Source organism: Gemmatimonadaceae bacterium (genome assembly GCA_035633115.1).
Lineage (GTDB): Bacteria > Gemmatimonadota > Gemmatimonadetes > Gemmatimonadales > Gemmatimonadaceae > UBA4720.
Genome location: DASQFN010000075.1, coordinates 1 through 45232 on the forward strand (window position 1 = coordinate 1; position 45232 = coordinate 45232).

General features: G+C 61.9%; 37 protein-coding genes. 19 read left to right on the forward strand and 18 right to left on the reverse strand.

The window, feature by feature from the left end:
• On the forward strand, positions 1-225 hold a 225-nt coding region (locus VES88_09415), incomplete at its 5' end, for a hypothetical protein (GenBank protein HYN81706.1).
• 192 nt (positions 226-417) lie between these two features.
• On the opposite strand, the gene frdD is transcribed toward VES88_09415, so the two are convergent.
• The 6 genes from frdD to VES88_09445 all read right to left on the reverse strand — a co-directional run bounded on the left by frdD (position 418) and on the right by VES88_09445 (position 4453).
• Positions 418-771: a fumarate reductase subunit FrdD gene (gene frdD / locus VES88_09420; GenBank protein ID HYN81707.1), complete on the reverse strand. Its 354-nt coding sequence runs from the start codon at positions 769-771 to the stop codon at positions 418-420.
• Positions 772-1188, reverse strand: coding sequence for a hypothetical protein (locus VES88_09425; GenBank protein ID HYN81708.1), 417 nt, complete (start codon positions 1186-1188; stop codon positions 772-774). It abuts the gene before it with no gap.
• Positions 1185-1928 (reverse strand): succinate dehydrogenase/fumarate reductase iron-sulfur subunit, encoded by a 744-nt coding sequence (locus VES88_09430; protein HYN81709.1) that lies wholly within the window; start codon positions 1926-1928, stop codon positions 1185-1187. Before VES88_09430 ends, VES88_09425 begins: the two co-directional genes overlap by 4 nt.
• Positions 1929-1934: 6 nt before the next feature.
• Positions 1935-3674, reverse strand: coding sequence for a fumarate reductase (quinol) flavoprotein subunit (gene frdA / locus VES88_09435; GenBank protein HYN81710.1), 1740 nt, complete (start codon positions 3672-3674; stop codon positions 1935-1937).
• Positions 3675-3705: 31 nt separating this feature from the next.
• Entirely contained in the window at positions 3706-3933 is a 228-nt protein-coding gene (locus tag VES88_09440; protein ID HYN81711.1) for a hypothetical protein, read from the reverse strand.
• Between the two features lie 322 nt (positions 3934-4255).
• On the reverse strand, positions 4256-4453 hold the full coding sequence (locus tag VES88_09445; GenBank protein ID HYN81712.1) for a PIN domain-containing protein: 198 nt from the start codon (positions 4451-4453) through the stop codon (positions 4256-4258).
• Between the two features lie 453 nt (positions 4454-4906).
• Here VES88_09445 and VES88_09450 point away from each other — a divergent pair, with 453 nt between their 5' ends.
• Complete coding sequence (locus VES88_09450; GenBank protein ID HYN81713.1) at positions 4907-6235, forward strand: hypothetical protein; 1329 nt, start codon at positions 4907-4909, stop codon at positions 6233-6235.
• Between the two features lie 140 nt (positions 6236-6375).
• On the opposite strand, the gene VES88_09455 is transcribed toward VES88_09450, so the two are convergent.
• Together VES88_09455 and VES88_09460 are read right to left on the reverse strand one after the other, a co-directional pair.
• On the reverse strand, positions 6376-7878 hold the full coding sequence (locus tag VES88_09455; protein HYN81714.1) for a carboxypeptidase M32: 1503 nt from the start codon (positions 7876-7878) through the stop codon (positions 6376-6378).
• A gap of 146 nt (positions 7879-8024) precedes the next feature.
• Positions 8025-8756 carry a hypothetical protein gene (locus VES88_09460; protein HYN81715.1) on the reverse strand — a complete coding sequence of 244 codons (732 nt, stop codon included), beginning with the start codon at positions 8754-8756 and terminating at the stop codon, positions 8025-8027.
• Positions 8757-9002: 246 nt separating this feature from the next.
• Between VES88_09460 and VES88_09465 the strand changes: the two genes are divergently transcribed.
• A complete protein-coding gene (locus VES88_09465; GenBank protein HYN81716.1) occupies positions 9003-10268 on the forward strand; it encodes a class I SAM-dependent methyltransferase in 1266 nt (421 codons plus the stop codon).
• Here the strand turns inward: VES88_09465 and VES88_09470 are convergent.
• The gene (locus VES88_09470; protein HYN81717.1) at positions 10239-13838 is read right to left on the reverse strand and encodes a protein kinase; all 3600 of its coding nucleotides are present in this window, start codon (positions 13836-13838) and stop codon (positions 10239-10241) included. The genes VES88_09465 and VES88_09470 overlap by 30 nt on opposite strands.
• Positions 13839-14619: 781 nt before the next feature.
• On the opposite strand from VES88_09470, the gene VES88_09475 reads away from it, so the two are divergent.
• The 3 genes from VES88_09475 to VES88_09485 all read left to right on the forward strand — a co-directional run bounded on the left by VES88_09475 (position 14620) and on the right by VES88_09485 (position 16713).
• Positions 14620-15063 carry an HNH endonuclease signature motif containing protein gene (locus VES88_09475; protein HYN81718.1) on the forward strand — a complete coding sequence of 148 codons (444 nt, stop codon included), beginning with the start codon at positions 14620-14622 and terminating at the stop codon, positions 15061-15063.
• A gap of 97 nt (positions 15064-15160) precedes the next feature.
• Entirely contained in the window at positions 15161-16411 is a 1251-nt protein-coding gene (locus VES88_09480; GenBank protein HYN81719.1) for a DNA polymerase IV, read from the forward strand.
• Positions 16412-16416: 5 nt separating this feature from the next.
• On the forward strand, positions 16417-16713 hold the full coding sequence (locus tag VES88_09485; GenBank protein HYN81720.1) for a DUF2277 domain-containing protein: 297 nt from the start codon (positions 16417-16419) through the stop codon (positions 16711-16713).
• Positions 16714-16772: 59 nt separating this feature from the next.
• Here VES88_09485 and VES88_09490 read toward each other — a convergent pair whose 3' ends face one another.
• Complete coding sequence (locus VES88_09490; protein ID HYN81721.1) at positions 16773-19466, reverse strand: glycoside hydrolase family 9 protein; 2694 nt, start codon at positions 19464-19466, stop codon at positions 16773-16775.
• Positions 19467-19652: 186 nt separating this feature from the next.
• Between VES88_09490 and VES88_09495 the strand changes: the two genes are divergently transcribed.
• The 5 genes from VES88_09495 (at position 19653) to VES88_09515 (ending at position 25107) form a co-directional block, all read left to right on the forward strand.
• A complete protein-coding gene (locus tag VES88_09495; protein ID HYN81722.1) occupies positions 19653-20948 on the forward strand; it encodes a sensor histidine kinase in 1296 nt (431 codons plus the stop codon).
• Complete coding sequence (locus VES88_09500) at positions 20938-21615, forward strand: response regulator transcription factor (GenBank protein HYN81723.1); 678 nt, start codon at positions 20938-20940, stop codon at positions 21613-21615. Before VES88_09495 ends, VES88_09500 begins: the two co-directional genes overlap by 11 nt.
• Before the next feature lie 131 nt (positions 21616-21746).
• Positions 21747-23882 carry a TonB-dependent receptor gene (locus VES88_09505; protein HYN81724.1) on the forward strand — a complete coding sequence of 712 codons (2136 nt, stop codon included), beginning with the start codon at positions 21747-21749 and terminating at the stop codon, positions 23880-23882.
• Position 23883: 1 nt separating this feature from the next.
• Complete coding sequence (locus VES88_09510; protein ID HYN81725.1) at positions 23884-24588, forward strand: hypothetical protein; 705 nt, start codon at positions 23884-23886, stop codon at positions 24586-24588.
• A gap of 192 nt (positions 24589-24780) precedes the next feature.
• On the forward strand, positions 24781-25107 hold the full coding sequence (locus VES88_09515) for a heavy metal-binding domain-containing protein (GenBank protein ID HYN81726.1): 327 nt from the start codon (positions 24781-24783) through the stop codon (positions 25105-25107).
• 252 nt (positions 25108-25359) lie between these two features.
• Here the strand turns inward: VES88_09515 and VES88_09520 are convergent, their stop codons facing one another.
• On the reverse strand, positions 25360-26592 hold the full coding sequence (locus tag VES88_09520; GenBank protein ID HYN81727.1) for a peptidoglycan-binding protein: 1233 nt from the start codon (positions 26590-26592) through the stop codon (positions 25360-25362).
• A 114-nt stretch (positions 26593-26706) separates the two neighbouring features.
• Here VES88_09520 and VES88_09525 point away from each other — a divergent pair, with 114 nt between their 5' ends.
• Together VES88_09525 and VES88_09530 are read left to right on the forward strand one after the other, a co-directional pair.
• On the forward strand, positions 26707-26967 hold the full coding sequence (locus VES88_09525) for a type II toxin-antitoxin system prevent-host-death family antitoxin (protein ID HYN81728.1): 261 nt from the start codon (positions 26707-26709) through the stop codon (positions 26965-26967).
• On the forward strand, positions 26964-27380 hold the full coding sequence (locus VES88_09530; protein HYN81729.1) for a type II toxin-antitoxin system VapC family toxin: 417 nt from the start codon (positions 26964-26966) through the stop codon (positions 27378-27380). The genes VES88_09525 and VES88_09530 overlap by 4 nt, the downstream gene beginning before the upstream one ends.
• A 9-nt stretch (positions 27381-27389) precedes the next feature.
• On the opposite strand, the gene VES88_09535 is transcribed toward VES88_09530, so the two are convergent.
• Together VES88_09535 and VES88_09540 are read right to left on the reverse strand one after the other, a co-directional pair.
• The gene (locus VES88_09535) at positions 27390-28082 is read right to left on the reverse strand and encodes an alpha/beta family hydrolase (GenBank protein ID HYN81730.1); all 693 of its coding nucleotides are present in this window, start codon (positions 28080-28082) and stop codon (positions 27390-27392) included.
• Positions 28079-31018: a UvrD-helicase domain-containing protein gene (locus tag VES88_09540; protein HYN81731.1), complete on the reverse strand. Its 2940-nt coding sequence runs from the start codon at positions 31016-31018 to the stop codon at positions 28079-28081. Before VES88_09540 ends, VES88_09535 begins: the two co-directional genes overlap by 4 nt.
• A 228-nt stretch (positions 31019-31246) precedes the next feature.
• On the opposite strand from VES88_09540, the gene VES88_09545 reads away from it, so the two are divergent.
• Positions 31247-31423: a hypothetical protein gene (locus tag VES88_09545; protein ID HYN81732.1), complete on the forward strand. Its 177-nt coding sequence runs from the start codon at positions 31247-31249 to the stop codon at positions 31421-31423.
• Here the strand turns inward: VES88_09545 and VES88_09550 are convergent.
• Both VES88_09550 and VES88_09555 read right to left on the reverse strand, forming a co-directional pair.
• A complete protein-coding gene (locus VES88_09550) occupies positions 31410-33302 on the reverse strand; it encodes a multicopper oxidase domain-containing protein (protein ID HYN81733.1) in 1893 nt (630 codons plus the stop codon). The two genes, VES88_09545 and VES88_09550, sit on opposite strands and share 14 nt — an antisense overlap.
• Positions 33303-33404: 102 nt before the next feature.
• Positions 33405-33809 (reverse strand): BlaI/MecI/CopY family transcriptional regulator, encoded by a 405-nt coding sequence (locus tag VES88_09555; protein HYN81734.1) that lies wholly within the window; start codon positions 33807-33809, stop codon positions 33405-33407.
• A gap of 135 nt (positions 33810-33944) precedes the next feature.
• Between VES88_09555 and VES88_09560 the strand changes: the two genes are divergently transcribed.
• Together VES88_09560 and VES88_09565 are read left to right on the forward strand one after the other, a co-directional pair.
• On the forward strand, positions 33945-34820 hold the full coding sequence (locus VES88_09560) for an alpha/beta hydrolase (protein ID HYN81735.1): 876 nt from the start codon (positions 33945-33947) through the stop codon (positions 34818-34820).
• Complete coding sequence (locus VES88_09565) at positions 34810-35679, forward strand: arginase family protein (GenBank protein HYN81736.1); 870 nt, start codon at positions 34810-34812, stop codon at positions 35677-35679. Before VES88_09560 ends, VES88_09565 begins: the two co-directional genes overlap by 11 nt.
• Positions 35680-35721: 42 nt before the next feature.
• Here VES88_09565 and VES88_09570 read toward each other — a convergent pair whose 3' ends face one another.
• A complete protein-coding gene (locus tag VES88_09570; GenBank protein ID HYN81737.1) occupies positions 35722-36678 on the reverse strand; it encodes a ring-cleaving dioxygenase in 957 nt (318 codons plus the stop codon).
• 120 nt (positions 36679-36798) lie between these two features.
• Here VES88_09570 and VES88_09575 point away from each other — a divergent pair, with 120 nt between their 5' ends.
• Genes VES88_09575 through VES88_09585 form a run of 3 tightly spaced genes read left to right on the forward strand, consistent with a single transcriptional unit; the run spans position 36799 to position 40677 of the window.
• Positions 36799-38772 (forward strand): protein kinase, encoded by a 1974-nt coding sequence (locus VES88_09575; protein ID HYN81738.1) that lies wholly within the window; start codon positions 36799-36801, stop codon positions 38770-38772.
• 53 nt (positions 38773-38825) lie between these two features.
• The gene (locus VES88_09580; GenBank protein ID HYN81739.1) at positions 38826-39743 is read left to right on the forward strand and encodes a hypothetical protein; all 918 of its coding nucleotides are present in this window, start codon (positions 38826-38828) and stop codon (positions 39741-39743) included.
• On the forward strand, positions 39736-40677 hold the full coding sequence (locus VES88_09585) for an alpha/beta hydrolase (protein ID HYN81740.1): 942 nt from the start codon (positions 39736-39738) through the stop codon (positions 40675-40677). The genes VES88_09580 and VES88_09585 overlap by 8 nt, the downstream gene beginning before the upstream one ends.
• Before the next feature lie 109 nt (positions 40678-40786).
• On the opposite strand, the gene VES88_09590 is transcribed toward VES88_09585, so the two are convergent.
• Both VES88_09590 and VES88_09595 read right to left on the reverse strand, forming a co-directional pair.
• Positions 40787-42043 (reverse strand): pilus assembly protein TadG-related protein, encoded by a 1257-nt coding sequence (locus VES88_09590; GenBank protein ID HYN81741.1) that lies wholly within the window; start codon positions 42041-42043, stop codon positions 40787-40789.
• A 436-nt stretch (positions 42044-42479) separates the two neighbouring features.
• Positions 42480-45232, reverse strand: a 2753-nt coding sequence (locus VES88_09595; protein ID HYN81742.1) for a pitrilysin family protein, incomplete at its 5' end; no start/stop codon positions are given.

Below are 45232 nucleotides of genomic sequence, written 5' to 3' on the forward strand. Positions count from 1 at the left end.
GTCTTCCGTGAGCGAGCATTCTGGATGTTCTCGACCGCGCACCGCGTCGGAGACATGCGCCGCCTGATCAAGTACTTCAACCGCACCCCGGAGTCGGTGTTCCCTACCGGCGGGTGGCACAAGGGCGGCAACTACGGCACCGATGTAAACTTCCCCGTGCCGCAGGCCGAGGAGAACAACCCGAACGTAACAGCTGGCAAGGCTTGCACCGACCGAGCCGCCTAGCGCCATCTCGTTCGGATTGAAGCGTGGTGTGTAGTACCGGAACGGCCGCACGGATGCTCTCGCATTCGAGCGGCCGTTCAACATTTCCATTCGCATCCGTTTCTTTACCGACTGTCGCGAGTCGCGCCTGAACGAAGCCGGGCGATTTCCTGATCGCGCGCAGCCGCTCACCCTTGTAAACAGGTCGCGCCTTTACGTCACCTGCAAGAGCAGATACCCGGCCCACAATGAGCCGACGAGCGCGCCACCGTAAAGGAGCGGGTTGATCACTTCGTTCAGGTGCTTGATCTGCAACCCATCATAGAGTGTGTAACGGAAGCGATGGGCTCCGTGAAACAGCGAAAACATGCACAGGACGAATAAAACCACGCGCGTGAGCGGATGACGCAACAGAACGAGCAGATGCTCGTGGCCAGGTGGCGAGATCCATCCAAGAGGGAACGCGAGTCCGAACAAGAATAGCAGGCTGGGTATCAGCATCGCCGACACCACGCCGCCGGCGCTGAAAAGCAGCCACAGCAAGGGCTCCACGGATCGTCTCGCCATTTACTCTCCGAGAACGAGCCAGACCACGAGCGCTGACGACAGCGCCCAGGCCACGTAGTTTGAGGCCATGATCAATGGTCCGGGCACTCGCTTGCCCAGCACGCGCACCACCATCGCCTGGGGCGCAAGGTTGAACCAGGTGATCGCATGCAACGCGACGAAGCACAGGCTCACGATGTTGATGACGAGAACGAAAAGGCTGCCGGACCAGGCCAGGAACTGTTCGTATCGAGAGTCCCCCTGGCTCACTGCGCGGACCAGCAAGAGGAGGTAGACGACCGACCACGCAACGAAGACGCTGCTCAGCTCGCGAAGGATGAACGCGAGATAGGAGCGGCGTTCCAGCCACCAGTACGTGGACACCCGCCGGCGGAACCAGCGCGGATGGTACTCGGCGGGGGCCGAGCGTTCGCTCATCGCGTGCTCCATGGCACCAGGAAAGCTTGCAGCGAGTCCAGCGCAGCGGTCAGCTTGTAACGCTGAATGGCACCGGCGGGATCGACATCCTTCGGACAGACCTCGGTGCATTCTCCCACGAAGGTGCAACCCCAAATGCCTTCGTGTTTGGAAAGGACCTCGAGTCGTTCGCGCGCGCCTTCGTCACGGGAGTCGAGGTTGTATCGTTGGGCGAGGGCGATGGCCGCCGGCCCAATGAACTCCTGGTCCAGGCCGTAGATCGGGCAGGCAGCGTAACACAGCATGCAGTTGATGCACATGCTGTACTGCGCGTACTCGTCCATCTCCTGCGGCGTCTGCAGATACTCGCCATCGGATAGCGGTTTGTGGTCCTTGCGGATGATCCAGGGTTTCACCTTGCTCAACTTTCGCATGAAGTCGCCGATCTCGACGACGAGGTCGCGAATGACTGGGAAGTTGCGCAGAGGCTCCACGCGCACGGGACCCGGGGCGTAGTCGGCCAGGAACGTGGCGCACGTCAATTTCGGTTCGCCATTTACGGTCATCCCGCAGCTCCCACAAATGCCCATCCGGCACGACCAGCGGTACGACAGCGTACCGTCCAGCCGGTCCTTGACATAATTCAGCCCATCGAGCACGACCCAGTCTTTGGGACAGGGCACGTCGTATTCCTGGAAAGTGGGAGCCGCCTCCTCCTCGGGACGGTAGCGTGCTACCTGCAGCGTGATCATGTCCGCCATTGAGTGCTACCTCCCATAGACCCGCTCGCCCGGAGGCCAGCGGGTGAGTGTCACCGGCAGATATTCCACCCGGCACGAGGCGTCGGGAGTCCGGTAGATAAGCGAATGCGCAAGAAAGCGCTGATCGTCGCGTGCGGGGAAGTCGGTGCGCTGGTGCGCGCCGCGTGACTCCTCCCGGCGCAGAGCAGCATTGACTATCGCCTCAGCGACGTCGAGCATGAAGGACAACTCGAGGGCCGCCACCCGCTCGGTGTTGAACGTGCGGCTCTGATCCTCGATGCGCACGTCGCCGAAACGCTCCTGCAGTTCGCGCAGCCTGTCGGCCCCTCGTGCCAGCGTGTCGCCGGAGCGATAGATGCCGGCACTCTCCTCCATCGTCTTCTGCATTTCCTCGCGAAGCGTAGCCAGGCGCTCGCGTCCGCCGCTCTGGTGCAGGAACTCGTTCGCCAACTGTCTCTCCTCGTCCCGCGCCTGCGCGAGCACCGCCGGGCTGGTCTTCACTTCGCCGGCAGCATATTCGGCGGCGGCGCGTCCGGCCCGGGCGCCGAACACGAGCAGCTCGGGCAGAGAGTTGGATCCCAGCCGGTTCGCACCGTTGATGCTCACGCAGGCCACCTCCCCCGCCGCGTACAATCCGGCCAGTGGCGTGGCACCATCGATGTCCGTGTGCACGCCGCCCATCATGTAGTGGACCACCGGCCTGACGGGAATGAGGTCCGTGACGGGGTCGATGTTCTGGTACTTCAGGCACAGCTCGCGCACGAAGGGGAGCTTGGTGTTGATTATTTTCTCGCCCAGGTGGCGGAGGTCGAGGTGGACGACGTGTCCGTAGGGCGTGTCGATGGTTCTCCCCTTCGCCACCTCCTGCACGAAGGCCTGCGACAGGCGATCTCGCGGCCCCAGCTCCATGCTGCGAAAGACCGGCTTCGGCTCCGGCTTGCCGAGGTTGTAGTCCTGCAGGTAGCGATAGCCGTCCTTGTTGATGAGGTACCCGCCCTCCGCCCGCGCCGCCTCGGTGATCAGGATGCCGGTGAACGGCAGGCCGGTGGGGTGGTACTGCACAAACTCCATGTCCTTCAGCGGGGCGCCTGCCCGGAAGGCGAGGGCCATACCGTCGCCCGTTTTGATACTGGCGTTGGTGGTGAAGGGGAAGACCCGGCCGCAGCCTCCCGTACACAGGATGACCGCGCGTGCTGTGATGGTCTCGACCTTCCCCGACATCAGCTCGATGGCGACCACCCCCTGAACATGGCCGTCATCGACCAGGAGCTTCGTCACGAACCATTCGTCGTAGCGAAAAACGCTCGTGTATTGGAGGGTCGTTTGGAAAAGCGTGTGGAGCATGTGGAAGCCGGTTTTGTCGGCGGCGAACCACGTACGCATCTTCTTCATTCCCCCGAACGGGCGTACGGCAATGCGGCCGTCAGGCTCGCGGCTCCACGGACATCCCCAGTGTTCCAGTTGGAGCAGCTCCTGGGGTGCTTCCCTGATGAAGGCCTCCACAGCGTCTTGATCGCTGAGCCAATCTCCGCCCGAGATCGTATCGTACGCGTGTTCGTCGAAGCTGTCGTCAGGGGCGATCACTCCCGCGGCGCCTCCCTCGGCCGAAACCGTGTGGCTGCGCATCGGATACACCTTGGAGACCACGGCGATGCTGAGGCGCGGGTTGGTCTCGGCGATGGCAATGGCGGCGCGCAACCCCGCCCCGCCGCCGCCCACCAGCAACACGTCATGAGAAGGGATCACGGCCCGCTTGTCCCTTATCGACCGTGCATAGCTACTTGGCCCACAGCCGCTCATCCACCAGGACCTTGCCGTCGTGACGGACCACCTTGCGACTCATGCTGCCATCGTGATACTCGTGACGAATGCTGCGGCAGCCGCAAGCATAGTCCAGCTCCTCAGTAAGCAATGCATCATCGTCCCGATCCTGGTAGCTCTCTGCATCCGCGATCCGCCCGCATGGCGCCTGTTGGCCCTTCAAGCTGGTGCTCTTGCTAGCCATCGTCTGCCTCCTTTGCTGGATCGAGCGACCCGCTGGCTCTATCATCTATCTCGGGATGGAACTGCACAAGGACTCGATTACCATCTGAATTCAGGGCCGGTCCGGGAATGGCAACGCGACCCGCAGTCCACGCACCAGTGGGCGGAGAGCCTGGAAGTCCCGATCTCGCGTGACTACCACCCACCCACGCTCCCGTGCCTGCACGGCCAGAAGCGCGTCATTCTGCCGACTCGCGCTCAGTCCCGCCGTCCCGCTCCGAGCGAGGATCGCGCCGGTACGACGCCACGCCGCGGTCGAAGCGGCAACAACTCGCCCGCGCCGCTCAAACGCTTCGAGAGAAGACGTCGTCAAGCACCCGCCGCGCTTTGTCGGTCCGCGCCCCCGCCATCAGCTCCGCAGCAACGATGCTCGAGAGCACCGTCGACGGCAGCGCCCAGTTAAGAAACGCCTTCAGTCGATCCAGATCCAATGGTTGGCGGAGGGCGTCAACGAAGACGTTCGTGTCGAGGGTGTAGATCAACCAGCGCGGCGGACCCGCTCGATGCTGGCCAGCCCGCCGGCCGCCACAAGCTGATCCAGCGCCTGGAACACCTCCGTGCGGAACACGACGAGGTCCAGGGCCGCGTCCACCGCAGCCGTCTCGGTTCGGTGCCAAGAGCGGCCTTCGCGGCGTCCAGCTTGCGCTGATCCATCAGCATGTTCTTGCGCTTCATCACGCGGGTTGTCCTGGCCATCGGTGGCTCGAAGAAAGGGGAACGCCGCACGATACTGTGGCGCCGCGAGCCGAGCGGACGGGCGAATAGCTCCGCCCCGACCACCCGCGGTGGCGTAGCGCGGCGTGCCGCGTCGCGCGATACTTCAACGTCCCCGGTTGAAATTCCTATTCCCTATCCCCCCGATTGAAATTCCTATCCCCAATTTCCTCCACGCGCCGGCAGAAGACTCTCCAGCGAGTCAGCCGAAGGAGATGAACATGTTTCATTCCCCACCGCTCCGCCCAATCGTCATCCTGGTCCAGTGCGCCACCTTCCTCGCGACTTCATTCCCGCTTCTCGCGCAGATCCCGGCGGTGACACCCACGCAAGGTCAGAGGCCCACATTCGTCCCTCGTATCAAGGAGATCAGGAGTCCCGCCGGTACTTATGACGGCAGGCCGAAACTGCTGCCACTCCAGACCTTCACCGTAGAGGGCAGTCTGTTCAACGATCTGGCCTCGCAGAACAGGATCACCGTCGTTCGGCCCTCAACCACCTTCTCGCCTGCAGTCCAGGTCGCTGAGATCATGCCTCTGTCGGCGACTAGCACCAAGCTCACGGCGCGGATTCCGGCGAACGTCGAAGGAGGCAGTTACGTCCTGCGGGTGAAGGTCGAAGGCTCAGAGCCGTCGAATGGCATCTTCGTCGAAGTTGCCGATCTCAACATAGGCGCGAGAATGGGAACGCCCCACATCATCTCCGTCAGTCCGGATAGTGGAAAGCGCGGAGAGTCGATATCGCTCAAAGGGTTGTTTCGGAGCTCACCGCGCATTTTTCTCGACCCAACATCGGCGGGAGGCGAGTCATTCTCTGTCGCACCGTCGTTCACCAGCCGTGAGGCAATCAGCTTCAAGGTGCCGGCAGCGGCATTGCCTGGCGGCTACCGCGTCTCCGTTGCATCGCCTGGCTCGGACGACCGCACCAATGCCCTCAGGCTTCGCGTGGTCGATGATACCGCGTCCAGATACGTCGTGGAAATCGCCAGGATCAGGAGCATTACCGAATCGGCGGACGGCATCGGATCAGACGAGATTTACGCTGTGGCGCTTTCGTTCCTCGTCGGTTCGGGCCTGGAGTCGCCCGTGGAAATGGGCACCGGCGTGTTCAACGATGTCGACGCCGGCGAATCCATACAGCCGTCGAACCCGTCCAGGGTGCGGGTTTTCCATGGAGCTTCGGCCTCGGACCACGTGATACTCATCGGACTCGAGGAGTACGACAGTTCCGATGGCGACGGCCCTGAACCAAAACGTGGTGAGCGTGTGATGCGAGGGATGGGCTACGATATCTCGGAGCAGTCCCGCGACCCAAGGCTGTCGTCGCGCGAGAAGCTCGTGGCCTTTGCGCGGCTCTCGATGATGAGAGAGCTCGCAAGCATTGTCCGCGCCTACAGCGACGACCTGCTCGGTATCGAGGAGCTTAGGCTGACTGACGCCGACATCCAGAAGGCAGCGCAGCTCCAGGGCGCGCCCGTCGTCAAGCAACTCGTCTTCAAGGGGGACGGCTCTCACTACGTGATGGACGTTCACCTGAGGATGATCAAGTGATGCGAGGTGTTCGAACCAGGAGGCGGCTCACAATCACCATCAAAGTTGCTTCGCGACGGAAGTACAAGTCTCATTCTCGCGCAATCAACGCTGCCTAGAAGCCCGTCAATCTGCGACCGCTAATCGGCCGAGCCCCGCCATCATGCAGATCGGTAACGGCGCGAGAGAGACTCGATCATCGCGGACGGGTCGGGAGCGCCCCCGGTCGCCCGCTCGATGAGCACCGCCGCCGGGTAACGCTGCCCGTGCCGGTGAACATTTTCGCCGAGCCAAGCGCGGAGCCTGCCGAAATCCCCGCGGGCAAACGCCTCCTCCAGCGGGCCAATCTCTCGCTCGGCGGCCGCGAAGAGCTGTGCCGCGTACACGTTGCCCAGCGTATACGTCGGGAAGTATGCAATGAGCCCGTCCGCCCAGTGTATGTCCTGGAGACAACCGGTCCTGTCATCGGGCGGCGTGATGCCAAGGCGTCGCTGGTAAAGCTCGGACCATGCCCCGGGGAGATCGGCTGCCGGCAGATCGCCCGCGAGCAGCGCGCGCTCGAGATCGAATCGCACCATGATGTGCAGGTTGTACGTTACCTCATCGGCTTCGATTCGAATGAAGCCGGGCTTCACGCGGTTGACCGCCTTGCGAAACCCATCGAGTGAGACGTCGTGCAGCGCATCTGGAAAAGAACTCTGAAGCTGCGGATAGAACTGGCGCCAGAAACCTTGACTCCGCCCAACGTAATTCTCCCACAAGCGCGACTGTGATTCGTGGATGCCGAGCGACACGGGGTCACCCATCGGCGTTCCGTAGTGCTCGCGATCGAGACCCTGATCGTACAGCGCATGCCCGCACTCATGGAGGAGGGCAAATAATCCGCGGGTAAAATTGTTCGGGAAGTACCGCAGCCCAATGCGCACGTCGCCGGGCCCGATCATCGAGCAGAACGGATGCTGACTTACATCGAGGCGTCCGCCTTCCGAATCGAAACCAATCGCCGCCGCGACTCCCGCGATGAACAAGCGCTGATTCTCGAGCGGAAATTCCCGCTTGAGCACATCATCGGGCGCAGGCGCCGACTTCTCGCGCAGCGACGCGACCAGCGGAACGAGGTCCGCCTCGAGGCGCGTGAACAACGGCGAGACGCGGTCGGTCGTCATGCCCGGCTCGTAGTCCTCGAGCAGCGCATCGTACCGCTCACCGACCCAGCCAAGGGCATCGGCCTTCTCTCGCGCTAACCCAAATATCCGGTCGATCCACGGAGCGAAGGTCTTGAAGTCGTCGTTGGTCCGCGCGTCCGCCCAGACCTGCGACGCAAGCGCGGTCACGCGCGCCCATTCCTCCACCAGCTCCCGCGGCAGGCGACGCTGGCGATCGAAATTCCGGCGGAGCTCACGCACGTTCACGGCCTGCGGGCTCTCGGGCTCGCTGACGAGCGAGGATGCTTCGATGGTGCCGAGAAGCTCATCGTAGCGGGGATCGGTTGCACGATCGTGAGCCAGCCCTGCCACCAGCGCCATCTGCTCTCCGCGATGCCCCACGCCGCTGCGCGGCATGTAGATCTCGGCGTCCCACTGCAGCAATCCAAGACACGACTCGAGCACGGTCTTCTCGCGCGAGAGCCGCACCAGCTCACCGTAGGCTTGTTCAGGATTCACTTTTTGGTCGGCGCTCGGTGGGCGTGGGTTCGATGACAAGTTCCTGGGCCGCAGAATACGCGAAGAGACTCGCCTTCAGAGAGGCAACAGAGCACGCGGAGCGAGCTCCTTTCAGTCAGCAACAACGCCTGATGGAGTGAGCGAGGCTAATCCGTCTTCTTCGTCTGCCGAGCTCTCTGCGCCGACTTCACTTCGACGGCGATGATGTGGGCTTCGCCCGAAAGCACCTCCCACGCGTGCTCCGCGTCCTCCATCCAGATCGCCTGCCCCGGATACGTATCGAAAATGACGTTCTTCCCATCTTGAAGCGTCAAGTTGAACCGAGCCGTGCCCAGGCTGACAAAGACGAACGGCGTATGCGAGTGCATGGGACTCTTTCTCCCCTTGACCGCCCGCGCGTCGAAAATCCGGACGTGATCGTTCTCCACAAGAACGTGGTGCACGTCGGGGTCGACAGTCACTGCGTCATTTGGTTTTCGGACGACCGCAGGGAGAGCACCCGCGGCGGGCCTCTGAGCGGATTTCACCTCCACCGCGATGACGCCAACCTTTCCCGAGATCATCTGCCAGGAATGCTCCATGCCGTCGCCGATCCAGGCGACCAATCCCGGATGAATGTCGAACATGGAGCTCTTGCCGCCCGGGAGACCCAGCTTCACTCGCCCTTGCTCCACTCCGATGAAGACGAAAGGCGGGTGACTGTGCATTGGACTGGCCGTTGGATACGAGGCGCGGGCCGCGAATACCCGTACATGCTCGTTGTCGAAGAGGACGTTGTGGACCCTCGGGTCGACAACTACTGCGTCATTTGCCTTTTGCGCAGACGCGGAAACAGGGAACCCCAGAGCGAATGCCAACGCGATAGCACAGCGTGTCATTGGAACCTTCGGCGGAGAGTTGGTCATACATTGCAGGTTACGTTCGCCCGCGTCAACTCGGTGTAGAGCCGCCCATGCCACGCTACTGTGTCAGTCGCCACCTCCCGAGTGACTGTGGAGCGCGTGTGGTATTGCACGCTTCCGTACGGTTCGGCCGAGGTGCGCTAAGTCTGAAAATGGCTTGCATGGCTGCCCGGATATAGGGCATAATCCACCCGAGCGACCAACCAAATTCCCACCCGGAAAATGTCCTACACTGAAGCGACGGTCACACCGCCAGTCTCGCGTGCCGGCATGCAAGCACCTGCGCGCCGCTCGAGCCGGCTCTCGCGTCTCCACCGCCGGCTTTCACAGGCAAACGTGCCCCCGTTCGAGGTGGAGCATCAGGATGGAACCATCGAGCGCCTCGTCGGCGGATCCTACACGGGCGACGACACGGACGAGCCGCGTTTTCGACTACGGATGCGCACCAGCAAAGGGCTGCGCGCGCTGCGCGAGCTCGATGAGCTCGAGCTCGGCATCGCCTTTCTCGATGGCGACTACGATATAGAAGGTGACTTCCTCAGCTGCCTCGATCTTCGCTCGGTTTTCACGGACCGGCATCCGGTTCGCTCGATCATGCGATTTCTCGTGCCGCTCGTCAAAGGCCAGCGTCAGGCTGATCTCGCGTGGGTACCGCACCACTACGATTTCGGCAACGAGTTCTACTTTGCGTTTCTCGACAAGCGCTTTCAGATGTACTCGCAGGCACTGTACACCGCTGAGAACGAGTCTCTCGAGCAGGCGGTGACGAATAAGCTGCAGTACATCGTCGATTCGTGCCGCCTCACCGAGGGCTCGCACGTCCTCGATGTCGGTGCCGGTTGGGGTGCCCTCGAGAAATTCACCGGACCGAAAGGGGTCAATACGACAATGCTCACGATCTCACACGAGCAGTACAAGTTTCTTTCGGAGTGGTGCGGCCGTCACGGAATGCCGGCGCATCTGGATGTCGTCCGCGAAAGCATCTTTGCCTATGACCCGCCGACGCAGTACGACGCCATCGTCCTGCTCGGCGTGATGGAGCACCTCCCCGACTATCAAAAGCTGTTCGTGCAATTTCGCCGACTGGTCAAGCCAGGCGGGCGCGTCTACATGGACTTCTGCTCGAACCGAAACAAGTTCAGCGTTAGCTCATTCACGTACAACTACGTGTTCCCCGGGAATCACACGCCGGTTTACATGCCCGGCCTCCTCGAAGCGGGGAACGCGACAGGCTTCGAGCCTATCGCGGTGCACAACGATCGCCACAGCTACTACCTGACGCTGGCGACCTGGGCGAGACGTCTGGAAGCCGCGCGCGAGACGCTCATCCCGAAGTTCGGTCAAAGGGTGTTCCGTCTCTTTCAGCTGTATCTCTGGGGCTGCGCGCATCAGCTCGGCCGCAATGGCAAGCTCGAGAGCTACCGGGTCGTTTTTCAGCGCTCGGCCGGCAGACCGTCCTCAGAGATCGGCTGCTACCGCCCGATCTAGCGGTTGTATCATCGCTCGCGCTTCGTCGAGCTCGGCGGAGTGCGAGTCTGCAGGGAAGTGGTCGACTGCCGCAGCGAGTATCGTCATCGCTTCGTGACTGTTGTCACCCGTGGCGAGCAGTCGGGCGAGGCTCGACGCCGCGCGCAGCTCGAGCGAGCGACTCTTCTGCCTGACGGCAACATCGATGGCGTTGCGGAACGCGGCTTCGCTTGCTTCCCGTGCTGCAACGCCGTCCGCCGTTGATTCGCCGAGCCGCAACAACAACTCGCCTTTCAGGCGGTGCAGCTCTGGCTCCCAAACTCGATCGTCATTTTTCGCTGCGGTGGCAAGCGCTTCTTCGATCACGGCGAGGCCCGCCTGCGGATCGCCGGCTCTCATGTGTGCGTCCGCCAGCAGCGAGAGGAAGTGTGGAAGATTCAGCTCCGAGCCTGTTCGACGAAACCCCTCGATACCACGAGTGAGCATCGTTCGCCCCGCCTCTGGATCGCCGAGGGCAGCCATTGACCACGCACTCAACATCGTCCCAATCGCTCGCCATTGCGCGAAATCGTGCGTACGCGCGAGCTCGATCGCGGCATCAGCGTGTTGCTTTACCATCGCGGCATCCCCGCGGTACTGGTGCAGCCATGCACTGAGACTCTCCCCATAGGCCACCGCGAATGGGTTCTGCTGCTTTGCAGCGAATTCGCGCGCGAGGCGGTTCGTCTCGAGCGCCTCGTCGGGCCGTCCCATGAGCCACTGCGCCACCGCGAGCCACGCGCCCGGCATGAACGCGCCGTACGCCAGACGATCCCCGACTTGCCTCGACGGATCATACGCAGCCATTCCAGTCTCGAGATGCTCTGCCGCAGTCTCGAACTCGCCGAGGTGAATGAGTGTCGGCCCCATCGCCGCACGGGCAATGAAGATCTGCTTCGCATCCCCGGTTTCTTCGGCGACCTTGATCAGCTGCTGAACGATATCGCGCGCCGTGTGGAGCTGGCCGCGCACGATATAGAACCGGTAGAGACCATGGAGAACGGAAAGCAGGGTCGGCGTGTCACTGACCTGAGAGCAGAGATCGCGGGCCCGCGAATAAGCCTGCTCCACCTCAGCCGCTGCGTACCCGAGCCGATCGGTGAGTGGCACGCCGAGCGCGACCTGAAGCTGCAGCTCGAGACGCGCACGGTCGATGCTGTCCGGTAGACTCTCGAGAGCTTTGAGGCCACGGCGCGCAAGCATGATTGCTTCCTTGCTTGCAAATACTCTCGTCGCCGTCCGAGCCGCCGTGAGAAAATACGTCGCCGCCTTCTCGAATTGCCGAGCTGCAGCGTGCAGAACGGCGAGCTCCGACGCGTAGCTCGGATCCGCGCCGTAGTACTGCTCCATCACCTCCGCCACGCCGGCGCTCAGCGTCGTGCGTCGAGTCGCGCGTAACGTTCCGTGCAGCGTGTTCTGGTAGAGGATGTGCGCAAACCGGTACCGCAGCGATGGTGTGCGACGCGCGAGAACGCGCTCGTCCACGAGCCGGACAATCGAGTAGACGCGCTCGAGCCGCTCGAGCCGCTCTTCCACTTCCTGGCTGTCCATCTTTATCGCGTCTGCTATCACGGCGGAGTCGAACTCCGTTCCCTGCACGCTTGCCGCGACAAGCAGGCTGCGATCGGCCTTGTCCAGCCGGTCCATCGTTCGCTGGATCACGCTGCGAATCGATTGTGGCAGCTCGGATTCAACGCTTTCGACGGATTGCTCGAGTCGCCACACATCATCGCGAAGAGCTACAACGCCTCGATGTACGAGCTGCCGCATCAGATCGACTACGAAGAGCGGCGTTCCCTCCGTACGCGCATGCAGCAAATCGACGAACTCGCGCGGGAATTCGTGGTTCGGATATGCATTCGCCAGATATGCGTCGAGCCCCTTACGATCGAACGCGGGAAGATGCGTCTCGCGGACTGCGCCACGGCCTTCGAGGTTCAGCTTCGCGTCGATGAAAGGATGCCGCGCCAGCTGGAGGTCCGACGGCCGATAGGTTACGAGAATCAACATTCGCAGAGTGTCGAAACGGTCGCCGAGGTACGAGATCAAGTCGATCGTCGACGCATCCGCCCAGTGGATGTCTTCGAGAACAAGTACAAGTGGACCGGAGCGCGTCAGCTCGAGCAACAGCGCACCGAGCTGGCGCTTCATCTGCTCCGACGAGCCGCCGCGGACGTCCGGCGACGTCCCGCCGCCTGTGGGGTTCGAGGGCGACGATGGATTCACCCGCACGTACCACGAGGGCGCGAGCTGTCGCATCTCTCGGCCGACAGCGGCGCCGTCGGGACCGGCGAGCAGGCTCTCCAATGCCTCCAGAATCGGCAGGTATGCTTCGGTGCCGGCCAGTCGCTCCGAGCAGCGCCCCGTGCTCACGCGGCCGCCGTGCCCCCGGCGAATCACGCCGCGAAGAAAACTCTCGACGAGCGCTGTTTTGCCCAGCCCGGCTTCGCCAACCACGGCGTGTAGAAGGCCCCGCTCGCTGGTGGACGTCTCAAAGCTTTCCATGAGCTCTGCCGCTTCGGTTTCGCGGGCCACGACAATGCGTTGCCGCGCCACGGTCGACGCGGACGATGCCGAAGGGGACGGAATTCTCTCGCCGCTGAACGCCGCCGGCTCCGTGGAGGGACCGATCGGATACGATTCCTGCGTCAGCTCCACGCTCGGCAGGTTGTCGAGTGCGCTTACGAGATCATCGGCCGATGCGGGGCGATCTGCCGCCTCCTTACGAAGACACTGAGTTACGAGACCCACAAGCTCGGCTGGCAAGCCGGCGCGAATCTCGTGAAGCGGTTGCGCGACGTGCATGAGGTGAGCGACCAGCAGCGCCTGATGCGATGATCCACTGAACGGCCGTCGGCCCGCCAGCATCTCGTAAGCAAGCACACCGAAGCTGTAGATGTCGGTGCGATGGTCGATCATCGGATCGGCGGCGATCTGCTCCGGCGACATGTACGCCGGCGTTCCGACACTCACGCCGATTGCCGTCAATCGATCGGCGTGCGGATCCCGCCCTTGCTGCTGCTCGGGGGACGTCGTCTTCGCGCTGACAATGGCCTTTGCAATTCCGAAGTCCGTGACCATCGGCGTTCCTTCGACGATGAGCACGTTTCCGGGCTTGATGTCGCGGTGAACGACGCCAAAGCGGTGTGCGTACGCGAGCGCGCGCGCGACGCCGGAGAGGATGCGGACGGTTTCCCGAACCGGCATGATCCCCTCGCGCTTGAGCCTTGTCTCGAGGGACTCGCCGGAAACGAACGGCATCGTGTAGTACGGCAGGCCGCCCGCCTCTCCCGCCGTGAGCAGGGGCACGATGTGCGGATGCTGGAGCCGCGCTGCCAGGAGGATCTCACGCTTGAACCGCTCGGTGGAGATCTCGACGGCGAGGTCAGGCCGGAGGACCTTCAGCGCTACCTTGCGGCCGAGGGCTGCTTCCTCGGCTACAAAGACGTAGGACATCCCGCCGCCGCCGACCTCGCGCTCGATCTTGTAAGAGGCACCCAGGCTGGCTTGCAGGCGTCTCGTCAGCTCCTGATTATCTCGGATGGCGGTCACCCCGCGAACAATATTGGGCCCCGCAAAGCGTCGCCAGTGCAGTGACTGGTCAGTTTTTAAGCGCCCTCTGACATTTCACCTTCCCTGTAATTCACCTGAATGAACCGAAGGTCCGAGGGACAAGGTAAACCAGGTCGCGAGATGGGAGGTGAGGTTACGGGGAATGGCTGTGCACTGAAAGGACGCTGCGCGCATATAACCGCTCACGACTGCGGTCCCAGCGTGCTCATTATTCAAAATGAGCGATTTCAAGGACCTCAAGGTCTGGCAGAAGGCCCATGTTCTGGCGCTCGATACGCATCGTGTGGCCTGTAGGATACGTGGGTCGAACAACGGCGGTCTCCGAATGCAGACGATTCGGGCGGCAATGTCCGTCCCCGCAAACATCGTTGAGAGTCGAGGCCAGCTCAGTCGCCGAGAGGCATGCCGTTATCTACGCATAGCTCTCAATTCTGCGACGGAGCTGGAATACCACCTGTTAACTGCAGTTGACTTGAAAGCGATAAGTCGACCTCAGTGTTTAACTCTCACCGACCAGCTGGTGGAAGTGAGAAGAATGTTGTACGGCCTCATCCGTTCGCTAAGTAGCAGAAACGACCCGGACAAACCGCCCGATCAGTCTTGAAGCAAGTCTCTCACACCTGACCCGAAACCTGCTAGGCTGGGCTCCTTGCACCTCGGACCTTCAGTTCCGTGATTGCACTTCGGGCCGCTGAAATGCCGAGGAAGCGCTCGATCTGTCCCGACTCGACCCCGACGCGCGGGCTCTTATCTTTCATCGATGCCTTCGCGATCACGTGGCCCCCGTCGCCGGGGCCGGCCCGCCCGGCAACCACAGGAGCTCACGTCGCTCCCCACTTCGAGGAACGCGTACAACGAAACGCGCGAGTGGCTGCTCAAGACCCATGGTCCCGTCTGCGCGTACTGCGAACGAAAAATTCGGCGCGATCGGATCACACTCGACCATGTCACGCCGCGGAAGGGAAAGACCGCCTACGACCGGCGGGACAACCTCGTGCTCGCCTGTCCCGCATGCAACATCGACAAGGCCGACAAGTCGTTCCTCGCCTTCCTGCTCGCGCGGAAGTCGCGCGCCGCAGCGGTACTTCGATATGGATCACACCTGAGCGGGATGCTCATCAAGCTAGCGACCGATATCGCAGGTCCCGAGGCGACCGCGCGCGCTGCACGGCTCGCCGATCCGGACTATCCCTACCTCGATTGACGGCTGCAAGCCGGCAGGAAAGCATCACGCTCGAGCTGGAAAGCTTAGACTACGAGCTTCGTACATTTTTTCCGTCAGTGAGGCAAGATTACCCCGTATGTCCGAAACTCCCCGGCGGATTCTGCTCGCAGACGGCGATGCGTTTTACGTCGCTGTCGCCCGCATGGTCGATCCGGAGGGAGCAGGGAAGGCGCCCCTTCTTATAGTAGGCGGGACGCGCGAGACCCGAGGCGTCGTATGCTCCGCATCATGGGAGACGCGCAAATTCGGAGTACGCTCCGGGATGCCGATCTCGCGGGCACTTCGCCTCTGTCCCGATGCGATGTGCGTTCCCGTTCCGCGCAAAGCCTGCTCCGCCAGACATCACGAGATTCGCGAAGTCCTCGAGCGATTCTCTCCCATTGTCGAAGGCGCCAGTATCGACGAATGGTACCTCGACATGGGCGGCACCGAAGGCGTCTATCATCACGAGCCACTCCGCACCACGGCGCATCGCATCAGAGATGCAGTGCGCGACGCAACCAGTATTTCTATTTCGATCGGTGGCGGAACGAACAAGCTGGTCGCCAAGCTCGCCGTCGAGCGCGCGAAGCCAAAGCCGGGAACGGGAGCGGACGGAGTTCACATCGTCGAGCCGGGAAGCGAAGAAGAATTCGTTCGCACGTTCACGCTGGCCGAGCTGCCGATGGTCGGGCCGAAATTCCAGGAGCGGCTTGCGAAGCTCGGAATGACGACAGTGCCCGATGTCCTGAAGCACGACCTCCCGACACTGCATCGCTGGTTTGGTGAGAGAGAAGCCGAGTGGCTCTGGGACCGCGTGCACGGGAGAAGCGAGTCCGAGGTCGATACAGGCGGCGGCGATCAAAAAAGCATGAGCCGGGACGAGACGTTCCCCGAGGACCTGCACGACGACGCCGACCTCGATCACGAGCTTGTTGCATTGGTGACACGCGTTGCATTCGATCTCCGCAGCGACAGTCTTGCCGCGCGCACCATCACCGTCAAAATACGCGACCGCGATTTCCGCACCCGCTCCGCGCGACGCACGCTAACTGAGCCGGTTGTGTCGGACCGCGTGATTCTGCGTGTCGCCCGCGAGCTTCTCACCAAGCTACGCGCCGCACGACGCGTTCCGGCCCGCCTCCTCGGCGTCGCGCTATCGTCCCTCGCGCACGATCCGAAGGCCGATCAGCTCAAGCTTTTCAAAGCGCGGGGTGAGGCTTCGGGAGAAACGGAGCGCGACCGCCTGGTCGCTCGCACGGTTGACCGCGTCAGAGATAGATTCGGGGCGAAAGGAATCATTCCTGCTTCTCTGACTACGACTCACAACACCGAACCAAAGAGGTAGGCTCCATGTGCAGAAATATCAGGACCCTTTGCAACTTCGATCCGCCGACATCGCACGAAGAGATTCGCGACGCTTCATTGCAGTTCGTGCGGAAGGTGAGCGGCATGAACAAGCCATCAAAAGTGAACGAGGCCGCGTTCAACCATGCGGTCGATGAAGTAAGTGAGGCGATTCATGAGCTACTTCATTCGCTCGTCACGAAAGCGCCACCGCGCGATCGCGAGGTCGAGACCGCGAAGCTGCGCGCGAAGTCAGCGGTGCGATTCGCCCGAATCGCCAGGGAATACAAGCAACCGGGCTAAGCCGCTATCGCTTGGTTGCGGCAAGCTGACCGCGGCGATTTGGGAGATCGAAGAAAAAATCAGTCCCGGTATTCGATTACCTCTCGTCGGTGCTGCACGCTGTCGTCCGGGATTACCACTGCCACCCACGGTTGATTCGCTGACTGAACCCTCGCTTTCCAGCGGATCGCACTCGGCCTTCCCTCCCGCATCAATACAGATCTTACGGGACGATCGATGGCGAGATTCTCGGCACGAATCGCGAACCTGTGCGCGCCTGCGCCTGAAGCCCGCACGGTGATCGTGACCTCTCCCTTTGCCGTTGTCGCCGGCGTGACGGAGAAATTGACCGGCTCCCTAGTGCGCGGCTCCCTCGACGCGACTCCTTCGAGGTCCGCCATCAGCCACAGCCAGCGGCTCACCGGATGCACCCACACTTCCTTGTAGACGTACATGTTCTGCGACGGCCAGTACGGGAGGTCGGTCGTCCCACGGCTCTGCATTCCCACCGGCAGCGCGCCCACAAAGTCACCCGACGATACGCTGTACTGCTGCGCCCAGTCGTATCCTTCGCCGATCATCGTGCTCTGAACGAATGGATTGCGACCGACGATCCACTCGGCCTGTTTCTGGGCGAGCTCGAGCCCCGGCGCATCACGACGCAGACGTGAAGCAGCGGACAATGCCTTCGCCTGCGACAGCAGCACACCAAAGTTTCCGCGACGCGCGAACCACACCGGGAATGCCTTGAGATAGTAGCCCTCACCCATGGGCATTCCTTGCAGCACCTGTTCGCGGAACGCCTCACGCGTCGCCATGTGCAGCGCGCCCTTCTCGGGCACCTGCAGATACTCCCTCTCGTCGTAGACGTACGCCGGCAGCACCTCGTACGGCTCAGTCGCGCGCGCACCGGCTTTCTGATACTCGGTGTACAAAGCGACCGTCGAGTACCACTTCATCCAGTCCTTGTGATTCGGAAACGTTTCGACCAGACGCGCGAGCGCCACAATCGGCACCTGATCGTTTCCTCTGTGGAACTGGTGAAAGAGCGTGTCCCTGTCCGGACCGGTATAGAAGAAACCGGCAAGAGGGAAGCGCGAGCCGACATAGCGCTTCTGCTGCGAAGCGATGATGATCGGTGCAAGCTCGATTGCCTTGTCTGCGTATTGCTGCTTGCGCGTCGCCTCATAGAGCTCGAGCGACGCGAGTATGCCGATGCCTGCGAGCTCGATCGGTGTCGCAGCAAACGCGGGCGTGTGCCAGGTCTCCGGACCTTCCTTTCCGGCGATGGCGTGCCGCCAGTCGTCTTCCGCGGTCGCGAGGCTCCGCGCGGCGAGTGCGGGCTCGGTGTCCTTCAGGACGCGATAGGCGATAGCTTCCGCGGCGGCGGCGATGTAGTTGACGTTCGGATTGTTCTTTGCTTCGCGCGAGCGATCATCCGCGTCGCCGACGATGTTGTTCGTCCACAGGTTGTGCGACGCGAATCCAATTCGGTAGCCACCGTCGAACCTGACTCTCAACACCCACGCCAGTCCCCACTTTGCTTCCTCGACCAGCCGGCGATATAGGTCGCCATTGTCACCGCCCGACTTCAACCGCTCGGCGAGCGCGAACATCGCGTACGTCGCCTCGCCGGTATTGATGAGCCCCTGCGACAGATCGCCTGCGTCATGCCACCCGCCGCTCATCGTGATTTTCTGATCGCCGAGCGTCGCAAACCAGTCGAGGTGATCGACGCCGTGCGATCCGGGAACCGCATATCCGCAACGCTCGCCGAAGAAAAAGTTGATCGTCTTCCAGATCGTCCCTCTCCACACGGTGTCGCTTACCTGGAAAGGACGCGTGCGCAGTCCACCGGACTCGATCACATAGCGTCCGGGCGCGCGCACGGCGGAGAAGTCCATCTGCTGGAATTTGCCGAGGCGCGTCGCAACGTTTTTCACGGGTTTCTCGAGTACGACTCTCGTCGCGCCGCCCGCGTTGACGCGCCGCACGCGGAACGTGCGCGCGGTGACGCCGCTTGCGATCGCCGTCTTCGATGCGCGCGAGGGATAACCCGTGTGACTGAACGAGATCTTCCCCGGTGCGACCGACCAGCCCTCGTAGTGATCCGGCTCCACGCGCTGCAGATCGATGCGCCCGATCTCGAAGGCAACGCGATCGCCGGGCTGCGCAAGCATCTTGTTCACCCAGTACCCGATCTCGATTGCGGTCACCTTGTCGCGCGGGAGCGGAGTGATCTCCCAGTTCACCTGCTGCCACTTGTTGTTCTGCAGCGTCACGTAGTGAATTCCCTCGCGATAGTACGCGTCGGGCAGCCTCACCTTTCCATCGTTGTGGAGAACGATCTGGATCGGAAGCATCGGAAAGCCCGACACGAGCGGACGAATCCAGAACGAGAGCCGGTTGTACGGACTCCAGTCTTCCCCCGCGAAGGGCCGCTTCAGATTCACCGACGAAAGCCTGCTGCGGGTGGGAGCAGGCGTGTGGGTGAACATGTCCATGTCAACGCGGAGTGCCGGCCTCCCTGTCGCGCCGTTTTCGGGATGGAAGCTGAGCGTGCCGGTGCCCTGAAAAACCCAGTTGGCGGGCGCGGTCATCGGCTCGACTGTGCGGGTGGCGAGCACCTTCTTCGACATCCAGCCGAATTCGGCCGAATTCCGGTAGTCGATGGGCATTGGCATCGCTGGAGCTTGAGCGGCGCCCTGCGCTGCCAGGAGCGCGGAGACGCACAGCCCGAAAAAATGCGCCGGTTTCGCTGAATTCACTTCCATGGGGCGAAGGTGTTGCGATTACGAGTCGTTCGCAAGCGCGGCAGGCTGCGAGTGGGGCTCGTCAAAAAAGGCATCGGCGTGTGGTCATTGAGCAGTAGGCGTTCCCGCAGTGACTCCGGGTGCTATTCTTAGGCATAGCGGCAGAGGAAACTCACACTGCCGCGCACTCTCCGGAGAAACCAGCGATTGAAGCCACCGGCAGAATTTGACGCGGCTCTTCTTCAAGGCCTCGTAACACTCGGTACAGCAGGCCTGTGCTGGTTCCTGTTCGCGAGATACCGGCAGCGCTACTTCCTGTGGTGGTCGGTTGCGTGCACCCTGTACGTCTTTCGCATTGCAGCCATCATTGCGTTTCTGAGTACAAAGGCCGAATCGTGGCTGCTGCTCCACCAGATACTGACTGGATGGACAGCGCTGGTACTTCTATGGGCGGCTCTCACGTTCTCGCGTCTGGCCGAATGGCGTTCGTTGTACGGCGCTGCGCTCGTCTTTCCGGTCGCCTGGTCGTTCGTCGCGATTTACGCACTGGACAGCTTCATGCTCGCCGCCATTCCAGCCGTGCTCTTTTTGAGCCTCGCCACGCTCGCAACCGCCTGGGTCTTTCTCCGACAGTACAGGATCAACGGCTCACGGGGAGCAGCGGTGCTTGCCGGCGTGCTCGGCGCGTGGGGAATTCACCATCTGGACTATCCATTGCTGCGAGCCCAGGGCGCCTGGAATCCCTGGGGTTACTATCTGGACATTCTCTTCCTGCTCGCAATGGGGATCGGGATTGTCATACTCGGCTTGGAGGAGCTCGACAGAGCGAACAGCACGGTGATGGTGCGCACCTCAGAGCTGGAGCGGCTATCCGCCAGAATAGTGCAGCAGCATGAGGAGGAGCGTCGCCGCGTCTCACTCGAGCTTCACGATCAGACCGCCCAGGTATGGGCGGCGGTGAAGATGCAGCTCGGCCTCCTCCGCGAAGGTGCACCGAACGATATGTCGGTCCGGCTCGACCGGACGCTCGAGCTCGTGGATGCCGGCATACAAAGCATTCGCAGCGTTACGACCAATCTCCGCCCTCCACTCCTCGATGATCTCGGTCTCGGGCCGGCACTCCGTGCACTCGTCGAGAGCTTCGCCGCACAGTCGAATCTGAAAGTATCCGCTCACCTTCCGGCCGTGATGCCTGCTGTTGCCCCGGACGCGGCGCTGGCACTGTTCCGGGCAGTGCAGGAGGCCCTTTCCAATGTCGCCCGCCATTCCTCCGCAACATCCGCCGAGGTGCGCCTGAGTGTGAGTGATGGGGCGCTCACCCTGACGATAAGCGACAACGGTCGTGGATTTCCCGCGCCCGGTATTCCCTTGGACTCCACTTACTCTTCGCTCGGACTGGCGGGAATGCGAGAGCGCATTGCCGCTCTGCGCGGCTCGGTGACGTTTACCTCGAGCATGGGTGCTCTAGTCACGGTGCGAGTTCCGCTGACCAATGCCTCCTGAGTCCGGGCGCCCGCCGGATATGATTCGCGTTCTCATCGTCGATGATCACGCAGTTGTGCGCGAGGGAATTCGTCACGTGCTCTCATCGGACCCCGACTTCGAGGTGGTGGGAGAGGCTGCGGGCGGAGAGCTGGGCGTTACGCTCGCCGAATCGCTCAAGCCAGACGTCGTGATCCTGGACCTTTCGATGCCGGATCTTCCTGGTCTCGAGGCCGCGCGAAGGATACGGGCGCAGCTTCCTCGCACGGCCCTTCTGGTGCTCAGCATTCACGATCACCAGGAGTACGTTCTGCGGAGCATCGAGGCGGGAGCTCAAGGGTATCTGCGCAAGGATTCCTCGCCTCGCGAGCTGCGCAACGCGATTCGCGCCGTTTACGAGGGCAGCACGTTTTTCAGCGCGCCGGTGGCGCGGCATGTTTCCGTCGCCATTGGAAAGCGCGCTCCGGAGGAAACGCCGGGAACGCGAGGTGACACTCTCACGCCGCGCGAGCGCAGCGTCCTGGTCGAAATCGCTCACGGCCGAACCAACAAGGAAATTGCGGGCACGCTTGGTGTCAGCGTGCGAACCATCGAGTCGCACCGCGAATCGCTGCTGAAAAAACTCGGCGTTCGAGGCACGGCGGGGCTCACACGGTTTGCGATCGAAGCGGGACTACTGGCGCCTTAATCTCCACGCGCCTCCGTAGAAATACGGAAGGATAGACCGCAGTTCAGCGGATTCTCCGCTGCTCTCCGCACGGCCAGTTTGGAATGCCACGATTCAGCGGCATTCACCGACGGCCCGGAGTACTCCTTCCAATGTCTCGCATTCTGATCGCACTTCTCGGCGTGTGCGCCGCGCTTCCCGGTTTCGCGCAAGCGCCCGACATCCCACGAAGTCCTGGCGCTCTGGACACCGTGATCATCACCGCCACGCGCACCGAGCGTTCCACCTTCAACACTCCTCAGCCAGTCACGGTGCTGGATGCACGCCTCTTTCGCGAGCGGCTTCCGAATGGACTCGCCGACCTGTTCCGTGATTTCGCGGGGCTGGATGCCAGCGGAGTGGGGCCAAACCAGAGGCGACCTGAGATCCGGGGAATGCGCGGCCAGCGCATTCTGCTGCTCCAGGATGGATTGCGTCTCAACAACTCTCGCCGACAACAGGACTTCGGCGAGCTTCCCGCGGTTGCGGGCACCGCGGGGATCGAGCGGGTGGAGGTCGTTCGCGGACCGTCCTCAGTGTTGTATGGCAGCGATGCAATCGGCGGCGTCATCAACATCATCTCGCGCGATGTTCCCACCGACCAGGGCGCTGTGGCCGGCGAGATCATGTACCGCTATGGTAGCGCAGGCACCGTCAAAGCTCCCTCCGGCAGCGTATCGGCCCGGTTGGGCCGCTTCGCCGTGCGCGCCGGCGCGGCGTACCGTGATTCGGAGCCGTATCGTGCGCCCGCAGGGAACTTCGGCAACATCACGCTCTCCGAAAGCGAGCTGGTCCACGACTCCGGAATTCGCGACCGCTCCTATGATCTGTTTTCGAGCCTCGATGTGAACAGCTTCAGCCAGTTATACGCGCGGGCAGGATGGTACACGGCCGATGACGCCGGCTTCGGATTCATCGATCCCGCACTCCTGGGACCGGGGCAACCAAGAATTCAAATTCTTTACCCCAACCAGTCGTTCTCGCGCTACGCCATCGGTTACCGATCGAGCGCGTTTCCCACCTTTTTCGCGCATCGAATCGAGGTTACCGGATATACACAGCGCAACGAGCGGCATCTCGACAACCTCATCCTGATTCCGGCGGGGCCTGGCGCGACGATTGACACCAAGACCTGGAATTTTACGGACCTGTCCACCGTTGGCGCGCGACTGGAGCTCGCGCGGCCGCTCGGACAGGCGGCGACGCTGACGTATGGAGCCGACGCGTTCCGCGATCGCTCAGATAACACCGACTCGAGCAGGACCGTCATTACCGGCTTCGGACCGCCGATCACGCGCATCAGCACCACACCGCAGGTCCCCAATGCGACATTCACCAGCGTTGGACTATTCGGTCAGCTCGAGGCTCGACCGTTCCCCCGGTTGTTGACAGTCCTCGGTACGCGGTATCAGACCGTTTCGGCCGAAACGCGAGCGACGACCGGGCTCGAGCATGCAGCTCAAGAGGGGGACGATCGTACGCTTGTCTGGAGCGCGAACGGGCTCTTCCGCGTCACTGGCAACGCAAATGTCGTGATGTCGTTCGGCCGGGGCTTCCGTGCAGCGAACCTGGTCGAGCGTTTTTTCGAGGGTCTGGCACCGGAAGGAAATGGGTTTCAGCGCGCGAACCCGCAGCTGGACCCGGAGAGGAGCTTCAACTCCGACCTGGGCGTGAGGTATCGCGGCGGTCCGTTCAGCGCGGAGGGATTCGTCTTTCGCAACGACATCTCCGATGCCATCCGCGCGCGTGCCACGGGAGATTCCGTGAGCCGCCGGCCTGCCTTCCAGAACCGGAACATCGGCAGGCTTAGGATGCAGGGCGTCGAGCTGAGCACCGGCGTTCGCACAGCGACCGGGCTCGACGCTGCCGCGAGCTTCACGCGGCTCAATGCAACGAATATCTCCGATCCGGACAGCCCGGTTGGTGACAGCTACTCCAGCAAGGTGGTCGGCGATCTCGGCTACCGGGCGCCAAGCGGCCGGTTCAGCGCGGGATACACGGTGCGTTATCAGGGCGAGCAGAGCGAAGTCATTGTCGGCACAAATCCGATCGGCCCTGTAATCCCCGCGTTCGTCGTGCACTCGGCGAGAGCGAGCGTCGTTCTTCTCAGAGCCGGCGATCTCGTGAACGAGCTGGCTTTCAGAATCGAAAACATCGGGAACACACTGTATGCCGAATTCCCGAACGCCAGCTTCTTCCGGCCTGAGCCCGGGCGAAACGTGAGTCTCGGACTGCTGGTGCATTTCTAGGGTGCAGATCGTCTACTGGATTCCGGTCGTGACGACAATCGTGGCCGCTGTCTTCGCGACGATTGTGCTGCGACGCTATCTCCAACGTCGCAGCGGGCCCCATCTGCTCTGGTGGGGAGTTGGGCTTGTGATCTACGGGATCGGTACGCTGACCGAATCGCTCACCACGATATTCGGATGGAACGAAGGTGTCTTTCGCGCCTGGTACATCAGTGGAGCCCTGTGCGGAGGCGCGCCGCTCGCTCAGGGAACAGCTTATCTACTGCTCCGCAGGCGAACGGCAAATGTGCTCGCCGTGACGCTGATTACAGTGATTGCGGCTGCAGCAATACTCGTGGTGCTGTCACCGATTGACTACTCGGCGGTCGAGGAGCACCGCCTCTCGGGACGAGTCCTTGGCTGGCAGGGCATTCGCATGATCAGCCCTTTCATCAACACCTATGCTGCGGTGTTTCTGATAGGCGGCGCGATCCTGTCCGCATGGCGTTTTCGGAGCGATCCGGACAAGCATCATCGCTACGTCGGGAACGTGCTCATTGCCATCGGCGCCATCCTGCCGGGAATCGGTGGCACGTTTACCCGCTTCGGTCACGTCGAGGTTCTGTATGTCACGGAATTTGTAGGGCTGCTTCTGATCTTCAGCGGCTACAGGATGAATGTTGCCGAGCCGCACGCGTCTCTTTGGCGCCAGCCGTCGGCAATCTGAGATTGCGCGCGGTGGGGTCGCCGCGGTCGCGATCATGGACCACCTGGAGCGAGCCGACTGTGCCGTGTGACCGACGACCCCGAAATTGCCCGGCGCTTTGGCTAAATTCACGTGCACGCGGCGACGTTGCGATTCCGAAGTAGCCTGCAAGCTCGCTGTGCCACCCGTACTCTCGAACCAGGGACACTCACAATGATCATTGTCACAACACCCACGCTCGAAGGCAGCCGAGTCAGACAGTACCTCGGGTTGGTTACCGGCGAGGCGATACTCGGAGCGAACATCTTCAAGGATTTCTTCGCGGGAATACGCGACATCGTCGGCGGCCGCTCGGCAGCCTACGAAAAGGAGCTGCGCTCAGCCCGGGATATCGCCATCCGGGAAATGCAGGACGCAGCCGAGGCGATGGGCGGCAACGCTGTCGTTGGGGTCGACATCGATTATGAGAACATCAGCATGGGACAGGGCGGCGGCATGCTCATGGTGAGCGCGTCGGGAACTGCGGTACTCATCGAGTAGCGGGAAGAACTGCAACTGAGGACAACACGCTACCTGCGAACCGCTGATCGCTGATCGCTGCGCGCTGAAGCGGAACAACACTGAGTGACCGCGTGGATGCGTATGTGCGTGCTTTTCCGTAGTTAGCGCGCAGCAGGCCGCGCTTTGCGCCAGGCGGGCAGCGTGTCGTCCTCAGTTTGAGACGCAGAAAAAAACGCGCCGCCCGCCGGAATCGGCGAGCGGCGCGTTCGTCGTGCTCAATCAGCTAAGCGGTTAGAAACTGTTCGCGTAGCTGGGTTCGATCGTCGACAGCTGCCGGCGAATTATGGCCCACGAGCTCTGAACAGTCGACGACGGGCGAGCCTGCTGCATCGCATCATCAACCCGGCGTGCCGCAGTGATAAGCGAGCGACCGGCAACTGCTGCCGCGTCGGCGTTGCCACCACCGCGAACGAGCTGCTCATACAGCGACGCGTTATCCGCGAACGCCGAGAGTGCAAACCACAGATCGACGTCGCCGGCTGTGTACGCACGCCGCGCATTCACCGTGGCGGTACCGGAGACCGAAAGATCCAGCCGCTGGCGGCCGACGAGGTTCTGCGCATTGCGGCGCAGTGTCGTTGCCGACTCTACGGTAAGCACAGCGCCGAACGAGGAGCCGACGGATCCGGCGCCCACCGCGCCACCGGTTGTCAGGCCGAGCGAGCGAGCGGTGCGCCAGTCGAGATTACCCGTCGCGGTCAGGCCCTTGTCGACCTGATACTCGAACAGAGCGCGACGAGTCGCGTCGTCGAGCTGACCATTAACGGTACCGCGGTAGTAATTCTGCTGCGCAAGCGCCTGCTGTGCCGCGCGAATTCTGTCCTCCGCCGTGAACACCGTGTAGGCGTCGGCGATTCGTCTGCCACCGCGCGCTCTCAACGTTACCGGCTGGTCGAGCTGAACAGCGAGGCGGGTTCCCGCGGGAACATTGACGTTTTGCCCCGATGACAGGATGCTGCCGAGGGCCGAAAGGATGCCGGACGCGGGACTGTTCTCGGACCCCGCTCCCATGATCGCTCCTCCGATGCCGCCGCGTCCGCCAACGAGCACCACGCGTGCATTAGGATCGGCGTCGATCTGACGTCGCTCGGTTGCGTCTGTGCTCGTAAGCCTGCCGTCGATCGGATAGGTCGTGCCGTCAGGCAGGGTCAGACGGTCGAAAGCCACTTCGATGACGCCCGATTGCTGCCGGGTTGCGGGCTGGACGAAGGAAATAACGCCGCGGATGCGGCTGCCGGCCGGAATGACCGTGTATTCGTCGGCACTGACAGTGTCGACGACCACTGTAGAGAAACTCTGTCCGACCTGGAGGTTGTTCGATTGAAGCGCTGTTGCGGTGCGTACGATAATTACGCTGCCTTCGGGCAGCAGCACGCGCGCCTGTGCAGCAAGGCCTGACGCAGCGAACAGCGACAGGGCCAGGCTCCACGCTGCGCCGGGCAGGAATTTCGTTCGGATTTGCATGGCTTAGCTCCTTATTGAGCGTGGGAACGAACAAGTCCCAACCATTCAAGAGGCGTACCGTCGAATCAGCGCCGCATCGCTGCGCAGATGACCATTAATGACTATCTTGTGACTATGACGGACGTTCGCATTGCACAGCTCAAAGCGCGGCTCAGCGAGTATCTGCGGGCCGTGCGAAAGGGGCACGAAGTGGCGGTTTACGACCGGAATCAGCCCATCGCGCGGCTTGTCCCATTTTCGCGAACAGGTCCGCTCCTCGTTCGCGAGCCGGTGAGGCGTTACGCGACGCTTGGAGAGATTCCGTTGCCGCCACCGGTCAGACTCGATACTGACCCAGTCGAGCTTCTCCTCCAAGACCGCCGAAGTGGACGATGATCGCTTATCTGGATTCGTCGGTCATCCTGCGAGTCATTCTGGGACAGCCGGGGCGAATTCCGGAATGGAGACGCATCACCACAGGAGTCGCGAGCAGTCTCATCGAGGTCGAATGCCTTCGAACTATCGAACGCCTGCGTCTGACGGGAGAGCTGACTGTCGAGGAGACCGCCATCCGTCGCGAGGCTGTCTACCGAGTCATCGAACGACTCGATGTCGTGGAGCTGACAGGCGCTGTTCTCCATCGCGCTTCGCAGCCGATGTCGGCGCCGCTGGGAACACTTGACGCTTTGCACCTTGCGACCGCCGACCTGTGGCGCGAGACGCAGGGAAAAGCCCTCGTATTTGCTACGCACGATCGCGCACTCGCTCTCGGCGCGCGAGGCAACGGATTCAGAGTTCTCGGAGTGTAACCGGCGCCGTCACTGCTTCAGCGAGGCGAGCCACCGCTGCGTGTGATCCGCGACTTCCTCCAGAACCTTCGCGTCGGTCTTTCCAGAAGATTTGAGGACGTGGAAGCTGTGATCCGCGCCTTCGATCCACTGCATATCCCAGCGCGTCCTCACGGACTTGAGCGCGGTCTCCATCAATGCACGCGTGCAGAATGGGTCGCGGGTGCCGCTGAAGCAAAGCACCGGCACGTCGATCGAGCCAAGGTGAGCGTCGCGCAGCTTCTCCGGCTGACCCGGCGGATGCAGAGGGTACGCGAGGAGCAGCAGACCGTCGCAGTTGAATCCCTTCGCCGCCATCATCGATGCCGCGCGGCCGCCCATCGATCGTCCACCAATAATCAGTGTACGCGGATTCAACTCCGCCCTCGCATGCGCGACCACCGCGGAAAAGCATTCTTCGAGGCGCGGCATGGGATCGGGACGCCCCGATTTCTTCTCGCGGTAAAGAAAGTTGAATCGGACGGTGCTCAGTCCGCGCGAGCGCAGCGCGCGCGTGAGCGCAACGATGCTCTTGTCGGCCAGATTCCCGCCGGCGCCGTGGGCGCACACGAATACCGGCGCATCCAGTCCGGTGTCGGCACTCTCGAATATTGCTGTAGTCGTCGCCTGCCCGACGGGTAGAGTCCACTCGACTGACGACGACGCAGCTCCGGTGCCGCTCATGCGAGTGGTGGGGGGCACGGCGCCAGCTCCATCTCATCCAGAAAGCGGTGGCCGCCGGTTGGTTGTCCGCTGCGCTCGTCCACGCGCGTGAGAACGAGCCGGTCTTTCGTTCGGGTCATGCCGACATACAGAAGTCGCCGAGCCTCCTCGATGTCACGCTTCGTCGGATCTCTTTTTCGCAGGAGCTGTGTGTCTTCAGCGCCCACTATGTAAACTCGTGAGAACTCCAGTCCTTTAGTCGAGTGCAATGTCAGTAGGTTAACCCTCGTCCTTTCCGGCTCGTATCCGTCCGTTTTCGACAAAGTCACCCGTTCCAGAAAGCAGCCGATCTGCTCCGCAAGTGGCTTTCCCTCGACCAAATCGAGCAATGGGCCGATTCGAAGCATTGCAGCCGGGTACCGTTCCCCGGCTGTCTTATCGGCGCGAACCTGGTCCATGAGCCGCTCGCCCCCAAGGCGCGCTATCAAATCGTCCAGGGTTGGAATCGAGTGATCGTCCGCGTTATCCCTTTCCTTCCCGTAAAACTCCAGACACTTGCTATACCGTCCGAACGGAAAGAGACGCGTGAGCGTCTTCAGCCGGACCGCCTCCGCACAGAGGGAGTCTTCCTCGCAGAGTGCGAGCGCGACACCCAGGTAGTCGAGCAGAGTGTCGAGCGCCGTCTTCCGAGCGCGTGCCACCTTCGTCTCGCCGAGGGCAAGGAACACGTGCGCGAGACACCGCGTGTCGGCAAGAGCGCGGTGCGACCCGCCGGTGTCAATACCGTAGAGCCGGGCAAGGTCGGGAAGCCTGGCACTGCTTGCGTGGAGCTCGCGGGCGAGGACGAGAGTATCGTATGTGCAAAGGGGAGCGCCTGCGAGCGCCTCTGACATCCGTTTGAGTATCGGAAAATCGAACTCATAGCCGTTATGTGCAACGATTATGTCTCGTCCACAGAACTCTCTGAAATCTTCCCAGATTTGCTCGAAGTATGGCGCGTCCGCCACGTCGGCCTCGAAGAGCTTATGCGTTCTGCTCGCGCCTCTCCCGATTGGAACACGAGGTTTGACGAGAGAATGAAACTCGGCCACGATCCTGCCATTGCGCACTCGGACGGCGGCCACTTCGACGATCTCCGCGCGTGCGACGTTCTTGTCCGTAGTCTCAAGGTCGACAGCCGTGAAATCGCGGAAGCGATTCGAGAAAAGGGCGCTCCGATTCAGCTGTGCAGCTTTGAACAGCGCGAGAGAGAGTCCTAGTTCTGGCGCGTCTGAAGTGTCGAGCGGTAGCGCCTCGGGGGGAGGGAGCCCACCAAGCTCTACCCGGGTTAACCCGATCCCCGCAAGAATTCCCTTTAGAGCGATCTCCACTCCCCCCAGCCTGGGCAGCCATACTGTCTGAGAGATATCGAGCGCTGACTCTAACTTTGCAGCAAGCTTCCTGACCTCTTCGCTCTCGGCTGGATCGGAAAGCTCGTCGTGATTCTCCTCGAGAACAGTCCGATACTCACCCACGCGCTGTGAGAGAACCTCATCCGCAAGCGTGCGAATCTCTGTATGCCGGGAACCGAGGGCGACAAGGTTCTGCAGCGCAAAAAACCCTCGCCAGATCTTGCGGCGGTCGCTGTCCTCCTTGGGAAGCCTTCGAGCTGTGTACTCCAGATGTTCGAGCAACGGCCTGTTCTCTTCATCAGCTTTAGCCCGTGAACCGTCAATGAGCGGTTTCGGAAGGACGACTCGAAGAAAAGCCTCCTTGTGCAATGGATCGTCAGGGTCGAGGATGACCCGGAGCGCAGCGATGAGATAGCGCACAACCGGGTCCTCGGAGAGTGCGCGGCCCTGCGCCATGCGGCACGGGACGCCGGCTGACAGAAAGCCTGACTCCGCTGAGTAACCGATCTCGTGCGTGCAATAGAGCAGGGCGAAGTCTCCCCATTCCAGCGCGTTCGCTTCGCGGTCCCGGCTGAGGTCTGCGAGTATCCACGAAATCTCTGACGCATCCGTATCGAAGGTCAGCGCATGGACCTGGAACGGCGAGCTGCGAAGTGCGTCTGCATGCCTGCGATCGCCGAAAAGCGGAGTATTGTGCGCCAGCAGCCTCCGCGCGAATCCCATTACTTCGCTCGGGCAACGACGGTTATCGCCAAGCTCTGCTTTCACAGAGAGCTTGAAGTTGTTGAGGAATGCGGTGAAGACCTTCGGGTTGGCGCCGGTCCACGAGAAGATCGACTGCTCATCGTCACCGACAGCAAACACATTATTGTGCTCGAAGGCCAGAGAGCGGACGATAGCGTATTGAGCGCGATTCAGATCCTGGAACTCGTCAACGAGAATACAGTCCCAGCGCGCGCGAACTTCCGCAGCGACGGAATCGACTCGCATGAGCTGTGCGGCCTTGAGCACGAGCATGTCGAAGTCAACGAGATTTCGCTTGCCGAGGAAATCGCAATACGCCATGTACAAGGTCGCATCGTTATCACGGAGCGGATCACCGTGAAAACGATGAGCCGTGAAGCAGGTAAGCGTGTTGCTGTGGTACTTCCGGAATCCCTCGATGCGATGGAGGACGGAGAGCTGATAGTCCTCATCGGCAATGCCGAATCCTGGCCGCAGGCCAACCTGCTCCGCGAACTCCCGCAGCAGCTCGGCGCAGAACGAGTGAATCGTCCCGCGCTTCACACGCTCGGCGCGCTCGCCGAGGTATTTCTCGAGTCGCGAGGCGATCTCGCCGGCTGCTTTGTTGGTGAATGTGAATACGCAGATGCGGGCCGGATCGATCTGGTGCTTTTCGATCAGGAAGCGAATTCGCTCGATGAGACAGTAGGTTTTTCCGGCGCCGGGGCCGGCGAGAACGAGCACGGGGCCTTGGTTGGACTCTATCGCTGCCCGCTGCGAGGGGGAGGCGACGTGCGGGGTATAAGCGGCGAGGTTGTCGGAGACTTTGGGCGCCGAAATCACGCTCAAAGTTAGCGTCGGGGCGCAACATCAACCAAGAACTACGCGGATCCGGGATTCCAGAGGCGTAGTTATGAGTTTCGAGAGGAACAATCCATCGATAAACCCGCCTCTGCTACAGCTGGATTCTCAATGGCCCGGCCATCGCGCTGTTCTCGATTGGTCTGCTCTTCACGGAGGGGCGATCGTACCGCGAATCGCAGTGGGAGCGGCGGGGCTTCTGGTGGGGGTGTGGCCGATCATCGCCGCGATTACGGGCGAATCTTCCCGGGACAATTCACCAGCGAAGTGCGGAAGGAGACTGCGCTCGTCACATCGGTCTCGTACCTGTTCCTCGGAATTACTCTCGTTAGGCGCGCGCGGGCTATGACAACGTCGCTCGATTCAGCGCCCGTCAGCGGACAATGATCTTTCGCTTGTATTGCAGGTGGTTGTCCGGCGGCCCCACCGTCACGACGTACTCGCCAGGCTCGCGCGCCACGAACTCCGCGTCGTACATCTCGCCGACTCCCAGCCTCCGAATAGCTGGGCCCGTCACGGCAAGGGCGGGCGGCAGGTCAGCGCCATCCTTGGCGAGCCCTCGCCATGTGACGACGTCGGCGCCGCGCCGAATCGCAAAGAACAGCCGCACCGCGGGGCCGATGTTGATGAACCGGAAGCGGTGGGACGCGCCCACGGCCATCTCGATTGGAGGTCCGGTTGCCGAATCACCGTTGATCGTTATGAGGGCCGGAGTTCTGCGTCCGTCCCATCCAGCCGTGAAGACATGGTCGGTGCCCGGATCAAATTTCTGGCCGGGCTCGAGGACGATAATAGGTGCAAAAAGCCCGGAGGTCAGCTGTTCGACGTCGTTGAGGTGAGTGTGATACATGAACGTTCCCGCGCGTGGCAGCGTGAGCCGCGCGGTAAATGAGTCATTGGGCGAAATAGTCGGTGCGAGCAGACTCGCGTTGCCGCTCCAGCCCGCGACGCCATCGGAGTAGCTTTCCAGCTCGATGCCATGCCAGTGAATCGATGTGGCTTCGCGGAGACGATTGATGATCGTGATGTCCGTCGGCTCGTCGCGCGTCAACACTAATGTCGATCCTGGAATCTCGACCGAATCAAGAGCGGGAATGCGGGCGTCCCTCTGCAGCACATATCCGAGAGCGCGCGGAGCGAGGCCCCTCCGCCGTCCCTCGTTGATGAAGAGGTGAAGCTTCCTGACTCTGTCCCGGCTCGCTGGCCGTACTCCACCCGGCTGATTGACAGTGATGCCGAGGACGAGACCGGACATGTGCGCACCGGCGTCGGCGGAATGCGCCGCGTGTTCGCTTGCCACCTTGCCTGTCAGCCGCGCGTTGCCCGGCACAACGTGGAAGGTGATATGACAATGGAAGAGCCAGTTGCCGGGCCGGTCCGGGCTCCAGACCATGAACATCGTGTGACCGGGACTCAGATCTTCGGTCACAGCGAGCCGGCGCTTCGCGGAGGCGTAGAGAGTGTCGGCCCGCCCGGTGCCGCGCGCATCCACGCGGAAATAAAAACCATGCAGATGCATCGGGTGATTCCGCAGTGACGCGTTCACCACATGCCATCTGAGCGTGTCGCCCACGTTCGCCAATACTCGCTCCGTGAACGGCCACGTCCTGCCGTTTATTGCAACAGCGTTGGTGTACGTTGTCGAATCTTTTGGCTGCCCCCATATGTTGATGACGAAGATGCGATCGGGAGGAGCCCCGCCCTCCGGGTCGACGACGAAAGCGCCGCCCAGCTGCTCCCGCTCCGCACCCGGCCGGACTCGTAGCTTCATTATTCCCGGTGTCGCCATGTAGAAGTACGTTCCAGGAGCGCCGGCAACAAAGCGCACGGTTCGTGACTGGCCCGGAGGGATGGGAATGCTGTCGAGTGAAGCGGCGGGTCGCTCGACGAGTCCGCGAACGTAGACCGTAGAATCCGCTAGAGTGTTCCGGATCGTCGCAACGATGGTCGTCCCGGTACGCGCGCGAATGAGCGGCGCGGGGATTTGCGGCTCCTTCCCTTCTTCGGCGATCGCGGCAACGTCGACAAACGGGCCCGTCGGCGATTCAGGGTACCAGCGCGCCATTCCCACGACGAGCTGCAGGGTCAGAACACCGTTCCTGAGCTCACCGGCCCGCTTCCGATTGTCGTTTGCCTTGACGACGGCGAGCGGTGGAGCATGCACCGATGCTTTGGCGAGCCGCGCCTGCGCACCCGCGGGCTCAACCGTCAGTATGAGCAGCAGCGGGAAAAGGAAAAATGCAATGAGGAAGGGTTTCCGCCTCACGAAGGGCCTCTCGTCTTATTTGCGGAGACCCAATTTGTAGCCGACTACGGCTCAAGGCCAGAGTCTTTGGAGATCACTGCAGACATGGCCGATACCATAGAACTATCTCCCGCTCTGGCGAGCGCGGCGAATCGTCTTGCGGAGACGGTCCACTTCGGCGTCGTCAAGATCGACGTCCGACATCCTGAGCAGAGCGGTCACCGCCTGCTCGGGCGAATCGCCAAAATAAGTCTTCACGACGTGAGCCAGCACGTCATCTCGGGCCCGCTCGGTCGACTCCGCCGGATAGTACACGTAGCGGGGGCCATCTTCCTTATGGCGGATCAGACCTTTTTCGCCAAGAATACGGAGCACTGATCGCACAGCTGAGTACGTGGGCGGGTCGGGAAGATCGCCCATGATCTCGGCGACCGTCGCGCCGTGGCGCTGGTGAAGGATGTCCATGACCTGCCGCTCGCGGCGGCTCAGGGCATCGGCCGGGGCGGGCGTAGCTGATTTGATTTTCATTGACTCGCGTGGAGTTGCTGATTGTTGCGGCATTCGCGCTATCCGAATCTGAGTGTCCGGTGCTGAAATATCAACCGTGCTGAAATTTCAACAGAAGTTGCCCGTTGTCATGTGGCAGCTTCAATTGGGGTGACGATGGCGCGAGAGACCGAGTCGAGCTTCGAGGGGGCAGGCGGAATCAAGCTTCACGCCCAGTGCTGGGCGCCGGAGGGTAACCCCCGGGCCGTTGTCGCGCTCGTGCATGGGATAAGTGAGCACTGCAGGCGATACCAGACTCTGGCTGATCACCTCACCAGGGCCGGCTTTGCGGTTTGCAGCTTCGACCATCGGGGTCACGGGAAATCACCCGGTAAGCGCGGCCACATCAACGACTGGTCGGAGTACCGCGAGGACGTTCGGGAGTTTCTCGAGCACGTGCGGAAGACCGTTCCCAGCCGTCGCCTCTTTCTTTACGGTCACAGCCTCGGCGCTCTTATCGTCGCCGAGTACAATCTTCATCACTGGCACGGGATAGCGGGTTTGATCGTGAGCGGGATCCCGCTCCGACCGACGGGCGCAGCGAAGCCGCACATGGTCTTCATGGCCAAGATGCTCTCGCGCATCTGGCCGACTCTCACGCTGCCGCTCGACGTTGACGGCTCGAAGCTCTCGCGCGATGCCGCAATTGCCCACGCGTATGAGACTGACCCCATGGTCCACCACAAGGCGAGCACTCAGTGGGGAGCGGAAGCTCTTCGCGCAATCGATCGTGTGCGCGAGCGAGCCGCCGACATTCGTCTACCGATTCTGATTCTTCACGGCGAATGCGACCTGGTCAACGACGTTGAAGGGAGCAAGGAGCTGTTCGAGAAAGTGTCGAGCGCGGACAAGGAGATCGTGATTTACCCGGGGGGGGCGCACGAGCCGCACAACGATCTCGACCGTGAAAAAGTCGCGCGCGACGTGGAGGACTGGATGTCGCGGCATTTGCACGCGAGCAAGCCGGTCGCATCATCCGAAAGTGCGCGTTGATCTTCTGAGTGTCCCGTACGACTCCGGGGTGCGAGGCGCACGGATGGGCGCCGGTCCGGAGCGGTTGATGGACTCCGGATTGATCGATCGACTGGAGCACGCGGGGCACGAAGTGGTGCCCTGCTCGATCTGCCTTCCGTCACAGGCGTTCATGCCGGAAGTGCAGGCCGCATTCGAGCTCGACCGGCGACTTGCGACGTGTGTTGCCGAAGCCGTTGCGGTGGGAGCGCTCCCGGTGATCCTGTCGGGGAATTGCTTTACATCGGTTGGCACGGTGGCGGGAATCGGTGAGCCCGATTTAGGCGTGATCTGGCTCGACGCACACGGGGACTTCAACACGCCGGAGACGACGATCGGCGGATTTCTCGACGGGATGGCGCTCGCGACGTTGACGGGCCGCTGCTGGACTTCGCTTGCGGCGAGCGTGCCGGGATTCGTGCCGGTATCCGAAAGGCGGGTGATGCTGTTTGGTGCGCGCGACCTCGATGCGCGGGAAGCAGCCGAGCTCATCGAAAGCGAGATCGAGCACCTGACGCCCGATGCGATTGGCGCGGGCCTCGCTGATAATCTCGCGCGTCGGCGGGAGCATACGCGCGAGATCTATCTACACATCGACCTCGACTCCCTCGATCCGTCGGAAGGGAAGGCAAACAGCTTCGCGGTCGCAGGTGGCTTCAGCGTTGTGGACGTGCGCAGTCTCGTGGACGAGGTGGCGCGTGCATTCCGCATTCGAGCCGTGGCGCTGACCGCGTACGATCCAAGTCAGGATGACGGCGGTCGTGTGTGTGAGGCGGGGATAGGTCTCGTCGTTGCAGCGGTGAACGCTGTCTCGCGTGCGAACGACTCGAGCGTTCGCTAGATCTGTGGCATGCGCACAGATCTGGCGCCCGACATGCGCGCTTTAATCGATCGGCTTCAGATGCGAGACGATTGCCTCCCGATCTTTCTCCAGGAATGGCGGCAAGGCAATCTTAGCACCGAGCGTCGCTGGATCCTCATCGACTCCGAAGCCCGGACCGTCGGTCGCGATCTCGAATAGAATCCCGTTTGGCTCACGGAAGTACAGACTTCGAAAGTAGTAGCGGTCGATCTCGCCGCTGTTTCGCACTCCCATCGCGTTGAGACGATCGTACCACCTGTGGTATTCCTCTTCCGTAGGCGTACGGAATGCAACGTGGTGCACGCCGCCGGCGCCCAGACGCGCGAACGGCAGGTCCGGCTGCACTGCAACATGCAGCTCGGCGTGAGGCCCATCGCCTTTCATCGAGTACACGTGCACGACGTGGAGGGAATCGTCGTCGGAGACCGTGTACTCGCGCGTGTGCTCCATGCCCATCACGCGCGTGAGGATCGGCTCGGTGCGTCGGATATCCGGAACGCTCATTACAATCGGCCCGAGCCCGCGTATCTGATGCTCTTCCGGCACCGGACTCTGCTTCCACGGTGTTGGCTCATCGCCGCGGCCGCCGTCGTCCACGAGTGCCAGGCGCTGGCCTTCGGTGTCTTCGAGATAGAGAGTCAGGCGATCGTCTCGCTCCATGACTTCACCATGCGTCACGCCAAGCTCATCGAGCCGCGTCGCCCACCAGTCGAGCGAATCGCGGCCGCTCACGCGCAGGCCGGCGCGAACGATGCTGTGAGAGCCGCGCTGCTCCCGCGGCATCGCCCAGTCGAAGAACGTGAGGTCGGTGCCCGGTGTTCCTACGGCGTCTGCATAGAAGAGGTGGTACGCGCTGGTGTCGTCCTGATTCACGCTCCGCTTCACCAGCCGCATTCCCATCACCTGCGTATAGAACCGCAGATTCTCGCGAATCGTTTGAGACACCGCAGTCAGATGATGGATTCCGTGCAGTTCCATGCCTTTCCAGGTTTGCAGTTGCCGCTACCAGAATGTAGCGCACATCGCTTTATCGCTGTACCGTAATGCATGGCCGACCAACCGCGGTCAGCATCCAGCCAGTCGTCCGAATTCGAGCCCTTGCCCGAGGGACTTTTCGCGGAGCGCTACCGTGTCGAGCGCGTGCTCGGCCGGGGTGGCATGGCGACCGTTTACGCCGCCGAAGATGTCAAGCATCGGCGCCGCGTTGCGCTCAAGATCCTTCACCGTGAATGTCGCGCAGCACTCGGTGGCGACAGGTTTTTGCGCGAGATCGAGCTCACGGGGAACCTCCAGCATCCGAATATCCTTCCGATGTTCGATTCGGGCGACGCCGATGGCATGCTGTACTACGTCATGCCGCTCGTCGACGGACACTCTCTACGCGCGCGCATGCACGAGCAGGGTCAGCTGCCGATCGACGAGGCGATCCGCATCGCCACCGATGTTGCCGGCGCACTCGACTATGCGCACAAGCGCGGCGTCGTTCACCGCGACATCAAGCCGGAGAACATTCTCCTCGCTGGAAATCACACATTCGTCGCCGACTTCGGAATAGCGAAGGCAAAGGACGCGGCAGGAGAAGCACTGACGTCTACAGGGCTTCTTGTCGGCACGCCGGCGTACATGAGTCCCGAGCAGGCGAGCGGTGAACGCGAGCTCGACGCGCGCAGCGACATCTACGCGCTCGGATGCGTGGTGTACGAGATGCTGGCGGGCGAGCCTCCATTTATCGGCTCGTCGACCCAGGCGGTGATCGCAAAGAGGATGGCGGGTGCGGCGCCGTCTGTTCGAACCCTCCGTCACACGGTTCCTGCTCACGTCGAGCAAGCGGTCAATTGCGCGCTCGCCCGCTCTCCGGCAGATCGGTTTGCAAGTGCGGCCGAGTTCTCAGCGGCTCTCCGCGGTTCAACGCCGGAAATCAAAGTTGGCGCGCGACAATTCAATTGGTCGCTTGCGCGCGCGGCGGGAATCGTCGTGCTGCTGGGACTCGGCGCGGCTGCATGGGCCTATGTTGTGCGCGACTCGTCCAGCGCAAAGGCGAGTCTGGTGAGCGGAGCTTCCAGACGAATTCCAACCACCGACTCGATCGCGTACAGCCTTTACCTGAAGGCAGAGGCGCACAGGGGGCGACGCAGTGCAGTTGCGGTCGCGCGGGGGATCGAGCTGTACCAGCAGGCGATTGCGCGCGATTCGGGATTCGCCAATGCGTGGGCGGGACTCTCACGAGCGCTACAGTCCGCGATAAACTGGCGGTACCCAGTCCCGAACATGTCGCGCGACAGTCTCGTGCCTGTAATGGTCCGCGCGAGCGAGCGAGCGCTCGAGGCCGACAGCAATAGCGCCGAGGCGTGGATGGCGCGCTCAGGTGTTCTTCGCGAGCTGGACAGGACCACGGCACACGATCGACTGGAGGCCCTCGAGCGCGCGTTGCTCATCGACTCTGCGAACGCTGACGTCTGGTTCATGATATCGAGTGTGTGGCAGGACAGCCTCGAGAATCGCCGCGCGATCGACGCCCTCCGTCGCGCGGTCAAGCTCAATCCGCGGCACGCGAGCGCACTCGGTTTTATCGGGATGAACTATATGTGGCTTCGCAACACCGATTCTGCGATCATCTGGGCGGACAGCGCCAAGAAGGTCGATCCGGTGGCAATCTGGGCGCGCCAGGCAAGGGCGCTTGCACTTCGAGAGCGCGGAAGCATTGCCGAGGGGGAAAGGGAATATGAGGCGGCAGTGCGACTCGGCCGCGGGCCCGACCAAGTTCACGCATACGCCGGCCTCGCTGAGATTTACTTCAAGCGGGGAGACAGACAGGCGGCGGACATGATCGTGATGCATGCGGTGGCGCTTGCGGACACGACGCATCCGACCGTGCACGACGCAGCCTACCTCGCGTGGGCATTCGCGGCGACGGGTCAGCCTGAGCGCGCCCTCCGCATTCTCGAGCGATACCAGCCGCGGAAGGACGTCCATTTCCAGCTTCATCTGCAGCGCGATCCTGCGCTCGACCCGCTGCGATCGAAGCCACGCTTCAGCGCGCTGCTCGCGCGGCAGAACGTTCCGCTCCATTAACGCCAGTCGAGGAGTATCAACGAGTAGAGGAATCCCCTTCCCATGAGGTAGCCGTGCCTCTCTATCTGCTGGTTCAGCAGGGCACCACGTTCTCCACCGGCGTGGTGGCAGCAGTCAACAGACTCACTGATTTCCTGCTCCAGTACGCGATCGCCCTCGCTGCAGTCGGCGCGTTGTCCATGGCGCTGATCGAAGCGGGGAAAAAGCTCCTCGACTCCCGCACCAAGTTTCAGGCACGGCGATGGACCGAATGGATGCAGCGGAGCAAAGTCACGGGAAGCATCGGGCCGGTTGGCGAGGCCGGCAAACCATGGGACGACGTCACCGAAGCCGCGGCGCGAGAGAATGCGTACACTGAGCTCCTCCAGCTCTGCACAGGCGCGTCGCAGGAGGAATGCACTGATGCGGCGACCGATCTGCTCCGCACCTCCGGCCGGATTCCCCGGTGGCACGCGTTCTCACCGCTGCCCGCGCACGCAGTATTCGGCCTCGACCTCGGCCGAATGATGGGAAGCATTCAGGAGGCCGCCGATGTCGCTCTGGCCTCCCCGCGGCAATTTCCGGGTCTTTACGTGATCATGACATCGGGCGCCGATCGTGACGACGTCCGGAGGTGGTTCGAGGAGGGCGCGCCGGAGATGGCGAACATAGCCGAAAAAGATCCGGACGACGCGCAAAGAAAACGGATAAAGGAGCACGCCGACCGATTCTCGCGCCTTCGGCAGATCGTGAAGCGACGGCTCGACGGATTCCAGCTCTACACTGGCGACCGGTGGGCGTCGTGGAATCAGTTTTCCGCGAACGTTCTGGGAATCGCGCTGATGCTCGGGATTCTGGTCTGGATGCGGACGACCGCCACCGGCGTCACGCTCAGTGTTCCGCTGATTCTCGTGGTGTCGCTTTTCGGCGGAATTCTTTCACCCCTCGCGAAGGATCTAGTCTCAGCGCTCAAGCGGGTGAAGAGTGGGTAGAGACAAAAAGCGGCCCGCCGGATACTCGCCGCAGCTGGAGCTCTACCTCAGGAAGAAGCGCGAAGGCGGAAGCCTTCGCGTCCCGAGCATCTTCCACGGCGGCCTCGACGCCATCGCGCGGCGCGAATGTCTCGTGCTCATTCACGGGTTCAACAACACCGAAGGCGAAGCCGCTGCCGCCTATTTTGGATTCCGCGGCCGCGAGACGGAAATCTTTCAGCCAGGTGATCCGTCAGCGTTCGACCGGCGATTCGGCGACGTGTTCTGGCCGGGCGACGCCGACTGGTGGTGGTTCTTCGACAACGTCGATTTCCTGATCTACCCGTCCGCCGTTCACACTGCGGTAAAGGCCGGCGAGCAGCTCGCCAACCTCCTCTTTCAAATGCCAAACCTCGAGCGTGTCGATTTCGTTGCGCACTCTCTCGGATGCCGCATTGCGCTGGAGACAGTAGACCGCATACGTGCCCGTACATCGCTCGTGATCCGTTACGTATGCCTCATGGCGGCGGCGGTTCCGTCAGAGATGCTCGAGCCAGGCGGGCGCTACTACGCGCTGATGAATGAGCTGGCCGCGGAGAGCACGGAGATCAAGGTTCTGCACTCCAGGCAGGATCCGGTCCTTCATCTGGCGTTTCCTTTTGGGCAGGCTCTCGCCGGCTTCGACGAAGCATCAGGCAGAGCGCTCGGCCGGTACGGCCCCATGCCCACAATGCCGGGCTTCGGCGCGACGCTCACCGAGTGCGAGATATCCGGCGCACAGCACGGTGATTACTGGGGCCAGGGCAGATCGGAGGCTTCTCTCGCTGCAACAGAAGTGGCCGGCCGATTCCTCGCATTGAGAGATATCGATCGCGAGCTCGGGATGCCGAGAGTTCTCGGAGCGCCGATGGAGTCGATTCCCGTGCGAGAGCTGGGCGACTCCCGGGAATTTTAGCTGCTGGATCGGTGCGCCTGACCTCTTACCCTCGTTTCGGACGTCTTCGGCGAGCCAAAAAAAGGGCGCGTCAGCGACGCGCCCTTTTTCTCCGGGACACGAGCGCGCCTCACTCTACGATGGTGGGTCTCTTTATGGCGAAGTATGCCCCGGCGCTCGCACCTGTCACAATGATGTTTTGCTGGCCGGTCGTGATTTCGAGCCGCAGGACAACCGCTCCGCCATTGATCGTTAGCGGGCTGCGCGACTTGGATGCGAGCACCTGGGTCGGAAAGTAGATAGTCCCGTTGAACGTCGCTGCAGCGCTGCTGCCAAGGGAGTTCACCCACGGTTCGCCGGACGGGTCCAGCGCCGGCGACGCGGCCGGATCCTGATAGAAAAGAATTCCCGGCATGGGGCACAGGACGGCGTCGTAGACGGTGCACGCCGAAAGGCTCACGTTGCTGTTGACGTCCATGTCGATCGGCTGGTAGCTCGCGCCGCCATTAGCGGCGGGAGCGTTCGTATTCACAAAGGTCACTCCATTGCCAGTGACAGTTGCGTGTTTGAAATCCAGACCGCCGCCCGCGAGGATATACACACCGGGATTGAAGACTGCGACCGCATGGTCGATACCGATTCCGCCACAATAGACGCCGGGTGAAAGTGTCCCGCCGGCATAGTTCGCGTACGCTCCGTAAGCGCCGTTGCACGCGCCAACCGTTGGCATCGTGAGGTACGCAAGCGGATCGGACAACGCTGTAGAACCTGCCCGATATGTACCGGTGACTCCGGCTGGAGCAGCAGCGGGCCCTCCCGTCACGGAGAGGGAGGTGGCAACAATATCACCGTTGGCAGGCGTCGCCACGGCGGCACTATTGGTCGAGTTTACGGCGATCGCGCAATCTTGAGTGGTCAGGCTTCCTGACTTCACATAGAGTGCATTGGGTTCGGTCGGCTCGGTGACCACGAGGCAGGTGAGGGACGGACCGAAGCCGCCAATGGCTTTGCTTCGGACAGTCACCGACGGGAAACCCAGGAACCCGGCAAAGGTCAATGGCAGAATCTTCGAGACCGTGACCTCCACGAAATCCGGCCCGACGAAGAAACCACTAGTCGTCGGATTGGTAACGGTAACGTTGACCCCAGCGACGGTATGAGTGTACCCGTTCCGCTGTGACTCGCCCATTGCGGTCGGAACGATGGAATCACGGTGCGCTCTGAAGATCTCGATGGCCCCCGCCAGCGCTCCTGCGTCCGCCGCCGTCTGCGTCATCCTTTTTTGACGAGCGATCGCTCCAGCGTCGGTCGCCAGCGCGACAAGGCCCATGAGGCCCACCATGGCCACACCCACGAGGACGATTATTGCGCCCCGCCTGTTACGCAAGCGCCTCCCTCGAGCGGCCGCACGATGTTCGGAAATTCGCAACGTCTCGCGCATCGTCACTCCTTTGGACAACAGGTCAATGTGAGCAGTCGGGTATTGGACGCGCAGGGTGACCGTTCGAATCACGGGGATGGCTACGGAAAACTCGACCAGTGACAAACTCCTGCGACTCCGCAGTCCTGAAAGGAGCCGCCGGATTTACGTTTTCACCCCGTAAACCTTAGTTTCCCATGGGCCCACTAGCAAGTGCCAAATTGGCCGCGTCAAGTTTGTGAGAAGTACGGGCGTTCTGGATGTGGCAAGAAACGGCCCAAGGCGCGGCTGGCCGCTCTCGAACTTGACGGTGACCCACAGCGCGTATTGGAGGGCAGAGCTGAGACCCGGTGGCCGTGGACGCCTTGCTGGCGATAACTAACGCATAATCAGTTTTTTCCCACTACTTGGCGAAGACCTCCTCCACTTTCGTGATCTTCACCTTGTCGGCGGTGATTCCGAGCTTGCGTGCGCCGATCACCTTGTCCTCCGCCAGAAGATCCTGAGGCTTCTCGGCGTCGTACTTGATTGGTGAGAATGCGTCGGCCACGAGAGCGTCGCGCAGCGCTGCCGCATCTTTCGTGATGATCACCGCGTACACGTCCTTCGCCGAGAGGTGCTTCTTGATGGCGCGGTTCACGTCGTCTTTCGTCAGCTTCTGGAGCGCCGAGCGCATGTATGTCGTGTACTCCGGAATCCCGTACCACTTCGAGTCAATCGCATAGCCGATCTGCTGGTCCTGCGTCGCGGTCATGACGTAGACGTTCTTCATCAGGTACTGCCGCGTCGCCTGGAAATCTTCCTCCGACAGGCCGTCGTTGATCAGCTTCTCGAGCTCGTTCGTGGCGATGCGCAGCGCCATATGCGCGTTCTGAGGCTCGACGGGACGAATCCACACCTCGAAGATCTGCGCCCGGCGAGGGATGTTGGGATCCGGGTAGAACTGGAACATCCCGCGAGGGAACGCCTCGATGTAGGCATAGTCGCCGTAATTCATTCCACGGATGTTGCGGATTCGGTCGTACAGGTGCGACGTGGACATGCGGTGCTCGCCGAGCCAGGCGCGAGCGACTGACAGCGCCGCGAAGTCCGGGTGCGCGCGTGTGACGCTTATCGGTAACCCGAACGAGATTGCAGTCGCGCGCGTGTCCTTCTCGATGATCTCCACTTCCATTCCGTTCGGCCGCGTGGCTGTAATTGCCGGACGTGCGGACGGTGCAGGGGCGGGCGTTCCGGCCGGGAGCGCCATCAACGCGGCCTGGAACGTGTTGATCATCGCCGGTGGCACGTCACCGTTGATCCCCAGGACGAGACTCCCGCGAGTGTACTGATCGCGGACGAATTGCTTGACGTCGTCAAGTGTTATTGCCTGCAGCCCCGCGATGGTGCCGAGCACCGGGTGGCCGTACGGTGTCCCGCGGAAGATGTTGGCCTGCAGGCGCTCCTTGCCGAGCTCCTCCTCGTTGGCCGATCGGAGATCCTCGCGCAGTGCGTTGATCTGTGCGTCCTTCACGCGCTTGAAATCAGTCTCGCGGAACGCGGGGTCGAGCAGCATCGGGAGCGTGATGTCGATGAACTTCCGCCAGTTGTCCCGATGAATGGACCCTGTGAAAGTCGTCAGCTCCTTGTCCACCTGGTTCCCGAAGCTTCCCGCCATCGGATAAAGCGCCTTGTTGATCTGCTCGAGCGTCATCGCTCTCGAGCCGGCTCTCGTGATCATCGACGAGGCGAGCACCGACAGTCCTTCCTTGCCTGCCGGATCATCTGCTGAGCCCGTGTTGAAGACGAGCTTGAAGCGCAGCTGAGGCAGCGGATTGCGCTGTATGACGAGATTCGACGCGGCAACAGCTGTCCCGCTCGCACCATTGCCGGACATCAGCTTTGCGCTGATTGAAGGCGTAGCGCTCGCCGGCGACGCGCGATTTTCCGAGCCATTGGTAGTCGCGACCGCCACGGTCTCGAACGACGCGATCTTCGGCTGCACGGCAATCGACGTTGGCAGCGGGCCACTCGAAAGCGTTCCGACCACCATACCGTTATCGACGAAATACGTGCGTGCGGCACGCTGCAGATCGGCGGGCGTCAATCCCGCGTAGAGAGTGTATGCACGATTGAGCGTGTTGTACGAGCGGTTGTAGCGGACATACGACCCGAGCACGGCTGCGATCCGGTCGGTGTTGTCGAGCGAGCGCACGAACGAGTACTGGAAGTTCGACTTCGCCTCAGCAAGATCTTTCTCCGACACGCGAGTGGCTCTTGCCTTCGCAACTGTCTTGAGGATTTCGTCGCGGACATAGGCGATGTCCTCGGCCTTCTTTACGCGGGCGAAGATCGTGAACAGCTCAGGGTCGGCGTTGCTGCTGTTGCCGGCGCTAAGCCCGTCGACCTTCTGCTCGCGCTGAACGAGCTTCTTGAAGATCTCGGACGTTGGCCCGAAATACAGTGTGGACACCATGGCGAGCGCCGCATTGTCGTTGACTGTCTCGGAGAACGCGGGATTACGGAACGACACCGCGAGAAAGGGCAGTGTCGGGCTGGACCATGGGACGTGTGCGTACTTCGGCCCGGTGGGCGGCGGCTCCTTCGGGATCGTCACCGAGAACGTCCCGCGCTTCCAGCCGCCCCAGTGCTTCTCGACGAGGGGGATGACCGCTTCCGGAGTAACGTCGCCGGCCACGATGATCGTGGTGAACTCGGGGCGATACCATCTGTCGAAGAAAACCTTCGAGTACTCGAACTGCGTCGGCATGTTCTCGATGTCGCGGATGAAGCCCATCGTCGTGTGCTTGTAGGTGTGGGTCGTGAAGGCGTTGTCGCGCTGCACCTCGAACAGCTTCTGGATCGGGTTCGCCGAGTTCTTGTTGTACTCGCCGAGCACCGCGCGCGACTCGGTCTTGAAACCGTCCTCGGAGTAGGTGAGGTTCTGGAACACGTCCGCGTACATGCGGAGCATGGTCTCCAGGTCTTCCTTGGCGAAGGTCGAGTGGTAGTTGGTGAAGTCGTCCGACGTGAAGGCGTTCGCGCGCGCGCCCGCCTTGACGTTGATCTCGTTCATCCGGTCCTTCGTGTGCTCCTTCGTGCCGTGGAACCACATGTGCTCGAAGAAGTGAGCGAATCCCGACTTGCCCGGCTCGACCTCGTTGCGCGACCCGGTCT

What these genes read in the sequence shown, in the direction of transcription:
- VES88_09460 (HYN81715.1), bottom strand. Translation starts at nt 8,756, where the DNA reads ATGACACGCTGTGCTATCGCGTTGGCATTCGCTCTGGGGTTCCCTGTT.
- VES88_09520 (HYN81727.1), bottom strand. Translation starts at nt 26,592, where the DNA reads ATGCAAATCCGAACGAAATTCCTGCCCGGCGCAGCGTGGAGCCTGGCC.
- VES88_09465 (HYN81716.1), top strand. Translation starts at nt 9,003, where the DNA reads ATGTCCTACACTGAAGCGACGGTCACACCGCCAGTCTCGCGTGCCGGC.
- VES88_09490 (HYN81721.1), bottom strand. Translation starts at nt 19,466, where the DNA reads ATGGAAGTGAATTCAGCGAAACCGGCGCATTTTTTCGGGCTGTGCGTC.
- frdD (HYN81707.1), bottom strand. Translation starts at nt 771, where the DNA reads ATGGCGAGACGATCCGTGGAGCCCTTGCTGTGGCTGCTTTTCAGCGCC.
- VES88_09485 (HYN81720.1), top strand. Translation starts at nt 16,417, where the DNA reads ATGTGCAGAAATATCAGGACCCTTTGCAACTTCGATCCGCCGACATCG.
- VES88_09505 (HYN81724.1), top strand. Translation starts at nt 21,747, where the DNA reads ATGTCTCGCATTCTGATCGCACTTCTCGGCGTGTGCGCCGCGCTTCCC.
- VES88_09425 (HYN81708.1), bottom strand. Translation starts at nt 1,188, where the DNA reads ATGAGCGAACGCTCGGCCCCCGCCGAGTACCATCCGCGCTGGTTCCGC.
- VES88_09530 (HYN81729.1), top strand. Translation starts at nt 26,964, where the DNA reads ATGATCGCTTATCTGGATTCGTCGGTCATCCTGCGAGTCATTCTGGGA.
- VES88_09535 (HYN81730.1), bottom strand. Translation starts at nt 28,082, where the DNA reads ATGAGCGGCACCGGAGCTGCGTCGTCGTCAGTCGAGTGGACTCTACCC.
- VES88_09560 (HYN81735.1), top strand. Translation starts at nt 33,945, where the DNA reads ATGGCGCGAGAGACCGAGTCGAGCTTCGAGGGGGCAGGCGGAATCAAG.
- VES88_09450 (HYN81713.1), top strand. Translation starts at nt 4,907, where the DNA reads ATGTTTCATTCCCCACCGCTCCGCCCAATCGTCATCCTGGTCCAGTGC.
- VES88_09475 (HYN81718.1), top strand. Translation starts at nt 14,620, where the DNA reads ATGCCTTCGCGATCACGTGGCCCCCGTCGCCGGGGCCGGCCCGCCCGG.
- VES88_09525 (HYN81728.1), top strand. Translation starts at nt 26,707, where the DNA reads ATGACGGACGTTCGCATTGCACAGCTCAAAGCGCGGCTCAGCGAGTAT.
- VES88_09500 (HYN81723.1), top strand. Translation starts at nt 20,938, where the DNA reads ATGCCTCCTGAGTCCGGGCGCCCGCCGGATATGATTCGCGTTCTCATC.
- VES88_09480 (HYN81719.1), top strand. Translation starts at nt 15,161, where the DNA reads ATGTCCGAAACTCCCCGGCGGATTCTGCTCGCAGACGGCGATGCGTTT.
- VES88_09555 (HYN81734.1), bottom strand. Translation starts at nt 33,809, where the DNA reads ATGAAAATCAAATCAGCTACGCCCGCCCCGGCCGATGCCCTGAGCCGC.
- VES88_09440 (HYN81711.1), bottom strand. Translation starts at nt 3,933, where the DNA reads ATGGCTAGCAAGAGCACCAGCTTGAAGGGCCAACAGGCGCCATGCGGG.
- VES88_09515 (HYN81726.1), top strand. Translation starts at nt 24,781, where the DNA reads ATGATCATTGTCACAACACCCACGCTCGAAGGCAGCCGAGTCAGACAG.
- VES88_09430 (HYN81709.1), bottom strand. Translation starts at nt 1,928, where the DNA reads ATGGCGGACATGATCACGCTGCAGGTAGCACGCTACCGTCCCGAGGAG.
- VES88_09570 (HYN81737.1), bottom strand. Translation starts at nt 36,678, where the DNA reads ATGGAACTGCACGGAATCCATCATCTGACTGCGGTGTCTCAAACGATT.